The sequence below is a fragment of the Arthrobacter sp. KBS0702 genome, assembly GCF_005937985.2.
GTDB lineage: Bacteria > Actinomycetota > Actinomycetes > Actinomycetales > Micrococcaceae > Arthrobacter.
In genome coordinates this window covers 1-56,136 of the sequence record NZ_CP042172.1, presented here as the reverse complement: position 1 = coordinate 56,136, position 56,136 = coordinate 1, and the positions used below count along the sequence as shown (strand labels likewise).

Annotated in this window: 54 protein-coding genes and 3 tRNA genes (1 of these 57 only partly in view); 26 read left to right on the top strand and 31 right to left on the bottom strand. The window is 67.0% G+C overall.

All coding sequences use genetic code 11. The annotated features are described in order from the left end of the window. Positions 1-260, top strand: partial view of a GTP pyrophosphokinase family protein gene (locus tag FFF93_RS00280; protein WP_138767856.1) — the 3' end only. 847 nt of this gene lie to the left of the window's left edge; only the last 260 of its 1,107 coding nucleotides appear in the window; its start codon lies beyond the left edge, outside the window; it ends in the stop codon at positions 258-260. An 11-nt stretch (positions 261-271) separates the two neighbouring features. Here the strand turns inward: FFF93_RS00280 and FFF93_RS00275 are convergent, their stop codons facing one another. Then, positions 272-1,012: a peptidase E gene (locus FFF93_RS00275; protein WP_138767857.1), complete on the bottom strand. Its 741-nt coding sequence runs from the start codon at positions 1,010-1,012 to the stop codon at positions 272-274. 122 nt (positions 1,013-1,134) lie between these two features. Between FFF93_RS00275 and FFF93_RS00270 the strand changes: the two genes are divergently transcribed. Continuing rightward, a complete protein-coding gene (locus FFF93_RS00270) occupies positions 1,135-2,748 on the top strand; it encodes a phospholipase D-like domain-containing protein (protein ID WP_138767858.1) in 1,614 nt (537 codons plus the stop codon). A 152-nt stretch (positions 2,749-2,900) separates the two neighbouring features. Beyond that, positions 2,901-3,047 carry a lmo0937 family membrane protein gene (locus tag FFF93_RS00265; RefSeq protein WP_138767859.1) on the top strand — a complete coding sequence of 49 codons (147 nt, stop codon included), beginning with the start codon at positions 2,901-2,903 and terminating at the stop codon, positions 3,045-3,047. Between the two features lie 123 nt (positions 3,048-3,170). On the opposite strand, the gene FFF93_RS00260 is transcribed toward FFF93_RS00265, so the two are convergent. Beyond that, positions 3,171-3,464 carry a protein-tyrosine phosphatase family protein gene (locus tag FFF93_RS00260; RefSeq protein WP_261375218.1) on the bottom strand — a complete coding sequence of 98 codons (294 nt, stop codon included), beginning with the start codon at positions 3,462-3,464 and terminating at the stop codon, positions 3,171-3,173. A gap of 309 nt (positions 3,465-3,773) precedes the next feature. Here FFF93_RS00260 and FFF93_RS00255 point away from each other — a divergent pair, with 309 nt between their 5' ends. Next, the gene (locus tag FFF93_RS00255) at positions 3,774-4,067 is read left to right on the top strand and encodes a DUF4287 domain-containing protein (protein WP_138767861.1); all 294 of its coding nucleotides are present in this window, start codon (positions 3,774-3,776) and stop codon (positions 4,065-4,067) included. A gap of 17 nt (positions 4,068-4,084) precedes the next feature. On the opposite strand, the gene FFF93_RS00250 is transcribed toward FFF93_RS00255, so the two are convergent. After that, entirely contained in the window at positions 4,085-5,608 is a 1,524-nt protein-coding gene (locus FFF93_RS00250) for a SulP family inorganic anion transporter (RefSeq protein WP_138767862.1), read from the bottom strand. A gap of 178 nt (positions 5,609-5,786) precedes the next feature. On the opposite strand from FFF93_RS00250, the gene FFF93_RS00245 reads away from it, so the two are divergent. The 3 genes from FFF93_RS00245 to FFF93_RS00235 all read left to right on the top strand — a co-directional run bounded on the left by FFF93_RS00245 (position 5,787) and on the right by FFF93_RS00235 (position 8,037). Further along, entirely contained in the window at positions 5,787-6,152 is a 366-nt protein-coding gene (locus FFF93_RS00245) for a MerR family transcriptional regulator (protein WP_138767863.1), read from the top strand. Positions 6,153-6,285: 133 nt separating this feature from the next. Then, positions 6,286-7,284 (top strand): bile acid:sodium symporter family protein, encoded by a 999-nt coding sequence (locus tag FFF93_RS00240; RefSeq protein ID WP_138767864.1) that lies wholly within the window; start codon positions 6,286-6,288, stop codon positions 7,282-7,284. Between the two features lie 153 nt (positions 7,285-7,437). After that, a complete protein-coding gene (locus FFF93_RS00235; protein WP_138767865.1) occupies positions 7,438-8,037 on the top strand; it encodes a DUF6919 domain-containing protein in 600 nt (199 codons plus the stop codon). Positions 8,038-8,087: 50 nt separating this feature from the next. Here FFF93_RS00235 and FFF93_RS00230 read toward each other — a convergent pair whose 3' ends face one another. Further along, the gene (locus tag FFF93_RS00230; protein WP_186372194.1) at positions 8,088-8,384 is read right to left on the bottom strand and encodes an antibiotic biosynthesis monooxygenase; all 297 of its coding nucleotides are present in this window, start codon (positions 8,382-8,384) and stop codon (positions 8,088-8,090) included. Between the two features lie 234 nt (positions 8,385-8,618). Between FFF93_RS00230 and FFF93_RS00225 the strand changes: the two genes are divergently transcribed. Then, complete coding sequence (locus FFF93_RS00225; protein ID WP_138767867.1) at positions 8,619-8,840, top strand: hypothetical protein; 222 nt, start codon at positions 8,619-8,621, stop codon at positions 8,838-8,840. A gap of 98 nt (positions 8,841-8,938) precedes the next feature. Here FFF93_RS00225 and FFF93_RS00220 read toward each other — a convergent pair whose 3' ends face one another. From FFF93_RS00220 to FFF93_RS00205, 4 genes are read right to left on the bottom strand one after another with little or no spacing between them, the layout of a single operon-like run. Then, the gene (locus FFF93_RS00220; RefSeq protein WP_138767868.1) at positions 8,939-10,726 is read right to left on the bottom strand and encodes a biotin carboxylase N-terminal domain-containing protein; all 1,788 of its coding nucleotides are present in this window, start codon (positions 10,724-10,726) and stop codon (positions 8,939-8,941) included. Beyond that, a complete protein-coding gene (locus FFF93_RS00215) occupies positions 10,726-12,438 on the bottom strand; it encodes a 5-oxoprolinase/urea amidolyase family protein (protein ID WP_395858402.1) in 1,713 nt (570 codons plus the stop codon). The genes FFF93_RS00220 and FFF93_RS00215 overlap by 1 nt, the downstream gene beginning before the upstream one ends. Positions 12,439-12,469: 31 nt before the next feature. After that, positions 12,470-13,807, bottom strand: coding sequence for an MFS transporter (locus FFF93_RS00210; RefSeq protein WP_138767870.1), 1,338 nt, complete (start codon positions 13,805-13,807; stop codon positions 12,470-12,472). A 49-nt stretch (positions 13,808-13,856) separates the two neighbouring features. Beyond that, a complete protein-coding gene (locus FFF93_RS00205; protein ID WP_138770291.1) occupies positions 13,857-14,615 on the bottom strand; it encodes a LamB/YcsF family protein in 759 nt (252 codons plus the stop codon). Between the two features lie 123 nt (positions 14,616-14,738). On the opposite strand from FFF93_RS00205, the gene FFF93_RS00200 reads away from it, so the two are divergent. Together FFF93_RS00200 and FFF93_RS00195 are read left to right on the top strand one after the other, a co-directional pair. Continuing rightward, entirely contained in the window at positions 14,739-15,425 is a 687-nt protein-coding gene (locus FFF93_RS00200; RefSeq protein ID WP_138767871.1) for a GntR family transcriptional regulator, read from the top strand. Continuing rightward, on the top strand, positions 15,422-15,784 hold the full coding sequence (locus tag FFF93_RS00195; protein ID WP_261375217.1) for a hypothetical protein: 363 nt from the start codon (positions 15,422-15,424) through the stop codon (positions 15,782-15,784). The genes FFF93_RS00200 and FFF93_RS00195 overlap by 4 nt, the downstream gene beginning before the upstream one ends. 19 nt (positions 15,785-15,803) lie before the next feature. Here FFF93_RS00195 and FFF93_RS00190 read toward each other — a convergent pair whose 3' ends face one another. Next, positions 15,804-16,541 carry a LysR family substrate-binding domain-containing protein gene (locus tag FFF93_RS00190; RefSeq protein WP_138767872.1) on the bottom strand — a complete coding sequence of 246 codons (738 nt, stop codon included), beginning with the start codon at positions 16,539-16,541 and terminating at the stop codon, positions 15,804-15,806. A 111-nt stretch (positions 16,542-16,652) separates the two neighbouring features. On the opposite strand from FFF93_RS00190, the gene FFF93_RS00185 reads away from it, so the two are divergent. Further along, entirely contained in the window at positions 16,653-17,057 is a 405-nt protein-coding gene (locus FFF93_RS00185; protein WP_138767873.1) for a DUF5997 family protein, read from the top strand. An 87-nt stretch (positions 17,058-17,144) separates the two neighbouring features. Here FFF93_RS00185 and FFF93_RS00180 read toward each other — a convergent pair whose 3' ends face one another. After that, positions 17,145-17,528, bottom strand: a complete 384-nt coding sequence (locus FFF93_RS00180; protein WP_138767874.1) for a VOC family protein — start codon at positions 17,526-17,528, stop codon at positions 17,145-17,147. 123 nt (positions 17,529-17,651) lie between these two features. On the opposite strand from FFF93_RS00180, the gene FFF93_RS00175 reads away from it, so the two are divergent. Both FFF93_RS00175 and FFF93_RS00170 read left to right on the top strand, forming a co-directional pair. Beyond that, on the top strand, positions 17,652-18,269 hold the full coding sequence (locus FFF93_RS00175; protein ID WP_138767875.1) for a hypothetical protein: 618 nt from the start codon (positions 17,652-17,654) through the stop codon (positions 18,267-18,269). Further along, on the top strand, positions 18,266-18,904 hold the full coding sequence (locus tag FFF93_RS00170; protein WP_138767876.1) for an NADPH-dependent F420 reductase: 639 nt from the start codon (positions 18,266-18,268) through the stop codon (positions 18,902-18,904). Before FFF93_RS00175 ends, FFF93_RS00170 begins: the two co-directional genes overlap by 4 nt. 22 nt (positions 18,905-18,926) lie before the next feature. Here the strand turns inward: FFF93_RS00170 and FFF93_RS00165 are convergent, their stop codons facing one another. The 4 genes from FFF93_RS00165 to FFF93_RS00150 form a co-directional block, all read right to left on the bottom strand. Continuing rightward, positions 18,927-19,409, bottom strand: a complete 483-nt coding sequence (locus FFF93_RS00165) for a pyridoxamine 5'-phosphate oxidase family protein (RefSeq protein ID WP_138767877.1) — start codon at positions 19,407-19,409, stop codon at positions 18,927-18,929. 144 nt (positions 19,410-19,553) lie between these two features. Further along, positions 19,554-21,080 carry an APC family permease gene (locus FFF93_RS00160; RefSeq protein WP_138767878.1) on the bottom strand — a complete coding sequence of 509 codons (1,527 nt, stop codon included), beginning with the start codon at positions 21,078-21,080 and terminating at the stop codon, positions 19,554-19,556. Continuing rightward, positions 21,077-21,991, bottom strand: a complete 915-nt coding sequence (locus FFF93_RS00155) for a universal stress protein (protein WP_138767879.1) — start codon at positions 21,989-21,991, stop codon at positions 21,077-21,079. The genes FFF93_RS00160 and FFF93_RS00155 overlap by 4 nt, the downstream gene beginning before the upstream one ends. Before the next feature lie 62 nt (positions 21,992-22,053). Then, entirely contained in the window at positions 22,054-23,439 is a 1,386-nt protein-coding gene (locus tag FFF93_RS00150) for an NAD(P)/FAD-dependent oxidoreductase (protein ID WP_138767880.1), read from the bottom strand. Positions 23,440-23,595: 156 nt separating this feature from the next. On the opposite strand from FFF93_RS00150, the gene FFF93_RS00145 reads away from it, so the two are divergent. Next, a complete protein-coding gene (locus FFF93_RS00145; RefSeq protein ID WP_138767881.1) occupies positions 23,596-24,297 on the top strand; it encodes a TetR/AcrR family transcriptional regulator in 702 nt (233 codons plus the stop codon). Here FFF93_RS00145 and FFF93_RS00140 read toward each other — a convergent pair. After that, entirely contained in the window at positions 24,294-25,118 is an 825-nt protein-coding gene (locus FFF93_RS00140; protein ID WP_138767882.1) for a DUF1206 domain-containing protein, read from the bottom strand. The genes FFF93_RS00145 and FFF93_RS00140 overlap by 4 nt on opposite strands. 241 nt (positions 25,119-25,359) lie before the next feature. Here FFF93_RS00140 and FFF93_RS00135 point away from each other — a divergent pair, with 241 nt between their 5' ends. Next, complete coding sequence (locus FFF93_RS00135) at positions 25,360-25,959, top strand: hypothetical protein (protein WP_138767883.1); 600 nt, start codon at positions 25,360-25,362, stop codon at positions 25,957-25,959. 92 nt (positions 25,960-26,051) lie between these two features. Here the strand turns inward: FFF93_RS00135 and FFF93_RS00130 are convergent. Then, positions 26,052-26,134 (bottom strand) — tRNA-Leu (locus FFF93_RS00130). A 397-nt stretch (positions 26,135-26,531) separates the two neighbouring features. On the opposite strand from FFF93_RS00130, the gene FFF93_RS00125 reads away from it, so the two are divergent. From FFF93_RS00125 to pknB, 7 genes are read left to right on the top strand one after another with little or no spacing between them, the layout of a single operon-like run. Continuing rightward, complete coding sequence (locus tag FFF93_RS00125) at positions 26,532-27,275, top strand: DUF3662 and FHA domain-containing protein (RefSeq protein WP_138767884.1); 744 nt, start codon at positions 26,532-26,534, stop codon at positions 27,273-27,275. Continuing rightward, positions 27,272-27,754: an FHA domain-containing protein gene (locus FFF93_RS00120; RefSeq protein ID WP_138767885.1), complete on the top strand. Its 483-nt coding sequence runs from the start codon at positions 27,272-27,274 to the stop codon at positions 27,752-27,754. The genes FFF93_RS00125 and FFF93_RS00120 overlap by 4 nt, the downstream gene beginning before the upstream one ends. 2 nt (positions 27,755-27,756) lie before the next feature. Continuing rightward, on the top strand, positions 27,757-29,457 hold the full coding sequence (locus tag FFF93_RS00115; RefSeq protein ID WP_138767886.1) for a PP2C family serine/threonine-protein phosphatase: 1,701 nt from the start codon (positions 27,757-27,759) through the stop codon (positions 29,455-29,457). Continuing rightward, the gene (locus FFF93_RS00110) at positions 29,454-30,911 is read left to right on the top strand and encodes an FtsW/RodA/SpoVE family cell cycle protein (RefSeq protein ID WP_138767887.1); all 1,458 of its coding nucleotides are present in this window, start codon (positions 29,454-29,456) and stop codon (positions 30,909-30,911) included. The genes FFF93_RS00115 and FFF93_RS00110 overlap by 4 nt, the downstream gene beginning before the upstream one ends. After that, complete coding sequence (locus FFF93_RS00105) at positions 30,908-32,365, top strand: penicillin-binding protein 2 (RefSeq protein WP_138767888.1); 1,458 nt, start codon at positions 30,908-30,910, stop codon at positions 32,363-32,365. The genes FFF93_RS00110 and FFF93_RS00105 overlap by 4 nt, the downstream gene beginning before the upstream one ends. Beyond that, on the top strand, positions 32,362-34,164 hold the full coding sequence (locus tag FFF93_RS00100) for a protein kinase domain-containing protein (protein WP_138767889.1): 1,803 nt from the start codon (positions 32,362-32,364) through the stop codon (positions 34,162-34,164). The genes FFF93_RS00105 and FFF93_RS00100 overlap by 4 nt, the downstream gene beginning before the upstream one ends. 5 nt (positions 34,165-34,169) lie before the next feature. Then, the gene (pknB, locus tag FFF93_RS00095; RefSeq protein ID WP_138767890.1) at positions 34,170-36,143 is read left to right on the top strand and encodes a Stk1 family PASTA domain-containing Ser/Thr kinase; all 1,974 of its coding nucleotides are present in this window, start codon (positions 34,170-34,172) and stop codon (positions 36,141-36,143) included. Between the two features lie 51 nt (positions 36,144-36,194). Here the strand turns inward: pknB and FFF93_RS00090 are convergent, their stop codons facing one another. Further along, positions 36,195-36,836 carry an aminodeoxychorismate/anthranilate synthase component II gene (locus tag FFF93_RS00090; RefSeq protein WP_138767891.1) on the bottom strand — a complete coding sequence of 214 codons (642 nt, stop codon included), beginning with the start codon at positions 36,834-36,836 and terminating at the stop codon, positions 36,195-36,197. A 311-nt stretch (positions 36,837-37,147) separates the two neighbouring features. Between FFF93_RS00090 and FFF93_RS00085 the strand changes: the two genes are divergently transcribed. Then, positions 37,148-37,402 (top strand): cell division protein CrgA, encoded by a 255-nt coding sequence (locus tag FFF93_RS00085; RefSeq protein ID WP_138767892.1) that lies wholly within the window; start codon positions 37,148-37,150, stop codon positions 37,400-37,402. A gap of 124 nt (positions 37,403-37,526) precedes the next feature. Continuing rightward, entirely contained in the window at positions 37,527-38,132 is a 606-nt protein-coding gene (locus FFF93_RS00080) for a DNA-3-methyladenine glycosylase I (protein WP_138767893.1), read from the top strand. 1,009 nt (positions 38,133-39,141) lie between these two features. Here the strand turns inward: FFF93_RS00080 and FFF93_RS00075 are convergent. Then, the gene (locus FFF93_RS00075; RefSeq protein ID WP_138767894.1) at positions 39,142-40,035 is read right to left on the bottom strand and encodes a rhomboid family intramembrane serine protease; all 894 of its coding nucleotides are present in this window, start codon (positions 40,033-40,035) and stop codon (positions 39,142-39,144) included. A 9-nt stretch (positions 40,036-40,044) separates the two neighbouring features. Continuing rightward, complete coding sequence (locus FFF93_RS00070) at positions 40,045-40,590, bottom strand: peptidylprolyl isomerase (RefSeq protein ID WP_138767895.1); 546 nt, start codon at positions 40,588-40,590, stop codon at positions 40,045-40,047. Between the two features lie 155 nt (positions 40,591-40,745). On the opposite strand from FFF93_RS00070, the gene FFF93_RS00065 reads away from it, so the two are divergent. Both FFF93_RS00065 and FFF93_RS00060 read left to right on the top strand, forming a co-directional pair. Then, positions 40,746-41,684, top strand: a complete 939-nt coding sequence (locus tag FFF93_RS00065; RefSeq protein ID WP_138767896.1) for a hypothetical protein — start codon at positions 40,746-40,748, stop codon at positions 41,682-41,684. 207 nt (positions 41,685-41,891) lie between these two features. Further along, on the top strand, positions 41,892-42,767 hold the full coding sequence (locus FFF93_RS00060; RefSeq protein WP_138767897.1) for a glycosyltransferase family 2 protein: 876 nt from the start codon (positions 41,892-41,894) through the stop codon (positions 42,765-42,767). Positions 42,768-42,792: 25 nt separating this feature from the next. On the opposite strand, the gene FFF93_RS00055 is transcribed toward FFF93_RS00060, so the two are convergent. The 12 genes from FFF93_RS00055 to dnaA form a co-directional block, all read right to left on the bottom strand. Continuing rightward, positions 42,793-43,707 (bottom strand): DMT family transporter, encoded by a 915-nt coding sequence (locus FFF93_RS00055; protein ID WP_138767898.1) that lies wholly within the window; start codon positions 43,705-43,707, stop codon positions 42,793-42,795. Positions 43,708-43,829: 122 nt separating this feature from the next. Next, positions 43,830-43,905, bottom strand: a tRNA-Ala gene (locus FFF93_RS00050). 71 nt (positions 43,906-43,976) lie between these two features. After that, positions 43,977-44,093, bottom strand: a complete 117-nt coding sequence (locus FFF93_RS17010; RefSeq protein WP_222424636.1) for a DLW-39 family protein — start codon at positions 44,091-44,093, stop codon at positions 43,977-43,979. 59 nt (positions 44,094-44,152) lie between these two features. Then, positions 44,153-44,226 (bottom strand) — tRNA-Ile (locus tag FFF93_RS00045). Between the two features lie 98 nt (positions 44,227-44,324). After that, a complete protein-coding gene (locus FFF93_RS00040) occupies positions 44,325-44,924 on the bottom strand; it encodes a DUF3566 domain-containing protein (RefSeq protein ID WP_138767899.1) in 600 nt (199 codons plus the stop codon). Beyond that, positions 44,921-47,626 carry a DNA gyrase subunit A gene (gene gyrA, locus FFF93_RS00035; RefSeq protein ID WP_138767900.1) on the bottom strand — a complete coding sequence of 902 codons (2,706 nt, stop codon included), beginning with the start codon at positions 47,624-47,626 and terminating at the stop codon, positions 44,921-44,923. The genes FFF93_RS00040 and gyrA overlap by 4 nt, the downstream gene beginning before the upstream one ends. A gap of 58 nt (positions 47,627-47,684) precedes the next feature. Further along, on the bottom strand, positions 47,685-49,772 hold the full coding sequence (gyrB, locus tag FFF93_RS00030; RefSeq protein ID WP_138767901.1) for a DNA topoisomerase (ATP-hydrolyzing) subunit B: 2,088 nt from the start codon (positions 49,770-49,772) through the stop codon (positions 47,685-47,687). Between the two features lie 406 nt (positions 49,773-50,178). Next, a complete protein-coding gene (locus FFF93_RS00025; RefSeq protein WP_138767902.1) occupies positions 50,179-50,736 on the bottom strand; it encodes a DUF721 domain-containing protein in 558 nt (185 codons plus the stop codon). Between the two features lie 10 nt (positions 50,737-50,746). Next, complete coding sequence (gene recF, locus FFF93_RS00020) at positions 50,747-51,952, bottom strand: DNA replication/repair protein RecF (protein ID WP_138767903.1); 1,206 nt, start codon at positions 51,950-51,952, stop codon at positions 50,747-50,749. 22 nt (positions 51,953-51,974) lie between these two features. Next, entirely contained in the window at positions 51,975-52,859 is an 885-nt protein-coding gene (gnd, locus tag FFF93_RS00015; protein ID WP_138767904.1) for a phosphogluconate dehydrogenase (NAD(+)-dependent, decarboxylating), read from the bottom strand. 128 nt (positions 52,860-52,987) lie between these two features. Next, a complete protein-coding gene (dnaN, locus tag FFF93_RS00010; RefSeq protein ID WP_138767905.1) occupies positions 52,988-54,112 on the bottom strand; it encodes a DNA polymerase III subunit beta in 1,125 nt (374 codons plus the stop codon). A 602-nt stretch (positions 54,113-54,714) separates the two neighbouring features. Beyond that, the gene (gene dnaA, locus FFF93_RS00005) at positions 54,715-56,136 is read right to left on the bottom strand and encodes a chromosomal replication initiator protein DnaA (protein ID WP_138767906.1); all 1,422 of its coding nucleotides are present in this window, start codon (positions 56,134-56,136) and stop codon (positions 54,715-54,717) included.

Sequence of the window (56,136 nt, the reverse complement as noted above, 5' to 3'; positions counted from 1 at the left end):
TGGCCGCGCACGGCCTGAACCAGACCGTGCAGCTCGCGGGCCTGCTCAGCGCCAACCGGATCACCGAGGTCCGCAAGGCCCTGGACCACCGGTACTCCCCCGGCCCGGACCGGCTGCTGGACGACCTGCTGCTCTGGCAGTACGGAACCGCCCACATTGACCTCACCGCGGAACCGGCCGACGCCGTCCAGCACCCGCGGCGGGACAGCCTGCTGCGCCGGCTCAAGCAGATCGAGCGCTACCGGCTCACGCAGGGCTAGGGTTTTCGCCCCTAGAGCGCGGTCGGCTCGAGCCGTTCCTCGGCCACGTCGGCGGCGGAATCCGCGGACTGGACCCGCCTCACCCGGTATGCGGCCTTGCCGGGGACTTCCGTGAACGCCTCGACCAGTTCGGTCCCGCGGTAGAGCAGGCCCACGCCGTCGTCGCTGCAATGCGTCTCGCCCAGGGTCCCGTCTGCGACCAGTCGGTGGACGGTGGGCCGGCGCGCGGCTTCGGAGTCGTAGTGGACGCCGTTATCGAACGGGAGCAGCCCCAAGCCGTTGTTCACCGCGCGAAGTTCCGGACCGAACGAGTCCGTGGTGCCGCCCTTGAACCAGCAGATCGAACCGGCCGAAACACCCGCCAGCACCACTCCGGCTTCCCAGGCGCGGCGGAAGATACCCTCCAGCTCGTGCGCGCGCCAGACGGCGAGGAGGTTGACCACCGAGCCTCCGTTGACCCAGACGACGTCCTGGTGGAGCAGGTACTCCTCGATGTTTTCCACATTGGGCATGGTGAACAGGTTCAGGTGGGTGAGGTCGAACCCGGCCAGGCGCCCCGCCTCGCTGATTTCGTTGTTGAACCACCGCTGGTCACCGCTGGCCGTCCCCACGTGGGCGACCCTCGGGGCCCGCCCGGTGGCGCCGGACAAGTCCACGGCGTGATGGACCAGTTTGTTGAACTCCAAACGCGTCCGGGACCCCGGCTTGTAGCCGCCCGAGGTCGCAAGGATGGTCGGACTGTCGGCAGGCATAGGGCGTACTCCTCGAACGGGGACGGCGGGCTCAGACGCAAACTATGAGACTAGCCGCCCCATCGGCCTCGTGGGCTACGTTGGACGCTAGCGGCCCGGCTCAACGATGAAAGAAGGACCACGTGGACAGTGACGCAGGGAGCTGGTTCCTCAGCGGCGCCGAGCGGGGCAATCCGGGCACGGCCGTTCAATCGGGCGGCGCGGGGTCGCCGTCGTGGTCGGAGGGCAACCTCGTGCGGCCCCTGATTCACGGCGCGAGCTACTTCGCCCGCCTGCATGAGGAGCTGACGGCGCTGCAGGCGGGAGACCGGGTGTGGTTCACCGACTGGCGCGGCGACGCGGATGAGCGGCTGCTGGCGGACGGGCCGTCGATCGGCGACCTGCTCGCCGGCCTGGCCCGAGCGGGAGTGGAGGTCCGGGGCCTGGTCTGGCGATCCCACGGTGAGCGCATCTCTGCGCCGATCAGCGGGCGCTCCAACCAGCGCCTGGGGCGCGAGATCAACGACGCCGGCGGCGAAGTGCTGCTGGATCAGCGGGTGCGCCTGTTTGGTTCCCACCACCAGAAAATGGTCGTTATCCGGCACCGTGACGACCCGTCCCGGGATGTTGCGTTCGTTGGCGGCCTGGATCTTTCCCACAGCCGCAGGGACGACGCCGACCATGCGGGAGACCCGCAGGCGGTCGTTATGGACTCCCGGTACGGACAACGGCCACCGTGGCATGATGCCGCCCTCGAACTGCGGGGCCCGGTGGTGGCTGATGTGCTGGCAGTGTTCGCCGAACGGTGGAACGACCCCCATCCCCTGGACCGCCGCACGCCCTACCGGATGCTGCTGCAGCGCCTGGCCAGGATGCCGCGGCACCCCGAACCGCTGCCGGCCGCCGCTCCGCCGCCACCGCCGGCGGGCCCGCACGCCGTGCAGCTGCTGCGCACCTACGGCGTGAAGCGTCCGCCGTTCCCGTTTGCACCCGACGGGGAACGCAGCATCGCCCGCGCCTACACCAAGGCCTTTGCCCGCGCCCGCTCGCTGATCTACACCGAGGACCAGTACCTGTGGTCTACCGAGGTTGCTGCCGGGATCGCGGAGGCCCTCGAACGGAATCCCGGACTGAACGTGATCGCCGTCGTGCCCCGCTACCCCGACGCGGACGGCGCCATCGGCGGGCCGCCCAGGCGGATCGGGCAGCTGCGTGCCCTCGACAGGCTGCGCCGGGTGGCGCCGGGCAGGGTCGGCGTGTTCGACCTGGAAAACAGCGCAGGAACCCCGGTCTACGTGCACGCCAAGATCTGCATCATCGACGACACCTGGTTTACCTGCGGCTCGGACAACTTCAACCTCCGCTCCTGGACCACCGACAGCGAGCTCACCTGTGCCGTGCTGGACACCAGCGCCGGAAACCAGCAGGCCGCCGGCGCCCAGACCGGGCCGGACCCGTCCCGGTCACTGGCCCACACGCTCCGGCTCCAGCTCTGGGCCGAACACTTGGGCATGGAGGAATGCGACGTCCGGCTCGAGGACCCGGCCGGGGGGCTGGCACTGTGGAACACCGCAGCCAGCGCACTCGAGCGCTGGCACGAGGCCGGCCGCGGCTCGCCCCGACCTGCCGGACAGGCGCGCCACCACACGGTCGAACCCGTGTCCCCGCTCCAACGGCTCTGGGCTGATCCCCTCAACCGCCTCATCGTGGACCCTGACGGCCGGCCCCGCAGGCTGCGCGGGACTCCCCGGTTCTAGGCAGGCGTCTCCGGGGCATTACGGCCCGCTCCGGGAGCCTGTTGGCACAAAATAAAAAGTACCCTTAGTATTTTGGGGAAGCGGTCCATTGGACCGGGACTTGAATCTGGTTTGTCAAAATCTTCATCAGAAGAAAAACAAAGGGAGTCACTATGTTGCTTTGGATCGCTATTATTCTCGCCGTTCTTTGGCTTCTTGGCCTGCTCGGCAGCATCGGCGGCGGGTTCATCCACCTGCTGCTGGTCATCGCCGTCGTCGTCCTGATCTTCCACTTCATCCGCGGACGGTCCCGCGTTTAGTCCGGACCGCGTAGGGCTGTGGCGGGGGTGCTGAGAATTCAGCCCCCCGCCATTGTTTTGTCCCGTGAGCCCGGCGCCCGGGTGGCAGCGGCAGACCTGCGGCCCGCAGGCGATGGCCTGCAATCAGGAATCCGGCCTCCGGAACCGCGCCACGTAACGCCGCTGCCATGGTGTTTCCACTGCGCTGCGTCGGTAATTCTGCCGCACGAACGCGACGGCTTCGGCAGCCGGAACGCCGTCGAGGATGGCAATGCAGGCGAGGGCGGTGCCGGTCCGGCCCCGGCCGCCCCAGCAGGCCACTTCAACCCGCTCCGTTTCGGCCCGCCGCCACGCCTCCTGGAACGCGTCAAGGGCGTCGACGTCGTCGGCGGGCACGTGCAGGTCCCGCCAGCGGACCCACCGGGAGTCCCACGCCACCGGCCGGGGGCTTCTGCCCAGCAAGTACAGCCCGAACTCCGGACGCGGCCCGGTCGGAAACGGCGCCAGGAGGGGCCGGCCGCGGATGAGCCGCCCGGAAGGAAGACTGAGCACACCGGGCTGTCCCGGCTCCCACGTCGGCGCCATAATCCCGAGCGTAGCCGTTCCTGCGGACCCAATGAAGGACCCCTGCGGACCCCAGCGATGGACTCGGGCTTACAAAGTAGGGCCACACGGGTCTGGCGGTAACGGAATCGGGTCCCTAGAGTGGCCGGGAACTCCAAGAACCGTTGAAAGGAAGCCCTACGGATGTCATTCCAGGCGTACCTCGACACCATCGAGGACAAGACCGGCCTTACTCCCCGCCAACTCCTCGAGCTCGCCCGGGAGAAAGGCTTCGCCGAGGGGTCGGGGAAGGCCGGCGAGATTCTCGACTGGCTGAAGGCCGACTACGGGCTGGGCCGCGGCCACGGCATGGCGCTCGTCCACGTCATCCGGCAGGGGCCGGGCATCAGCAGCAAACACGTCGGTACCACCGGCGCGCACAGCGATGAATCGGACACCCTCTGGCTGGACGGCAAGGCGTCGAAGCCCGTCTCCTAGCCCGCAGCCGGGCCCGCCTAGTGCCCGGCCCCGAGCCTGCCCCCGAGGCGGTCACGCATCAGGACACTGGCGTCGTTGAGGCCGACCACCTTCACGTCCTTGCCGTGATGCCGGTACTTTCCGGTGATAGCGTCCAGCGCGGCGATGGTCGAGGCGTCCCAGAGGTGGGAGGCGTGCAGGTCGATGACGACATGCTTGGGATCCAGCGCGTAGTCAAACTGGGTGTAGAGGTCGTTGGAGGAGGCAAAGAACAGTTCGCCGTTCACGACATAGGTGGCCGTTTCGTGGCCGCCGATGTTCTGGACGGAGCGTTCCACGGTGACGAAGTGCGCGACCCTGCGGGCGAACATCACCATCGCGACCAGCACACCGACGCCGACGCCGATAGCCAGGTTGTGCGTGGCGACGGTGACGATCACGGTCGCCGCCATAACGGCGGTTTCACTCTTGGGCATGATCTTCAGGGTCCGCGGGCGGATGCTGTGCCAGTCGAACGTGGCCACGGAGACGAAGATCATCACTGCCACGAGGGCGGCCATGGGGATCAACGAGACGATGCCGCCCAGGGCGACCACCAGGATCAGCAGGAACACCCCGGCCAGGAAAGTTGAGATCCGGGTCCGGGCTCCGGAGGCCTTCACATTGATCATGGTCTGGCCGATCATCGCGCAGCCACCCATGCCGCCGAAGAAGCCGGTGACGATGTTCGCCACGCCCTGGCCCCAGGCTTCGCGGGTCTTGGGCGAACGGGTGTCCGTGATGTCATCGACCAGTTTGGCCGTCATGAGCGATTCGAGCAGCCCCACAAAGGCCATGGCGAGGCTGAAGGGGAAGATGATCTGCAGCGTTTCAAGGGTGAACGGCACGTTGGGAAGGAAGAGCGTGGGCAGCGAACCTGGCAGTGCGCCCTTGTCCCCCACGGTGGGGACGGCGACGGCGGCCAGCACCGTGATCAGCGTCAGCGCCACGATCGCGATGAGCGGTGCGGGGACGGCCCTGGTGACTTTGGGCAGCCCGAACACGATCAGCAAGCCCAGGGCGGTGAGCGGGTACACCAGCCACGGGACGCCGATCAGTTCCGGCAGCTGCGAGAGGAAGATCAGGATGGCCAGGGCGTTGACGAACCCCACCATCACCGAGCGGGGGATGAAGCGCATCAGCTTGGCAACGCCGGACAGACCCAGGATGATCTGGAACAGACCCGCCAGGATGACCGCGGCAACGAGGTAGTCCAGTCCGTGGGATTTCACCAGCGGGGCGATCACCAGGGCGACGGCGCCGGTTGCCGCCGAAATCATTGCGGGCCGGCCGCCGACGAGGGAGATGGTGACGGCCATGGTGAAGGAGGCGAAGAGCCCGATCCTGGGATCGACGCCGGCGATGATCGAAAAGGCGATCGCCTCCGGAATCAGGGCCAGGGCCACAACCAGGCCGCCCAGGACCTCAGTTTTCAGCCGCCGCGGGGACAAGAGCGCGCCCCGCACGGACTGCAGCTGTTCCGGGGTGAAGACCGTGGGGTGTTCGGCGTTGGTGACGGCCATTGCTGGCTCCGTTCATGGTCAAGAAGACGCGTGGCAGCGGCTTCGTGGTGCTAATGAATGAGGGGCGCAGCGCCGCGCCGGAAAGAGGGGGAATCAGTCTTGAAGGTCTCACCCCACTCGTTAAACCCTACCCTAACGTGATGGTAGAGTTTGAAATCCGAACCGGAGGGAGGCCCTGATGACCGCTAAGACCAGCACCATGCACATCGGCGAACTGGCAGAACGCACCGGCCTCTCGTTACGGACCATCCGCCATTACGACGACGTCGGGCTGCTGCCCGCGACGGCCCGAACCGAGGGCGGGTTCCGCGTCTATTCCGAAACAGACGCGGCGCGCCTGATGTTGATCAAACAAATGAAACCGCTGGGGTTCTCCCTCGAGGAGATGGCCGAAATCCTCGGCTTGCTCAACGCCGGGGGCGCCGGCGCCCCCGGCCGGCTGGCCGAATTCCTGGAACGGGCCGAGCACCAGCGCGCCAAGATGGCCCGCAACCTGAGCCAGGCGGACGAGTTCATCGCGATGTTGGGCCAGCGAACCGCCTGAGGGGGGAGCCTGGAGCCGCCGCGGGCTGCCGGCTCCACCGCCGCCAACGTCGCCCCGCTATAAATCTGACATACTCGTCCGCCCCTTGGTCATAAAGTGGCCGCATCGCAGACACTGGTGGCACCATGCTTGGATGCTTGAGGCAACCAAATCCCCAGAGTCCCGCACTGACGCGGACGCCCCGGTCAATCCCGCACTCGCCGCCGAGGCGAAGATCGCCCGGATTGCGGTCACCGTATTTCCGCTCCTCGTGGTCGCCGCCGGCGTCGCCGGCTTCCTCCTGCCGGGCGCGTTCAAACCGCTGGCGCCGAGCGTGCCCTACCTGCTCGGCATCATCATGTTCTGCATGGGCCTGACCCTGACCCCGCCGGATTTCGCCTCCGTGGCGAAGCGCCCGTGGGCTGTCGTGCTGGGCATCGTCGCGCACTACATCATCATGCCGGGAGCCGGCTGGCTGATCGCCCAGGCGCTGCAGCTTGAGCCGGAACTCGCCGTCGGGCTGATCCTGGTCGGCTGCGCGCCGTCCGGCACGGCGTCGAACGTCATGGCGTTCCTTGCCAAGGGAGATGTTGCCCTGTCCGTGGCCGTCGCCTCCGTGTCGACCCTGATCGCCCCTCTTGTCACTCCCCTGCTCGTGCTGTTCCTGGCCGGGTCCTACCTGCAGATCGACGCCGCAGGCATGGTGCTGGACATCGTCAAAACCGTGCTGCTGCCGGTGATCGCAGGCCTGCTGGCCCGCCTGTTCCTGAAGAAGCTCGTCGCCCGGGTGCTCCCGGCGCTGCCCTGGGCCTCGGCCGTCGTCATCTCGCTGATCGTGGCGATTGTGGTGGCCGGCAGCGCCAACAAGATCGTCGCCGCCGGCGGCATCGTCTTCCTCGCCGTGGTCCTGCACAACGGCTTTGGCCTGGGCCTGGGTTACCTCGCCGGAAAGCTCGGGCGCCTGGACGACAAGGCCCGCCGTGCCTTGGCCTTCGAGGTGGGCATGCAGAACTCCGGCCTCGCCGCGACGCTGGCCACGGCGCACTTCAGCCCGCTGGCCGCGCTGCCCTCGGCCGTGTTCTCGCTCTGGCACAACATCTCCGGCGCCATCGTTGCCGCCTGGCTGGCCCGCCGGCCGCTGCGCGACGCCTGATCTCCGCGGGGACCTTGCCGGTCCCGACGCTTCTCCCATCGTTTGAACTCTGTTGCCCTGCGTGACGGACACAGGGCACTTGCCTTGCGGGGGCCGGGCCCGGTCGGGAGGATGAAGGGACCGCTAGGCACAGCAGGGAGGTGGAACTCGCCCATGGACGACCAGTACACAACGGAACGGGACGGCTTCGGCAGGCTGCTGGCAGACCGGCAGGTCTGGCGGCAGGCGACGACGATCCCCGCGGCCGGCGAACTCACCGCACGCTGGCTGGAGGGCCGGAGCCAGTACCAGCCCGGAACGTTCACGCCGGGCATTGACGCGGAGACCGAGCCGATCGCCAGCCAGTTGGCGGAACTGAACCGGAACGGGCTCTTCACCAAGGAATCGCAGCCCGGGCTCAGCGAGGGCGGCAACGCGCAGCGGGCGTATGTGACGGGGTTCTGCACGCCGGAGTCGGCCGGCAGCCTGCTGGACCTCTCGTCGCGGACCGAATTCGTGACGGTTGCGCACGCTCCGGGGGAAATGAGCCGGGCCTCGATTCCCGTCACCCTGCAGGACGCCGAGATCGTCACCGTGCTGGGCACGAGCGAGAGTCCGATTGAAGCGGACCAGCTTCAGGACTGGTCAGCCGAGGCCAACGAGTCGCTGGCGCTGGTCCTGGCCGAGTCCTGGTACGTCGAGGTTTTCGACCCAGTGTGGGGGCGCGAGGGCCTGCTGCTGGCGGCGGTACTGGATGCTCTGACCGCGGGGTGAACCGCGGTCCGCGGCACGCCTACCCAGGTTCCGCCCGCGACGGGGCGGGTCTAGCCGATGCTGGCTGCCTCGTCGAGGGTGCGTGACTCAAAGTGCTCCAGCAACTCGCGCATGGCCTCCACCCCTTGGGTAAACGTCGCTGAGGCCCGCCATTGCTCGATTTGTTCCAGCGATTCCCACGGGCCGGTGCTGATAAACCGGTTCTTGACGTCATGGTCGTGCATCAGCACAGCCCGGGTGTGGGGGTAATCCTCCTGCGTTTTCCTGGCCAGATCCCGCCAGGCCTGGACAAAATCGTTCTCGCGTCCCGGGTGAACCAGCCAGATTCCAAGCGTGTAGACAGACATGGCTGCCGCCTCCATCCTCTGTACGGGGTTGATATGGCCGATTATGTTCCCGGAGACGAGCACCCGGTAGGGCCGGATTGCCCGGCCAATTCCCGGGCCCGATGACGCCTGCCAAGACCAAGCCTGCGCTAGCTTGTGACCATGGACCGCCGGTTTCTCCGGCGGTCCGGCCCGGGGCCGCAGTGGTCCGGAGCCAGAATCTGCACCTTGTTCCGTATCGAGCAAAGGATGATCATGGCTATTTCAATCGAACTTGGCAAGAACCTCGACAAGGCCTACGAGGACAAGAGCCTGGACGAAGTGCTGGCCGCGCCCCCGTCGGCACTGGCGGGACTTACGGAGAAGCACAACGAACTGCTCACCAGCATGGGCTTCAACACGATCCGCGATCTGGGCGGCAACAAGTTCTTCGCCACCGCTGGCGTCCTCGTCGCGCTCTCCGGCCACGTCGACTAGCCAAAATCCTGTCCCACCAAACTGACAAGGGTCCGTCCGGTTTCAACCGGACGGACCCTTTGCTCAACCCGGCGCCGTCGGGAACGCCTGCGGCAGCGCTACCCGATCAGCGCCAGCACCGCTCCGGCGGTGACCACGCCGCCGGCTTCGGTGCGGACGTCGGTGACCGTGCCGTCCCGGTGCGCGGCGACCTGGGTTTCCATCTTCATCGCTTCGAGCACAACGACGGGATCCCCGGCCGCGACCCCGGCACCCGGCTCGACGAGCCATTTCACCACCGTCCCGGCCATGTGGGCGCGCAGTTCCGCCGGATCCGCAGGGCCGGCGCCGCCGCCGTCGGGAGCGGTTCCCGCCGTGCCGTCCATCGAAAGCCCGGCCGGGAGCCCGCCGGGCAGCGCCCGGTCTGACCGTGCCCAGCCGTCCAGCAGGTCCGCCGGCAGCCCGACGGCGAGGCGCTTGCCGTCGACCTCGACGGTGATGGTGCGGCGTTCGCCGTCGGGCGCCGTGGTGCTGTAGCCGGGTTCGGCGGCGATCGAGAACCGGTCGGCGAATTCGGTCTCGATCCAGCGGGTGTGAATGCCCAGGGCTGTCGCTGAGGTGAAGTCCGGGGATTCCAGCACGGCCCGGTGGAACGGCAGCACCGTTGCCACCCCGGTGATGCTGAGTTCGGCGAGGGCGCGGCGGGCGCGGCGCAGGGCCTGTTGCCGGTCCGCGCCGGTGACGATCAGCTTGGCCAGCAGCGAGTCGAACTGCGGCGGGACGAACGAGCCGGAACGGACGCCCGAGTCGAGCCGGATCCCGGGGCCGGTGGGGCCGGAGAACTCGGCAATCGTGCCCGGTGAGGGCAGGAAGCCGCGGCCCACGTCCTCGGCGTTCAGACGGAATTCGAAGGAGTGCCCGCGGGGCGCCGGGTCCCCGGTGATACGGAGCTGCTCCCCCGCGGCGATGCGGAACTGCTCCTGGACCAGGTCGATTCCGGTGGTTTCCTCGGTGATGGGGTGCTCCACCTGCAGGCGCGTGTTGACCTCCAGGAAGGCGACTGTGCCGTCGGCCGCCACGAGGAACTCCACCGTGCCGGCGCCGGAGTAGCCGGCCTCCCGGCAGACGGCCTTGGACGCCTGATAGATTTGGCGCCGCTGTCCGTCGGTGAGGAACGGTGCGGGGGCTTCTTCGACGAGTTTCTGGTGCCGGCGCTGAAGCGAGCAATCGCGGGTCCCGACGACAACGACGTTCCCGTGGGTGTCGGCCAGGACCTGGGCCTCGACGTGGCGGGGCCGGTCTAGGTAGCGCTCCACGAAGCACTCGCCGCGGCCGAAGGCGGCGACCGCCTCGCGGACGGCGGAGTCGAAGGCCTCCTCGATTTCTTCAAGCGCGCGGACCACCTTCATGCCGCGGCCGCCGCCGCCGAAGGCCGCCTTGATGGCGATCGGCAGTCCGTGCTGCTCGGCGAAGGCCCGGGCTTCGGCCGCGGAACCGACGGGCCCGTCGCTGCCGGCCACCAGGGGTGCCCCGGCCCGGACGGCCGTTTCGCGGGCGGTGATCTTGTTGCCGAGCAGGCGGATGGCCTCAGGCGCGGGCCCGATCCAGGTCAGTCCGGCGTCGAGCACGGCCTGGGCGAAGTCGGCGTTCTCGGACAGGAAACCGTAGCCGGGGTGCACGGCGTCCGCCCCGGATGCCGCCGCCGCATCCAGCAGCTTGGGAATGTTCAGGTAGGTATCAGCGGGCGAATTGCCGCCCAGGGCAAAGGCCTCGTCCGCGGCGGAGACGTGCACCGCGTCGGCGTCGATGTCGGCGTAGACGGCGACGGACGCCAGCTGGGCGTCGTCGCAGGCCCGGGCGATCCGGACGGCGATTTCGCCGCGGTTGGCGATCAGGACCTTGCGCATCAGTTACTCACTTCGTGTTCGGCGGCGGTGTTTTCGGGGGTGGTTGGTTCGGGGGTGGTTGGTTCGGGGGTGGGTTGCTGGGTGCTGCCGGGCTCCGCCCAGCGGAAGCGGATGGTCCCGCCGATAGGGACCTGCGCGGCGCGGTCCAGTTGGGAGTCGACGACGACGGCGATCACCGGGTAACCGCCGGTGATCGGGTGGTCGGCGAGGAACAGCACGGGCAGACCCTCGGGCGGGACCTGCAGTGCGCCGGCAACGGTGCCTTCGCTGGCCAGCTCCCCGTCCCGGGTGCGCTGCAGCGGGGTTCCGTCCAGCCGCATGCCCACCCGGTTGGACTGCGGTTTCACCACCCAGTCCTGGCGGGTAAGGGACTCCAGCGCTTCGGCGTCGAACCAGTCAGCGCGGGGGCCGGGGACGACGTCGAGCACCGTCACTCCGGTACCGGGGAACTCGGGCTGCAGTTCCGGATTGCCGACGACGCCGGATTCGGAGTCGCCGCCGGAGGCCACGAGCTGCCCGGCGGCCAGCGGCGCGGGGCCGATCCCGGACATCGTGTCGGTGGACCGGCTGCCGAGGACGGGGTCGGCGGCCACGCCACCGCGGACCGCGAGGTAGCTGCGGAAGCCGCTCGTGGGCGCGCCGATGCTGAGGGTTTCGCCGTCGAGCAGGGCGAACGGAGTGGCCATCGGAACAGTGCGGCGGGCCGGCTCCGCCTCGGGGCCGGCCGGGGGGGTGATGGCAAGGTCGGCCGGGGCCCCGGCAATGGCCAGGACCTGGTCCCCAACGGCCTGGACGGTGAGTCCGCCGGCGACGGTTGCGATCGCCACTGTCTCAATTCCGGCTGCGCCGGGCGCGTTCCCGACGAGCCGGTTGGCGCGGCGCAGCGAGGCACGGTCCAGTGCACCGGCCGCGGAGATGCCCAGGCTGGAGTGGCCGTTGCGGCCGAGGTCCTGGATCAGGCTTTGCAGGCCGGGCGAGACGATCCGGAGCCCGGAGGCCACCTTCGTCGCGGCGCCTTCAGGGCGCGGCTCCGCTGCCAGCTGCACGGTCTCGCGGACCGCGCGGAACTGGATCCGGGAACCGGGTGCGGCCAAGGCGGGCTGCTCACGGTCGAGATCCCACATCCGGGCGGAGGTGCGGCCGATCAGCTGCCAGCCGCCGGGTGAGCGGCGCGGGTAGACGGCCGAGTAGTTTCCGGCCAGCGCCACGGACCCCGCGGGCACGGCCGTCCGCGGGGAACTGCGGCGGGGAACGTTGAGGGCCTCGTTGTCGCCGACGAGGTAGCCGAAGCCCGGGGCGAAGCCGGCGAAGGCCACGGTCCACGGCTGGCCGGTGTGCGCGGCGATCACCCCGTCGATGCCCAGGCCGGTCAGCTCCGCCACTTCGGCGAGATCCTCGCCGTCGTACACGGTGTCGATGACCACGAGGCCGCCGTCGCGCTGTACCGGGGCGGTGAGATCAAGCCGCAGCAGCTGCGCGGCGATCCGGCGCGCGGAGACGGCCGAGTCGGCCGTCACCATCACGGTCTCGGCGGCGGCGAGCACGTCCAGCTGGCCGGGCAGCGGGTGCTCCAGCAGCTGGGCCTGCAGCGCCAGCACGCCCGGCGTGCCGCCGAGCTCGGCGAGCACGGCCCGGGTCCCCACCGGCCGCACCGCGTTCACCTTGTGGCCGGTCGCCTGCCGCGCTGCCACCGTATCCATTGCTGCCTCCATGATTGCCGCCGTCTCCAATGTCCCGCGCCGCCTAGGCGCGGGCTTCCTGCAGCAGCCGCTCTTCCTCGCTGGTCTGCGGGTTCCGGCCGATCGCCAGGCCCACGACGGTCACCACGGCGGACACCGCGAGGTACCCGGCGATCAGGACCCAGTTGCCGGTGGCGGCGTAGAGCGCCGTGAAGACCAGCGGGGCGACGGCGCCGCCGATCACACCGGCCAGGGTGTAGGCCAGCGAGCTGCCGGCGTAGCGCAGCCGGGCGGGGAACTGCTCGGTGATGTAGGCAGCCTGCGGCCCGTACATGAAGGCGTGGAAGGCGAGGCCGATCACGACGCCGATGGTCAGCATCAGCACGGACTTGCCCTGGATCATCAGGAAGAACAGCGGAATGTAGACGGCCGTGCCGACGGCGGCGATGCCGTAGACGAGGCGGCGGTTGAAGCGGTCTGTGAGCGCGCCGGCGGCCGGGATCAGGGCGAGCTGGAAGGCGGAGCCGATCAGGATGGCGCCGAGGACATTGCCGGTGGTCATCCCGAGCTGCTTCGTGGCGTACAGGGCCACGAAGACGGTGAAGAGGGAGTAGAGCACGTCGGGGCAGATGCGCGACAGGGCGGCTGCCAGCAGGGCGCGGGGTTCCTTGGTGAAGACCTCCTTGATGGGGGCCTTGGGCGCCTCTCCGTGGGCCTGGATGGCCTTGAAGACGGGGGTTTCCTCGAGCCTGAGCCGGATCAGGAGGCCGAAGACCACCAGCAGGGCGGAGGCCAGGAAGGCCACGCGCCAGCCCCAGGACAGAAACGCCTCGTTGCTGAGGGTTGCAGCGAGCAGGGCCAGGACGCCGTTGGCCATCAGGTTGCCGGCCGGCGGGCCGATCTGGGCGGCCGAGGACCAGAAGCCGCGTTTGCGGGCGTCGCCGAATTCGCTGGAGAGCAAAACCGCGCCGCCCCATTCGCCGCCGACACCGATGCCCTGCGCCAGGCGCAGCAGCACCAGGATGGCCGGTGCGGCGACGCCGATCGCCGAGTAGTCGGGCAGAACTCCGATGAGGACGGTGGCGACGCCGATCAGCATCAGGGTGACCACCAGGACGTGTTTGCGGCCGATCTTGTCGCCAAGGCGCCCGAAGATCACCCCGCCGATGGGGCGGGCCAGGTAGCCGACGGCGAAGGTGGAGAAGGACAGCAGCAGGCCCACCAGCTCGTCACCGACCGGGAAGAAGATCTTGGGGAAGATCAGCGCCGAAGCCACGGAGTAGATCGCGAAGTCGTAGTACTCCAGCGAGGTGCCGGTGAGGCTCGCGATGTAGGCCTTGAGGGCGCCGGGCGGCAGCTTCTTTTTGCTGCCGGCCGGAGAGGCCTGGTTCGGTGTGGACATGATGTTCCTCCAGTTGCGGGTGGTGCCTGGGCTGGTTGGTTGAGTTTGCCTAGATGAAGGGGGCGGTGCCGATGCCGGCGGCGTTGAGCGCTTCGCGGACCGCGGCGGCCATGGCGACGGCTCCAGGGGAGTCGCCGTGGACGCAGATGCTCTCGGCCCGGATCTTCAGGATGGAGCCGTCGATGGTGCGGACCGCGGAGTCGGCGGCCATCCGGAGCACGTGCTCGGTTACTTCGGCGTGGTCGTGCAGCACGGCTCCCGGGAGCGTGCGGGACACAAGGGTGCCGTCCGGGTTGTAGGCGCGGTCCGCGAAGGCTTCGGTGACCGCACGCAGCCCGGCCGCCTCGGCCAGGCGGAGCACTTCCGAGCCCGGAAGGCCCAGGATGGCGAGGTTCGGATCGACGGATTTCACGGCGTCGACGACGGCCCGCGCCTGCGCGGTGTGCGCGACGATCGCGTTGTACAGGCCGCCGTGCGGCTTGACGTAGCTGACCCTGCCGCCTTCCGCGGCTGCCAGGGCCTGCAGGGCACCAATCTGGTAGACGACGTCGTCGGCCAGTTCGCCCGGATCGATGTCCAGGAAGCGGCGGCCGAAGCCGGCCAGGTCGCGGTAGCCGACGTGGGCGCCGATCATGACGCCGGCGGCGACGGCCTCGCGGCAGGTCTTTCGGATGACGGAGGGATCGCCGGCGTGGAAACCGCAGGCCACGTTGGCGCTTGATACGGAGCGGAACATCGCGGTGTCGTCGCCGAGGCTCCACCGTCCGTAAGACTCGCCGACGTCGCTGTTCAAGTCGATGGTGGTCAGCCCGCTGCTTGCCATGTGTGATCCTCGTCTCATTGCTTGGCCCCCTACTAGGATGCACCATTCTGTTGGATTGTTCAACAATCCGACGATTCTCACTTGGAACAATCGTGTAGATTCGGCACTATGACGACTTCCGACGCCGGCCCCCGAGCCCTGGCGGCCGCGGCGCGCCTGCGCATCGCCGTCCCGTCGGTGGCGGACCGGGTTGCGGCAGAACTCCGCCAGCAGCTGGCCGATGGCGTGCTGCTGCCCGGCACCCGGCTGACCGAGTCGACGATTGCCGAGGACCTCGGCGTCTCCCGCAATACCGTCCGCGAGGCCTTTGCCGAACTCGCCGCGGAACGGCTGGTGGTCCGGCATCCGAACCGCGGGGTCTTTGTGGCCAGCCTGGCCCCCGGCGACATCCACGATGTGTACACGGTGCGGCGCGCCGTCGAGGTCGCGGCCCTTCGCGGCGGGGGGAGCCCGGAGCGGGTGGCGGCGGTCCGCGCCGCGGTCGAGGAAGGGAAGGCCGCGGCGGCGGCCGACGACGAAGAGGCCCTGGGCACCGCGAACCAGCACTTTCACCGCGCGATCGTGGCCCTGGCCGGGAGCCGCCGGCTGGACACCATCATGTCCCAGGTCCTCGCCGAGATGCGCCTGTTCTTCCACAAGGCCACCGTGGACGCGCATTTTTACCGCAGCTACCTCGACGACAACGAACAGATTTGCGCCGCTCTGGAAGCGGGCGACCCGGACCGCGCCGCGGAGCTCCTGCTGGCTTACCTCGACCGCTCGGAGGAGAAGCAGAGCGCCGTCCACGGGGCGTGAGCCGGGCCGTCCGGGGACGGTCCCACCAGCCCTTGCTCGCCGCCGCGTCCCTTGCCGTCCTCGCGATTGCCCTTTCGGGTTGTGGCCAGGTGCAGCAGGCCACCGACAAGGCCGTCAGCGACGGCGCCTCCCGGGTCGCCACGGCGGCCGGCAGCGAGATCAAGAAGCAAGCCTGTTCCCTCGTGGCGGACGGCCTGGTCAGCGCGTCGGACAAGCAGGCGTTGGGCGGCCTCGTCTCCGGCGCCCAGGCGGCCGGCATGCCCGCGGAGATCACGACGCCGCTCAAGAAGATCGCGGATTCGGGCGACCAGGTGCCGGCCGATTCGATCAAGGCCCTCCAGGACGCCTGCGCCAAGTAGCTGGCAGCCGGGCGGCCCCCTAGCGCTTGCCCTTTTTCCGTGATCCCTTGCCGCGGCCCTTGTCCGGGTTCGGCGCGTAGCGCTGCGCCACCTTTGGCTTCTTGACGGCGGGGCCGCGCCGGTCCGGCTTCGGTTCGCGCTTGGGCTTCTCCTGCTGCGCGGACGGCTGCCGTGAACTCGCCGCGGTGCGGCCGCGGACGATTCCGATGAACTCCTCGATCACCTCGTCGGTGGAATCGCTCGGCCAGGCCAGGGCGATTTCGGTGGTCGGCGCCCCGGTAAGTTTGCGGGCCACGGTGTCCTTGACGTTGAAGTGGCGCGCCACGGACATCGGCAGGACCACCAGGCCGGCGCCGCTGGCGACCACCTGCAGGGCCTGCTCGGGTCCGCCCAGGCCGGCAACATCAAGGAACGTCTCGGCGGCCAGGTCCGCCAGCGCGACCTCCTCGAACACCGAGATTTCGTGGCCCTTCGGCGCCACCACCACGGGCTGCTCCTCATAAAGCGGGATGACGCTGAGGCCCTCGCGCTCCACCGGCAACCGGACGAAGCTCAGGTCCGCAGTGCCGTCGCGCAGCACCGTCAGCTGGGCGCCGTCGTCGGACATAAAGGCGCGCAGCGGAACGTCGGGCATCCGCTCTTCCCAGCGGCGGATCCACTTGCCGGGTGTAACCCCGGCCACGTACGCGAAGCTCAGCTCCCGCGTCTCGGGTACCGAATCGTCGTGGGGCTGGGCGGTTTCTTCTTCTGCGGACACATGTTCACAGTACCGTCCGCACCGCAGGAGGGCCCCGGTCCGGAAGTTGGATGGGGCTCTTTTGGTTCTGTTCTGGTGCCCTGCGGGCTGGCCGCCGGATACCCTTGAAGCATGACCTCTGCAAACTCCCAGTCCATGAAGCCGGCCACCGTTGCCAAGAAGCTTGGCATCTACCTGCCCGCAACACCCCAGGAGTTCCAGGATTCGGTTATCACCCGCGCTGATTTCGCCGAGCTCCAGGCCAACCCGCCGGAGTGGCTCGCCGAGCTGCGGCGCACCGGCCCGCACCCGCGCCCGGTCGTCGCGCAGAAGCTCAACGTCTCCATCAGCGGCCTGGCCCGCGGCGGCGTCGAGGAAGCGCTGACGACGGCGGAAATCACTGCCCTGCTGCAGGCTCCCCCGGCGTGGCTGGTCGCCGAACGCGCCACCCACGCTGCAGTCCGCGCCGAAGCCCAGCGCGTCAAGGACGAAGCTGCGAAGAAGGACGCCAAGAAGGCCCGCGCCAAGGCCGAGTAGCCGCCGCCGTTTCGACGGTTCCGTGCCCACTCGACGCTGCCAACCGCCCTGCCGGCAGGGAACCGTCGAAACGGCGGGGTGCCGCGCCTAGTCCTGGTGCAGCTGGACGTAGTTCCCGCAGCCGTCGTCGAGCACGACGGTGGTGCCGCCGGGGCCCTCCGAGGGTTCGCCCTGGAAGATCACGCCCTTCGCCGCCAGCCTCTCGTACTCGGCCCGCACGTCCGGGACGCCGAGCACGATCGCCGGCAGGCCGGCGTCGTGGCAGGCGTTCATGTATGCGGCGCCGATCGGGTTGTCGCTCGGCTCCAGCAGCAGCCCCACCGAGCCGCCGCCGGCCCCGTCCGGATCCTTGATGATGTAGAGGTTGTGTTCCGGCAGCGCCATCAGTGTTTCGAAGCCCAAAATACCGGTGTAGAACTCATGGGCGGACGCCGGGTCCTTGACGTGGATGGAGCACATTTTTAGTCGCATGCGCCCTAGGCTACGCCGGGACGGACCGGGCGGGAACCGGCCATTGACGGCCCGGCCGCGATGGATTCCAATGGAATCAGCGGAACGGCGCCCGCCCGGGACGGGTTCCGCAGGAGGTGCGCGATGCCGTCACTGTTGGGATCCGGTCCGCTGTGGGCCCTGCAGATCCTGCCCCTCGCCCTTCTTGTGATGGCCGCCGCGGCCGGGTCGGTCTACCTCGTGCGAAAGCACCAGGCGTCCGACGGCGGCCTGCCGGATGCCGTGTTCTGGGACGGATTCGCAGGACTCGCCATTATCGCCCCCGCGGTCCTGCTGCCGTCGCTGGCGTCCCCTCCGGCCGGGCTGCTGCTCACCGCCCTTGCCGTTGCAGCGGCCGCCCTCAGCTACCGGTGGACACCGAAACTGTTCCGCTGGCGGGAGGTCCGGCGGACCGCCCGGGACGCGTCGGCCGCCGACGCAGCCGCGGCCGAGCGGCACCGCGCGGCCCTCGCACGGTGGCGGCGCTACGAGTTGGACCCCGCCTTCTGCATCGACTTCCCGGCGATGAGTGATCCGCGCCGGCCGGAGACCTCCGCCATGCTCAAGGCAATGAAGGCGGCCGAGCGGCTGCGCCATGGATCCGGCCCGGAGAACGGGACACCCGGCGGCTACAGCACCGCCGTCGACCGACTGGAACACGCGCTGGCGGAGGCAGAGCGTGCCGCCGGCGCGCTGCAGTTTTCCAACGAAGGGGCACGATGACTGACATCACGATTATCGGCAGCGGCAACATGGCACGGGCGATCGGCCTCCGGGCGGTGGCCGCGGGACGGTCCGTCCAGGTCCTGGACCGGAGTCCCGACAACGCCGCCAAACTCGTGGCGGAACTGGGCTCCAACACGGCATCCGGGGGCCTCGGCGATGTGCCCGAGGGCGACATTGTGGTCCTGGCCCTCTACTTCGAACCGGCCAAGGAGGTCGCCACCCACTACGGCGACACGCTGAGTGGCAAGACGGTGATCGAGATCAGCAACCCGGTGAATATGGAGACCGGGGACTCGCTGGAGGTCGAGCCCGGGACTTCCGCCGCGGAAGAGGTGGCCAAGCTCCTCCCCGGCGCCCGGGTGGTGAAGGCGTTCAACACGACCTTCGCGGGCACCCTGGCGGCAGGCTCCGCGAAAGGCATGCCACTGGACGTCTTTATCGCCTCCGACTCCGAGGCGGCCCGGAACGAGGTGGCCGCCTTCGTCGCCGCGGCAGGACTCCGGCCCCTCCAGGTCGGGGCGCTGCGCCACGCCCGCGAACTGGAGGGGATGCAGCTGCTGGTGATCGGCCTGCAGCTGAACCCGGCCTACGAGTCCTTCAACTGGGGGACGGCGCTGAAGATCATCGACTGAGCAGGCCGCCGGTCCGGCCGGCCTAGAGTTCGACCGTGCCGCTTTCCCCGACGCTCATCCGGCTGTTGGTGACCTTCGACTTCACCCACTGCAGGACGGTCGCGGCCGTGCCGCCCGGGCTGGACCAGTACTCGGCCGAGTCCGAATCGACGCGCAGCAGGACCACCCCTGGGGTTTCCGGGCCGTCCGGGAACCACGCCTCGACTGCCTGGTTCCACCGGTCACGGATTTCCTGCCGGTCCGTGACGACCGCTGCCGTGCCGGCCACGGAAACCCATTCAGTACGCTTCCCGAAGGACACGTTGACGGTGGGGTTGGCCGTGATGTGGGCGACCTGCGAGGTGTCGGCCGAGGTGAAGAACCACATGTCGCCGTCGTCCTCGACGTTCTGGACGGCCAGCGGCCGGCTGACCAGGGCGCCCTTTTCGTTGATGGTGGTGAACATCCCGATCCGCGAATCGTTAATGATCTCTGTCACCTTGCTGATGTCCTGTGCGTCCGACATGCGCTCACCTCGTTCTTGATCCAACGGGGAAGATCCCCCTCCCGGCAGCTTATTGATAAGCGTGCTTACTTTTCAAGGCGCACGCCAGGCGGCTGTCAGGAGGAGGACCTTCGATGATCCGGATGCCCGCAGTAATGAACCAGCTCAGTTGCCCCGGGACAGCACCTGGCCCTTGAAGAATTCGGGGCGCAGCCTGGCCATGACCAGCATCAGCACCACCCCCAGCAGGATCACGCCCATCCCGAGGATAAAGACCAGGCCGAGACCGCCGATGGAGGAACCGGAACCGTACCCCGGGTCCATCGAGTCGTAGGCGGTCTTGACGAACATCACCAGCAGGATGACGCCACCCAGCAGCGGGGCCAGGAACTTGAAGAAGAAAGAGTGCGCACCGCTGAACGCCTGGGCGCGGAAGAACCAGACGCAGGCCAGGGCGGTGATGCCGTAGTAGAAGCAGATCATCATGCCCAGCGCGGTGATGGTGTCCCACAGGGCGTTCTCGGACAGGGTGCGGGTGATGACGTAGAACGCTGCGGCGGCCACGGCCGAGGCAACGGTGGCGTAGCTCGGCGACTTGTAGCTCGGGCTGATCTTGCCGAACTTGTGCGGGAGCGCCTTGTAGTGGCCCATGGACAGGAGGGTGCGCGCCGGGGACACGAACGTGGACTGCAGCGACGCGGCCGAGCTGCTCAGGATGGCCAGCGACATCAGGATCGCGAACGGGCCCATCACGGGACCGGCGAGGACGGCGAAGATGCTGCCCTGGTTCTCCGGGTTTCCCGCGCCGAGGCCTTCTTCACCGATGCCGGCGAAGGCCAGGGTGGACAGCGCGACAGTCATGTAGATGACCACGATGACCAGGACGGTGACGGTGGCGGCGCGGCCCGGGGTCTTCTCCGGGTTCCGTGTCTCCTCGTTCATGGTCAGTGTTACGTCCCAGCCCCAGTAGATAAAGATGGAGAGCGAAACGCCTGCCGCGAAGGCGGAGAAGGACTCGACGGCGAAGGGGTTGAACCAGTCCGGCGCGATCGCGGTGGCGTCAAAGGCCGTTCCGTTCGCCACGTGGCTGAAGGCGGCGACGGCGAACCAGCCCAGGACGAGCAGCTGGAAAGCGACCAGCACGTACTGGACGGTCTTGGTGGTTTCCATGCCGCGGTACGAGATCCAGCACGCGAGGGCGATGAAGACCAGGGTCGTGGCAATGTTGAGCGGCAGGTTCGTGGTCAGGTCCGCCAGGTCAGGGTTGCCGAAGAGCTGCGCCAGCATGAGATAGAAAAAATCGACGGCGACGGCCGCCAGGTTGGACAGCACGATAATGGTCGCGGCGATCAGCCCCCAGCCGCCCATCCAGCCGATCCACGGGCCAAACGCCCGCGACGCCCAGGTGAACGAGGTGCCGGCGTCGGGCATTGCATTGTTCAGCTCCCGGTAGCCGAAGGCCACCAGCAGCATGGGGAGGAAGCCCACGAGGAAGATGGCCGGCAGGTGGACACCGACCTCGGAGACCGTCGGGCCCAGGGCGGCGGTCAGGGTGTAGGCCGGCGCGATGCAGGAGACACCGATGACGACGGCGCCGATCAGCCCCACCGATCCGGCTTTCAGTCCTTTTTCGCTCAGGCCGTGGCGCTGCTCGGTGTGTGCGGCCTTGGAGGTCGCGTGTTCGGTGGTCATGCTCGTGCCTCTCGGGAGGTGTCATTCGACGTTGAATGGGACAAATTCTTGAGTTCGTAATCGCTGGGGACCACGATCATCGGCACCGGCAGGGCGCGCAGGATGCGGTTCGCGGTGCTGCCCAGGAAGATGGAGCGGTTCCGGGCGAGACGGCTCGAACCGATGAGCAGGACCTCTCCGGGCTCCCACTCCAGCCGGTCCACCGCCTCCTCGACGCTGCGGCCCTGGGCCACCACGACGCCGGTCTGGCCGGCCAGCGAGCCGCCGGACGCGGTGGCCGGAAGGGCTGCCGCAAGGTGTTTGCTCGCGTAGTCGCGGGCGGCATCGGCGGCGTCCGCCGAGTCCCCGTCGTCCAGGGTCAGCAGCGAGACGACGCGCAGCGGCACTTCCCGGTTCACTGCCATGGAGACGGCAAAGTCCAGCAACTCTTCCGCGCCCGGGCGGTCTCCGAGTCCGCAGCTAACGCGGGTCAGGGCCTCGCGGCGGTGGTAGCCGTGCGGGGCCAGCGCCACCGGGACGGTGGCGGCGTGCAGCAGGGCGCTGGCCACGGAACCGACGGTGAAGCGCTTGAACAGCCCGTTGCTCGTCGCGCCGATGACGAGCATGTCCGCCTGGAACTCGTCACAGGCCTCGATCAGGGTCTGTGCATCCGATTCACCGCTGCGGATGTGGATTTGCGCCGGGACGTCCGCGGGCACCAGGGCCAGCGCTTCGTCGAGCCATTCGCTCGCCTGCTGATGCAGGTAGCTGTCATAGCCTGCGGCGGGCGCGTGCGCCGCGTTGAACACTCCGGCGTCCGGGATGGCCACCACCAGGTCCAGGCTCGCGCCACGGCCGCGGGCCAGGGAGACGGCCAGATTGACGGCATCGCGGCCTCTGGCATTGGCTGAATACCCCACTACGTAACGCATCTGGCCGACCTCTCTGTTTCTTTGGGATAAGGGTTTGCGGATAGGGACGTGCGCGCCGGGCTTTAGCGGCCGGCCGGGGTGCGGTCGGCGGCGACGACGATCCGGGCCGCCGTCGCACGCCCCATCCGAACGGCGCCGTCGACGTGCTGGTAGCCCTCGGCGGCGAGGTCGGAGGATGCCCAGTAGATCGGTCCCACCGGGGCGTGCTGGTCCTTGCCGTAGCGATGCAGTCCGCCCAGGTCATAACTGGCCGCGTAGGCTCCGCGGGTCCATTCCTCCGACCCCCAGTCGGACTCGTAATAGACCTCCGGTTCCAGCGCCTTCGGACCCAGGAAGCCGGCGATTGATTCGAGGATGGCGCGGCGGCGGTCTTCGGCGCTGAGCTCGAACATGGCGTCCGCTTTTTCGTCCGAGACGAAGCCCACCAGGGTGCCGCGGGGATCCTCGAAGTTGGTGTTGTCGTACACCTCCTGGACCAGCGCATCGGCCCCGAAGCAGGTGCCGGACAGTCCTTCTTCGCGCCAGAACGGGGTGCTGTAGACGGCGTGCACCTTGATCACCAGGCCCAGCGACTGGTGCTGGTGCATCTGGTGCTGGCGGCGCGGCAGCGGCGGGTTATAGGAGACCCGGGAATAGAGGTTCGGCGGGACCGCCATGATCACGAAGCGGGCGTTCACCGTTGCGCGGTCCGAAACCACAGTCGCCCGGTGGCCGGCGGCACTCTCCGCCCAGTTGATCGTGCGCACCGGGCTGGAGAGGACGACGTCGTCGCCCAGTTCCGCCGCCTGCAGCAGCGAAACCTGCTGCATGCCCCCGACGACGCGCTTGTCCAGGATGAAGTCTTCATCGGTGAGGTTGGTGAAGGAGCCGGCCGACGCCGCCATCAGCACCGCCTGCAGGGCGGAGAAGGCGTGCGCGGGCTTGGTCAGCATGCCCCCGGCGATGAACAGGCCGATGTTATTGCAGGCTTCCTCATCCGCGGAGTTCGCGCGCAGCCAGTGGTGGAAGGAGATGGTGTCCAGCTCACGGGCCTTGGGGTGCGCCCACGGCTCGGCGGCGCCGATTTCCGCGGCGAGCGAGTCCAGCAAGGCGGTCAGCTTGTCCATCTCGGCCTTTGTGGTGTCACTGACCGGAAAGGTCTCCCCGGTGTAGAGCGTGCGCTTGCCGCCGGCGCCGATGTACACGGACTGTCCGTCGCGATAGCGGTCGTAGGTTTTCAGGCCGAGCTCATCGAGGAGGCCAAGCAGCGCGGTCTGGTCCGGTGAAACCCACTGGCCGCCGATTTCGAGCATGGCGCCGTCAACGGTGTCCGTCCAGGTCCGGCCGCCCACGCGGTCGCGCGCCTCCAGCACGGCGACGCTCAGTCCCGCCTTCCGCAGCTCCCGGGCAGCGGTCAGGCCGGCGGGGCCGGCTCCGACGATGACGACGTCGCGGTCAAATTCCAGCATGATGTCCTCTCTGTGGCCGCGGCGTGATGCGAACCACTAAATGAATGCCATTCATTTAGGATGACTATAGCGCTACCGTTGGAAAGAGGGAAGACCCCGACGCAAAGTCGCGTGCGGTGGAATAATCCAGAGGACAGCCCAGTAGAAAGGCCCGGAATGCCGGCAGCCACCAGCGCCACAGCGGAGCCGCACCGCCCCGATGCCAAGCAGCGCCGCCGCGTGGGCCGGCCCCCCTCGGCCGTCCTCGACCTGGACGGCATCACGGCCGCCGCGCTGCAGCTGGTCCGCAAGAGCGGCTATGACGGATTCACCATGGCCGCCCTGGCCCGTTCGCTGAATGTGGCGCCGTCGGCCCTGTACAACCACGTGGCCTCCAAGCGGGAGGTGTTAGTCCTTATCCAGGACCACCTGACGTCGTTCGTGGACGTGTCCGCGTTCGAGACCGAACCCTGGGACCAGGCGGTGCGGGACTGGGCTTGGAGTTACCGAGATGTCTTCTCCCGGCACACGCCGCTGATCCCCGTGATTGCGGTGCTCCCGGTCGCGGATGCGCCCAAGACCCTTGCCATGTACGAGGCCGTCAGTGCGGGGTTTCGCCGGGCAGGTTTCCCGCAGGAGCGCATCGTTCCCGCGATTGTGGCCCTGGAGTCCTTTATCTTCGGTTCCGCCTACGATGTGACGGCCCCCGCGGACATCTTTGATTCCGGCAGCCTGGCGGCCTCGACGCCGAACTTCTCCGCCGCCGTCGGCAGCCTCGGCGATCAGGGCTATGCGAACCAGGCGGATGTGGCTTTCAGCCTCGGGCTTGAGGCACTGGTTGCCGGGTTCGGGGCGCTGCGCACGGAAGGTGCAGCCTAGAACTTTCCGTAGCGCGCGCGGGCCATCGAGTACACGCCGTAAGCGACCAGCCCTGCCGCGACGGCGGCGAGCAGGAACACGCCGTACGGCTGGGAGCCAAGGGTTTTCAGGCCGCCGTCCAGGCCCGTTGACTTCGACGGATCCGCGGTGGCCGCGGCAACGACGATGAGGATACCCGCCAGGGCGAGCACCACGCCTTTGGCGACATAGCCGATGGTGCCGATCCACTCGACCGCCGTGCGGGCCTTGCCCGGATCCTGCAAATCCTTCATGAACTTCCGCGTGAGCCCACGGTAGGCATAGAACACGCCCGCGCCGATGATCGCCAGTCCAATGGCGGTCAGCAGCACCACACCGGCCGGGGCCGCCATAAGTTTGGCAGTGAAGTCACTGGCCGACTGGCTGGAGCTTTTGCTGCCGCCCGAGGCGAAGACAGCGAAGGTGAAGGCCAGGAAACCGAACACCACGGCCTTCCCGGCGGCCGACGCCGCCTTCTGCAGCTTCTTCTTGGAGTCGGATTCGGAACGGGCCTCGAACACGGCCTCGCCGACCATCCAGAGGGCCAGGGCGGCACACGCCGCGAAACCCGCCCAAAGCAGGAAAGGGCCGCCGGGCTTGGAGGCCAGCGAGCCGATTGCGCCCGACTGGTCGGCCTGGCCGCCCTGCCCCTTGTCTATTTGCAGGGCAATGGCGCCGACCAGGATGTGGACCAGCCCGATGAAGACATATCCGGCGCGTGCCAGCATCTGAAAGGCGGGGCTTCGGCTCGCCGACGCCGCTTCTGATACTGCCCGATTAGCCTTCTGCGAGGCGTTGCCCATGGCCAGCCCTTCCCGGTATGAACTTGATTGCGGTTGCCCGTTCAGCGACGACCAAGCCGCCGGCGTCGCGGAATGCTTCAGTGTAGTTCCGTCCGCGGCGTCCCGACAGACCCGTGCGGGCTTGGCACAGACGGTCCTCCCCCGAAGACGCCCACTTGCTGGCTCGCAGGCGCAAGCCGGGCTAGGGTGGCGGCAATAATCAACTCTTGGAGGGGGACCCATGAGGTTTTGGCGCTCGGCGATGACCAGAACAGCGGTGGCGGCGGCACTGCTCGGGGTCGCTTTGGCCGGCTGCCAGCCGAGCCCAGGTCCCCCCAACGCAGTGCCGTCCAACGCGGGGCCGTCCAACGCAGTGCCTTCCAATGTCACGCCGTCCATTGCAGCGGCGGCCACGGTGGCCACCCCATCGCCGGCTGAGTTCGCGGCCATCATCCAGGCGGCAGTCGAGGACCGGAACGGCACTGCCCTCGATACCCCTCCGGCCCCGCGGTTACCCGAGGCGAAGACGACGGCGGACTACCGGGCCAAACGGGACCGGGACCTGCCGGTGGTCACGCAGTCGAAGGCCCGCTTCAAATCCTTCGGATTCTGGCACACCTCCTTTTCGACGACGGTGACCGTGGAGCCGATGGAGGTTAACGGCGCCGAAGCGTCCGTCCATTTCAAGGAATTGACGGAGCAGCATCTGGCTTCGGCGGCCAACGGCCCGAGCAACGTCCCCGAGGAATACTCGTTGCCGCAGATCGCAACATTCAGGGCGTCCGCCGGGGGCTGGCAACTCGACAGCATCGCCCCGGTCGGGAACAACTTTGGCTTGCCGATGTCCGTCGTTACGGACTGACGCCGCCCTGGTCCGCGCAGGCCGGAATACTGTCCGCCTGGGTGGAGACAAAAAAGAACCCCGGTCCGAAGACCGGGGTTCTTTCATCTGCGTGCGCGAGGGGGGATTTGAACCCCCACGCCCTTTCGGACACTGGCACCTGAAGCCAGCGCGTCTGCCGTTCCGCCACTCGCGCGCAACTTCTTTCACCCGGCTGGAGCCCGTATTCCGGACCATCAACCTCGTAAAAGCAGCGAGATCAAGCATAACGGACAACCGCGGGAAAACACCAATCGGGCCGGCCGGGACGCCAAAGTCCCCGGAAATCCGCACCCGAACCGCGGACCGGAGCGGCTGGCAGGCGGGGCCGCCCCGGCTCCGTCCTTGACCCGGCAGCCCGGACATCCGCGCACGTCAGGGCCCGTCCGGGACAAATTTACGGCCCAGGGCGGCGGGGCTCATTAAGGTCATTCCCAGCCTTGCCCAGTAGTATCTGATGTAGGAGTGCCCGATTACGGCGGACTCCCGCGAATGTTGGAAACCGAGTTCCGGAACAAACGCTGCACCGCAGCCGTCAGGAAAGGAGAAGGACCATGGGCTTGCTGGACAAAGTCGAGCGCGGCATCGAAAAGGCCGTCCGCGGAGTCTTCTCCACCGGTTCTCGCGCCCAGGTTGAGCCGGTCGAGATCGCCAGCCACCTCCGCCGCGAAGTGGACAACAAGGCACTCACCATCGCCGCGGGCCGCACCCTTGCCCCCAACGTCTTCGATGTCCTCCTCAGCGGCGACGATTTCCAGCGCGCCCAGGAATGGGGCACGCCGCTGGCCGAAGAGTTGTGCGACGTCGTCATCAACCATGTCCGCAGCCAGGGCTACACCTTGCAGGGTCCGGTGCGGATCAGTTTCCGCCGCGACGAGGAACGCCGTGCCGGCGATTTCGAGATCAAATCCCGGACCGAAAAGGCCGGCAACGCACCCGCGCAGCCCGGGGCCCAGAATTCCATGCCGGCAGCCCCGACCCGCCAGCCCGGCCACCTCCAGCCTGTGCTGGACATTGATGGCCAGCGCTATTCGCTGAATGCAACCTCGGTGGTCCTGGGCCGCTCCTCCGAAGCGGACATCCTGATCGACGATACGGGTGTGTCCCGCCGTCACCTGGAAATCCGCACGGGCCAGGGCAGTGCACAGGCAATAGACCTGGGATCGACGAACGGCAGCTACGTCAACGGCCACAAAGTTGTGGGCAGCTCGGAGCTTACCGACGGCGCCACGATCACGATGGGACGGACCAAAATTATCTTCCGCCTTCTGCCTGCCAACCCAGGCGGCCGCCCGTGAGTGAACTGACCATCACCGCCCTGCGCTTTGGTTTCCTGATTCTCCTCTGGGTCCTCATCTTCAGCATCGTGTCGGCCATGCGCCGCGACCTCATGATCGGCCGCAAAGCCGCCGCGGGAGCCCCCACGGCACGCCAGGTGCGCCGCAACCCGGCGCTTGCCGAGCCCGTCCCGGCGCCGGTGAAGCAGCAGGCCCGCCAACTCGTTGTCACGGAGGGGCCGCTCAAAGGCACCACCCTTCCGCTGGCCGCAAGCCCCATCCTGCTCGGCCGCGCCCAGGAAGCCACCCTGGTCCTGGAGGATGACTACGCCTCCGGCCGGCATGCCCGCCTGTTCCCGCAGGGCAGCCGCTGGTTCATCGAGGACCTCGGTTCCACCAACGGCACGTATCTGGCAGATCAACAGCTGACCCGGGCACTTCCGGTAGAGCTGGGTGTCCCCGTGAGAATCGGCAAGACGGTCATTGAATTGAGGCCGTAGCCATGGCTGCCCCCGAGACTCCCGCAGACAAGGCAGCAACTGCCCCGAAGCGGCCGCTCATCATGCGCTATGCCGCACGTTCCGACGTCGGCCGCGTGCGGTCGAAGAACGACGACTCGGCCTATGTGGGCCGCCACCTCGCCGTCGTGGCTGACGGCATGGGCGGGCACGCCGGCGGTGACGTGGCCTCAGCCGCCACCGTGCTGGACATGATCCACCTCGACCGCGACGATTACGACGGCGCCGCCGGGGAAGCCGACACCGTCCTGGCCGACGAAATCCAGACAGCCAATTCGCTGCTCTCCGAGCTGGTCCACATGAACCCGAAGCTGGCCGGAATGGGGACCACCGTCACGGCCCTGCTGCTGGCCGGGGGCAAGCTCCACTTCGCGCATATCGGCGATTCGCGCGCCTACCGGTTGCGCAACGGCACCTTCGAACAAGTCAGCGTGGACCACACCTTCGTCCAGCGGCTCATCGACGAGGGCCGGCTGCGGCCCGAAGAGGCGGAAACCCATCCGCACAAGAATGTCCTGATGCGTGTCCTCGGCGACGTCGACGCCAGCCCCGAGCTTGACCTCGACGTCCTCGACGTCGAACCGGGCGAACGCTGGCTGCTTTGCTCCGACGGGTTGAACTACGTCGCCGGCCACGTGGTGGAACGCACCGTCCGCGAGACCAAGAGCCTGCGGGAGTGCGCCGAGAAGCTCGTTGACCTCACGCTCGAGGCCGGCTCACCCGACAACGTGACGGTCGTGATGGTCGACATCGCGGAACAAACGCCCGACGACGTCAACACCGCCTCCGTCGAGGTCGTCCCCGCCCCTGCACCCGTCACGGGCACGGCTCGGACACCGCAGGCCCCCGCAGCCGCTGCCATACCGCCGGCGGGCAGCACCGGCAGCACCTTTGCGGGCAAGGCCACCGAAGGCGTCCTGGGTGGAAAACCTGCCGACTCGGCCGCGAAGAGCCCGGAGACCGGCGACGACCGGGCGAAGGAACCCGAGCCCTCCACGGACCCGAACCTCGGCGAGCACCTCTCCGCCGAGGTCCTGCGCGAGGAACTCTCAACCCGTCCCCATGAGCTCGTGGGCGCCGCGGCCAGCGCTGCCGAATCGGGCTCGATTCCTTCCATCGCCGGCCGGACGGTGGCCCGCCGCGCCGCCACCGTGCTGACGCACAAGGCGGACCAGGACAAGGATGAGACCGAAGAGTACAAGCCGCCGGTCAAACGCCGGCGCTGGCTGACCATGTCCATCGCCGCGGCCATCGTCGCGGTGCTGGGGATCGGTCTCTGGCTTGGCTACGCGTGGACGCAAACGAGGTACTACATCGGTGAGCATGATCAGCGAGTCGCCATTTTCAACGGGGTCTCCCAGCGCCTCGGCCCCATTCCGCTTTCCACCCTCGAGACGGTGACTGATATCCGGATGTCCGACCTGCCAGAGTTCTCCCAGCAGCGGGTGCGCCAAACGGTTCCCGCGCGGGACCTGTACGACGCGCAGCGGATCGTCAAGAACCTGGAGCGCACCGGCACGACGGCGCCGGCCGACGAGTGCCTGACGCCCTCACCCACAGCCAGCGCCAGCGGCAAGGCGCCCACGCCCACCGCTGCGCCGTCTCCCGGATCGGCAGCCGCCCCTGCCCCCTCCGCTTCCGCCAAGCCGTCGCCGGCCCCAACGAACTGTGAGGGGGGCAAATGACGCCTATCGACCCCACCCCCAGGCCGCGCCGCAACGCCGAGCTGGTCCTGCTGATCCTCGCCCTCGCGGTGGGGATCGGCGCGAACGCCCTCGTCGGCGTCGACCGGCAAAAGGCGTTCGACACGGACTTCTGGTTCCAGTCCGGGCTGCTCACCGCCGCGGCGCTGGCATTCCATGTGGTCCTCCGCCTTCGTGCTAAATATGCCGATCCGGTAATACTTCCGCTGGTGGTGGGCCTTAACGGCCTCGGTCTGGCCATGATCCACCGCCTGGACCGGGTTGGCGAGGACACCGGCAATAACCAGTTGCGGTGGACCCTCGTCGCCATGGCCGTCGCCATCGCAGTGATCTTCTTCCTCAAGGACCACCGGCTCCTGCGCCGCTTCACCTATATTTCGCTGGCGGCCAGCGCCGTGCTGCTGATCCTTCCGCTGGTCCCGGGAATCTCCGCTGGCGAAGTCCTCGGCGCCAGCGTCTGGATCAAGCTGGGGTCCATGACCTTCCAGCCCGGTGAACTCGCCAAGGTCACGCTCGCCATCTTCTTTGCCGGTTACCTGTCCTCCAACCGCGACCTGATCCTGCTCGCCGGCCGCAAAGTCGGCCCCCTGCAGTTCCCCCGGTTCAAGGACATGGGCCCGATGATTACGGCCTGGCTGGTGAGCATCGGCGTCCTCATCTTCCAGCGGGACCTCGGTACGTCCATCCTGTTCTTCGGCCTGTTCCTGGTGATGATCTACGTTGCCACCAGCCGGATCAGCTGGGTGATCATCGGCGTCGTGCTGATGGTGGCCGGCGGTTTCGTGGCCGCCAAAGTCTTCTCGCACGTCGCACTGCGCATCGACGGCTGGGTCAACGCCTTCACCCCCGAGGTCTACGACCGGGAATTCGGCGGCAGCCGCCAAATTGTCGAAGGACTCTTCGGCATGGCCAACGGCGGCCTGGTGGGCACCGGCCTGGGCCAGGGGCGCCCCAATCTCGTCCCCTTCGCCAACAGCGACATGATCGTGGCCTCCTTCGGCGAGGAACTCGGACTGATCGGCATCTTCGCGATTGTGCTGATGTACCTGTTGCTGTTCACCCGTGGCTTCCGGGCCGCTCTGGGCACCCGGGACGCCTTCGGCAAGCTGCTCGCCACCGGGCTGTCCTTCGCGATTGCGCTGCAGTGTTTCGTGGTGATCGGCGGCGTAACGCGCCTGATCCCGTTGACCGGTCTGACCACGCCATTCCTGGCCGCCGGCGGATCCTCCCTGCTGGCGAACTGGATCATTGTGGGTCTGTTGCTGATGATCTCGCACACCGCCCGCGGACCGGTGGATACCACTCCGCTGCCGCCGGGCCAGGACCCGGACGCCAGGAAAGAGGCTCCGCCCATGCCCCCGCGGCCGGCCACGGCTCCGGCCAAGAGTGCCCGTACCAGTCCAGATGCTCCCACCGAGGCGGTGAAACACCTGTGAACCAGGCCATTCGCAACTCCTGGATCGCCGCGATCGCAATGTTCGCGCTGATCTTTGGCGCGCTCAGCTACGTCCAGGTGGTCGGCGCGGATGAGCTTAAAGCCAACGCGTGGAACAGGCGCACCCTGCTGCAGAACTACTGCAACGACCGCGGGGCGATCATCGTCGGCGGCACGCCCGTGGCGCAGTCCGTTCCCGGCAGCGAAAGCTGCGCGTTCCAGCGCAGCTACACCCAGCCGGAGCTGTACGCCGGGATCACCGGCTACTTTTCCAAGAACTACGGCCTGACCGGCATGGAACTGGCCATGAACGAACAGCTCGCCGGCAGCTCCGACCAACTCTTCCTGGACCGTGTCGGCCAGTTGTTCCTGGGCAACCAGCCCAAGGGCGCCTCGGTGGAGCTCACCCTGGATCCAAAAATCCAAAAGCTCGCCTACGACCTGATCCCGGAGGGCCAGCGCGGATCCATTGTGGTGAGCAACCCGAAGACCGGCGCCATCCTGGCCATGGTCTCCAAGCCCTCGTACGATCCCAACCTGGTTGCCACCCAGGATGCCGACGCCGAGGCGGCCAACATCACCGCCCTGAACAAGATCCCGGGCATCAACCTGAACCAGTCCGTCAGCGGCCCCACCGGCGCACTGCTGGCCCCCGGGTCCGTCTTCAAGATCATTGACACGGCGGCGGCCCTCAGCTCGGGCAAGTACAACAAGGACAGCGTGCTGCCCAACCCGGCCGAGATGCCGTTCCCTGGCATCCAATACAAACTTCCGAACTACGCCGGCGGCAACTGCTACACCCGCGACACGGCCACGTTCGCCTTCGCCCTGCAGCAATCTTGCAACACGCCGTTCGCCCGGATCGCCCTCGATTTGGGCCAGAAGGCGATCGGCGACCAAGCGGCCAAGTTCGGTTTCGGCCAGGACTTTGGCGACCAGCTGAAGCTGGAGTCTGCGAAGAGCACCTTCCCGAGCGAGCCGCTGGACGAGGCAAGCCTGGCGCAGTCGGCCATCGGCCAGCGCGATGTGCGGGCCACGCCGCTGCAGATCAACATGATGACATCCGCGATTGCCAACGGCGGCGTCCAGATGAAGCCGAACCTGGTCAAGACACTGCGGTCCCCCGACCTGCGGATCCTCAACGAGCCCAAGCCTGAGACGCTCCGGACCTCCACCACACCGGAAATCTCCCGCCAGATCACCGAGTGGATGACCAGCGTGGTCAGCGAGGGCATCGCCCGCGGTGCCGCGGTGCCGGGCATCCAGGTTGCCGGCAAGACCGGCACGGCCGAGCTCGGCAACGGCCTGAACAATTCATGGTTTACCGGGTTCGCCCCGGCAAATGACCCGCAGGTGGCTGTCACGATCGTCATGCAAGGCGTGGACATCACCACCGGCGCAAAGCTAACCAGTCCGAACGCGAAGAAGATTTTTGAGGCGGTGTTGAATAAGTGAGGCCTTCATCGGGAATCACCCTCGGCGGCAGATTCCAGCTGACCACGCGCATTGCGATCGGCGGGATGGGTGAAGTCTGGAAGGCCAAGGACCTGATCCTTGGCCGGATCGTCGCCATCAAGGTCCTCAAGGAGGAGTACACCGGCGACCCCGGTTTCCTCCAGCGCTTTCGGGCCGAAGCACGGCACACCGCCCTGCTGAACCATGTGGGCATCGCCAACGTCTTCGATTACGGCGAGGAAGAGGGATCCGCCTACCTCGTGATGGAGCTCGTCCCGGGCCAGCCGCTGAGCAGCATCATCGAGCATGAACAGGTGCTCTCACCGGACCGCACCCTGTCGATGATCTCCCAGACGGCACGGGCCCTGTCTGTTGCGCACGCCCAGGGCCTGGTGCACCGGGACATCAAACCGGGCAACCTGCTCATCACCCCGGACGGCCGGGTCAAGGTCACCGACTTCGGCATCGCCCGCCTGGCGGACCAGGTTCCGCTCACCCAGACCGGCCAGGTCATGGGCACCGCCCAGTACCTCGCCCCGGAGCAGGCCACCGGGCAAACGGCTACCGGCGCCTCCGACATCTACTCCCTGGGCGTCATCGGCTACGAGTGCCTCACCGGGCACCGCCCGTTCTCCGGCGAATCCCAGATCGCGATCGCACTGGCCCAGGTCAACGATGCCCCGCCGCCGCTGCCGGACACGCTGCCCAGGCCAGTCCGCGCCCTGCTGATGTCTATGCTGGCCAAGGACCCCAAGAACCGCCCGGCGGACGCGATCAAACTGGCCGAGGCGGCCGATGCCATCCGCAACGGAGACATTGCGGCTGCACACGCCGCCGTGCCGGGCATGCTGCTCTTCGAAGCGGCCACCGGCCCCATCACCGCGCCGGTGAACGTTCCCACCGCCGCCACGGGCGTCATCGGCGCCAGCTCGGCCGAGGACAAGTCGACGTCGGCGCTGCCGGTGGTCGGTGCTGCCGGCGCAGGCGCTGCTGCCGGGCTCGCCGCGGGAGCCGCCGCTGCCAGTGGTTACGGCGCCCGCAACGCCCTGTCCCGCGCCGATGCGCTGGCTGCCGAGCGCAACTGGGACCAGGAGGAAGAGGACTACGACGGCTACGAGCCGGAGGAAGAGCCCCGCCGTCGGGGACGCAGCCCGTGGACCTGGCCGCTGATCGCCCTGATCCTGCTGGTTCTGTTTGCCCTGATGGGAATCGTGCTGTCACAGGCCGGGGTTCTTTTCCCGTCGTCCCCGGCTGCCACCAGCTCGAGTGCGAAAGCCAGCACCCCCGCACCGACCTCCAAGAGCCCCAGTCCCACCAGCAGCTCGGCCACGCCCACACAGTCGACGCCGGCAGCGATCAATCTGTACCCGGACGCCTACAGGGGCCGGCCGTACAACGATGTCCGCAGTGAACTCATCGGGATGGGCCTGCAGGTCAAGGGCAACCAAGTGGCGGATCCGTCAACGCCCGGTACCGTCACGGACATCAATCCCTCCGGGCCGGTGCAGCGCGGCGAAGTTATCACGGTGACCTACTCCAAGGGTCCGGACATGGTCGCGGTCCCGCAGTTCAAGCAGGGCGCCAGCGAAACGTCGGTGCAGCAGGCGATTGAAGCCGCCGGTCTCCGGTGGCAGAAGGGCGATCCGCTACCCGGCACCAAGAACCAGCAGGAGGGCACCTTCGTCAGTTCTGAGCCCGTTTCGGGATCGCAAGTCCCGGCCGGGTCGGTCGTGACCTATCACCTGGCCGCCGCCCCGGCAGCACAGTCGCCGTCGCCGAGCGTCAGCGCAAGCAAGTAGGCATCGTGTCCACTTCACCCCGCACTCCATCGCACCGGGAGGACAGCAGCCCGGTGACAAGCCAACGCGTCCTCAGCGGGCGCTATGAGCTGGGTGAGCTGATCGGTCGCGGCGGTATGGCCGACGTCTTCCGCGGGATCGACACCAGGCTGGGTCGGACCGTTGCCATCAAGCTGCTCCGCCCGGATCTTGCCCGGGACCCACAGTTCCAGGCCCGGTTCAAGCGCGAAGCCCAGGCCGTCGCCGCGCTGAACCACCCGTCGATCGTGGCAGTCTTCGACACCGGGGACCATGCCGTCCCCGGCGGCCACGACGACACCGTGCGTGTGCCGTACATCGTAATGGAGTACGTTGCCGGCAAGACCATCCGGGACCTGATCCGGGCCAAGGAAGTCACCATCGACCAAGCCATCGACTTCAGCCTCGGTGTGCTCTCGGCCCTCGATTACAGCCACAAGGCCGGCATCGTCCACCGGGACATCAAACCGGCCAACGTGATGTTCTGCCCGGACTCCAACAGCGTCAAAGTGATGGACTTTGGGATTGCCCGCGCCATGGCGGATTCCTCTGCGACCATGACCCAGACGCAGGCGGTAGTGGGCACGGCCCAATATCTGTCCCCCGAGCAGGCCCGGGGCGAAACGGTCGACGCACGGAGCGACCTGTATTCGGCGGGCTGCCTGCTCTACGAAATGCTGACCGGTCGGCCGCCGTTCATCGGCGACAGCCCCGTGTCGGTGGCCTACCAGCACGTGCGCGAAATCCCGGAACCCGCCAGCAGCCTCAATCCAGACGTTTCCGAAGCCCTGGACAGTGTGCTGGCCAAGGCACTGCAAAAAAACCGGGCCGACCGTTTCCAGGACGCCGCGGCCTTCCGGCGCGCCCTCCGGGCGGCCCGCAGCGGTGTCGCCGTGGCGGCGCTGCCGCGCAGCGAAAGCCCCACCGATCCGAACAACACGGTCGCACCCAGGGACCAGGTGCCGCCCACGGCCGCTTTCTCACTGACCGGCGCCGCATTCCTCGATGACACCGCCGCCGGCATACCGCCCGCGCACCTCCCGGACAGCGACGAGCCGCTCGCCGCAACAGCCGGCAGCCACTCGCTGCCGGACACCGGGAGCCTGCCGCTGAGCCTCCCGGCCGAGCGCGAACCCAGCGGCCAGCAGAAGTCCCGCCGGCGGACGTGGATGGCCACACTCGTGATCTTCACGCTGCTGGTCCTGGCGGGCGGCGGCCTGTGGCTCTACAACATGGTCAACCAGCAGCCGCCGCCGGTGGCAAAGGTGGACGTCCCCACGGTGGCCTCCCTGACCGAATCCGAGGCTTTGCAGAAGCTCTACAACGCCGGCCTTAAGCCCCAGCTGAGCCGGGTCCAGCATGAGACGGTTCCCAAGGGAACCGCCGTCGGGACGGTGCCCTCCGCCGGGAGTTCACTGGAACGAAATTCCGAGATCACGCTCAAGATCTCCGAGGGCCCCAGCGTCATCACGATCCCGGCGGACCTGCCCGGCCGGACCGAGGCGGACGCCAGGGACGTGCTGCGCAGGACCGGTCTGACGGGGGCGCCGAAAACCACGCTGAACAACAGCCCCAACGTGGCGGCCGGCGTCGTCATCACCACCAACCCCGCACCCGGCCAGAACGTGGCTGTGGGGAGCACGGTGGAAATCATCGTCTCCACCGGCAAGGTGGCGGTGCCTCAACTAGTCGGGCTGACGCAGGCGGAGGCTGAGACGGCACTGAAGAACGTCGGCTTGGTTCCCAGCATCAGGGAAGTGGAAAACACCCAGGTTGCGGCGGGCAAGGTGACCGGGCAGAGCGATCTTGCGGATGCGCCGGTCGAACAAGGCAAGACGATCACCATCACCGTGGCCAAAGCTCCGCCGCCCCCGCCGGTGCCATCCCCCACGCCGTCGTCGACCAAGACCAATTCCAAGGACAGCGTCGGCAACCTGCTCGGCAGCTTTGCCACTCCCTAGGGCGCGCCCCGGCGCCGTCCGGGAGGCTGACGCCTCAGGGCCAGACGCGGGTCAGTGCTGGATGAGCGGGCTCAAGGCGGAGGCCCGAGCGGCGGCGCCTGCCATGCCGAGCGACTCAAGCCAGTTGCCAAGCATCAGGTAGCCGCCCTCGGTCAGCACCGATTCAGGGTGGAACTGAACCCCGCACAGCGGTGCCGTGCGGTGCTGCAAGCCCATTACGACGCCGCTTCCCGTCTCCGCGGTGATCTCCAGAACCTCGGGGATGCTTTCCCGGACGGCGGCGAGCGAGTGGTAGCGCGTCGCGGTGAAGGGCGAGGGGAGGCCGGCGAAGACACTGCTCCCGTGGTGCTCCACGAGCGACGTCTTGCCGTGCATCAATTCGGGCGCGTGGGTGACCCGGCCGCCGTAAGCCTCCGCCAGCGCCTGGTGCCCCAGGCAGACACCCAGCATCGGCTTGTTATGGCTGCCGCACCACTTAATCAGTTCGATGCACACCCCGGCCTCAGCCGGCGCGCCGGGCCCGGGGGAAATCAGCACGCCGTCGCGTGCTTCGGCCATCTCAATCGCCTCGGCCAGCGTCACGTCGTCGTTGCGGACCACCGTGGTCTCCGCGCCAAGCTCCTGGAGATAGCCGACCAGGGTGTAGACAAAGCTGTCGTAGTTGTCTACGACCAGGATCTTCGTTGTGCTCATGGGTGCCTTGCTGTGCCAATCGTCGAGTCAGTGGACGGGCTGGATTGCGCCGTCCAAGGGAACAGGAACTAAACCATCAATACCAGTACCCGAGCCGGCAATACCAGCGCCGGCGCAACCGCCGGCCGCACTGCTTCCGGCAGCACCGGCGCGGTTCCCTGCGCGACGCGGGCGTGGCCTGAACTACAGCTAGAATTGGCTGCGATCAGGATTCCAAACCCGACCAAGAGCGTGATGCCCGCCGGATATTCCTCCTTGCAGGATATCAAGCGGCGTCATCCGCTCTTCGTCCAGCCCGTCAAGGAGGACCCGTGCCAGAGTCGAAGCCGCGAAAGAGGACTGCCCGCGTGGCGCAGCAGACTTCCGCGACGCAGGCCTACAAGCCGAATCCCGTCTGGTTCAAGCCGGTGATGTTCGGCCTGATGATCATCGGACTGCTGTGGATCATCACCTACTACATCAGCGAAGGCGCCTTCCCGGTCAAGGACTGGGCCTCGTGGAACATCGTCGCCGGCTTCGGCATCGCCATCGTGGGCTTCCTCATGACCACGCGCTGGCGTTCCTGATTCAGTTCTCCCCGTTCGCAGCAGGCCGGCACACCCGAGTGCCGGCCTGCTGCGTTAAGCGCAACCCTCCCCGGTTGAACCGGCGATAATGCTGGTAGGCAACTCTCCAGCGAAGGATTTCCACATGACCCCGGACGTTACTGGCTGCATCATTGGCGAGGACGGACTGGCCCGGCCCGCCTGGGCAGCCGCCGACCCCCTGCTGCGCGACTACTACGACAGCGAATGGGGCCTCCCGGTGCGGGACGAACAGGGGCTGTACGAACGCATCAGCCTCGAGGCGTTCCAGGCGGGGCTGTCCTGGGCAACGATCCTGCGCAAGCGGCCCGCCTTCCGCGCCGCCTTCGCGGACTTCCAACCGGAGACCGTGGCAGCCTTCACCGACGACGACGTGGAGCGGCTCATGCAGGACGCGGGCATTGTGCGTAACAGGCTCAAGATCCGCGCAGCCATCACCAATGCCCGGGCCACCCTCGACCTCAGGCACGACGGCGGGCTTGTGGACTTTGTCTGGGCCTACCGGCCCGACGCCACCCCGGAACCCACTGCCCTGGACCAGATCCCCACCAGCTCACCCGAGTCCACCGCCCTGTCCAAGGCGCTGCGGAAGCGCGGCTTCGTGTTTGTGGGACCCACCACGATGTACGCCCTGATGGAGGCCATCGGGATGGTCGACACCCACCTGCTGGACAGCCACCGCCGGGGCACGTCGGGCGTCTGGGCCGGGTAAGGCCGCCGGCACAGCGGGCCGCCAGCTGCACAGCTGTGCACAAGTTAACTGAAGTTATCCACAACTTGTTGATGACCGGCGCGGCCGTCCCCAGTGGCACAGTACCCTCCGGCGGCGCCGTTCCGCACCCAGATCCGGGACCGCGACGCCGACATCCTCCCGAATGACAGCCCTGTAAGTTATTAACAATGTGGATTGTCTGTGGATAACCCCGCGCGCCGCCCACGGTTGCATGGTGTAGGCGGTTTTCGGGGGTGCTGCGTCCCGCGGCCGCGAGGCACGCGCCGTTGATCGGAGGCGGCAGCGGCCGCCGGGTTATCCACTTAACAACAGCCTTATACCCACAAGTTATCCACAGCTGGGGATAACTGGGTGCTGGCCGTTCCCCGGTGGCTGCGGCAAAGCCCGGAATGGCGCGTTTTCCACGACGAAACTCAGAGGATCAAGTTATTAACAATGTGAACAACCCTGTGAATAACGACCTATAAATCAGATAAATAGACCCCCGTGCCGCAATCGCCGTCGCTTAGCCCCGTATGGCGCGCAGGGCCGGGAGTGCCTGGACGAGTGTTTCCGGGCCCGACGGCTGCCGGCGGGAGCAGGGACAGGTCGCGGAGGGGAAGGCCGCCCGGGATGAGGGCGATGGCGGGTCCGCACGCAGAGTCCGCGGGTCACGCGTCGTCGAGCGAAGGTTGTCCACTTAACCACAGGCGGTCCCCAGAAAGTTATACACAGGTGTGGAGAGTGGCGGGTGAGCTGCGCGGGATTTGCCAGCTGTGGCGGTCAGATCCGGCATCATGGGCTGAACTACAGGCATGTAAGTTACCAACAATGTGGATAACCCCTGTGGACAAGTTCGACGGGAGACGGCGCGCCTGGCACAGGGTGCAGGGGTTCCGGAAAAGCGCGGCGGTTTCGGACCAGCGCATCCCGGACCCCGGCCGCGTCCGTCCGGAACCGCTGCGGAAATCGGGAACGGTGGCGGGAAGCCGACAGCCCGGTGCGCAGGCTAGGCAGGGAGCGCGGTGGCGGCGACGCGCAGGGCAGTGGCCGCAATGAGCAGGCACACCACCAGGACCAGACCGGCGGCCTGCAGGAGTCCCCGGCGCGGCCCACGCGGCGCGTAGGCGATCACGGCGGCGCACAACGCGCCGGTGATCAGGCCGCCGAGGTGGGCCTGCCAGGCGATCTGCGGGACCACAAAGCCGATGACACCGTTGATGGCGATCAGGACCCAGAGCTGCCTGGTGTCACCGCCGCGGTGGCGCTGGACCACGAGCATTGCGCCGAAGAGCCCGAAGATGGCGCCGGAGGCGCCGACGACGCCGGTGAGGGGCTGGCCCGGAATGTACGCCGGCGTCAGCAGGAGATAGCCGACGGAGCCGCCCACGGCGGACAGCAGGTACAGGGCCAGGAAGCGGATGCGCCCGAGGAGGGGTTCCAGCACCTGGCCAAACATCCACAGCATGTACATGTTCAGCACGATGTGGAGGATAAAGCCTTGGGAATGAAGGAAGGCCGACGTGAGCATACGCCAGGGCTCGAAGGCTCCATACTCCGGGGTGGCGTACACGGTGGCGAAGGCGAAGTTCTGGTAGATCCCGTCATTGGGAACTATCCACTGCAGCACGTACAGCACGGCACAGGCCGCGATGATCCCGATGGTAACGAGCGGCCTGCCGACGGCGGCAGCCCCGCCGTAAACCGAGCGGGGCGTCGGTGTCGTACGTTTGGTTTCGTTGACACAGTCAACGCATTGGAATCCGACGGCGGCCGCCCGCTGGCAGTCGGGGCACGCAGGGCGCCCGCACCGCTGGCACCGCACATAGGCGGGGCGGTCCGGGTGCCGGGGGCACACCGGGATCTCCGCGGACGGCTCTGCCGCCGGAATTCCGTAGCTCATGGCCTGTGGCTAGAGCTGTTCGATGTCAATGCTGTTGATAACGACATCCTCCACCGGGCGGTCGCCCATGCCGGTGCGGACACCCTCAATGGCGTCCACGACCTTCTTGGATTCCTCGTCCGCCACCTCACCGAAGATGCTGTGCTTGCCCTGCAGCCAGCCGGTCGGGACGGTGGTGATGAAGAACTGCGATCCGTTGGTGCCGCGGCCCATCTGGATGCCGGCGTTGGCCATGGCGAGCTTGTAGGGCTCGTTGAAGGTCAGTTCCGGGTGGATTTCGTCGTCGAACTTGTAGCCCGGTCCGCCGATGCCGCGGCCCAACGGGTCTCCGGCCTGGATCATGAAGTCCTTGATGATGCGGTGGAAGATGGTGCCGTCGTAGAGCGGCGTACCGGTTTTGTCCTCGCCGGATTCCGGGTGGGTCCAGGCTTTCTCCCCGGTCGCCAGGCCGACGAAGTTGTCGACGGTCTTCGGCGCGTGGTTGCCGAAGAGGTTGACGACGATGTCGCCGAGGCTCGTGTGGATAGTGGCTTTTGCGGTTGCGTTGGCAGTCATAGGCCCTATTCTTCCACGGCAGGTGGAGACGTACAGGGCCGTGCAGCCAGTTCCGCGCTGGGTGAAATCGCGCCGAAATCCGGCCTAAGAATAGCCGGTGGGGTCACGGCCACGTAGGCTAACTGCAGAACCGTCACATTAATCGGGAGGTAGTTGTGAAGAAAACGGATCGTATTGCCCGTGAGCTGGAGCACTCAGTCAGCAACGCGGTAGAGAACGCCAAGGACTGGGCAGCACCGCGGGTTGAGGCTGCAGTCGACTGGGCTGTTCCCCGTCTGCAGCAGGGCCTGGACACCGCTTCTCCCAAGATCCAGGAGGGCCTGAAGTCGGCGGCCCACAACCTGGCCGACGGCGTTGCCACCGTGACCCCCCGGATCCAGGACGGCCTGGCCCAGCTGGCGCCCAAGATCCACGACGCCGTCGACAGCGCCACCCCCCGGCTGCATGAAGCCCTGGACAAGGCCACCCCGGTGATCGCCAACGCCCGCGACCGCGTCGTCGTGGAGTACCTGCCCCGGCTCTCCGACCAGATCGGCCACGCCTCCGACGCCGTGCACCGCACCCTCGAGGGCGCACCCGCCCACGTGGACGCCGTGGCACAGCGACTGGTCGACTCCGGTGTTGTCCACAACATCCAGGAGCAGGCACAGACCGCCGGGCAGCAGATCAAGGCCGCGGCAGCCGAAGCCAGCCGTGCCGTCAGCGGTGAACTCGCGAAGCCGCAGAAGCCCAAGCACCGCGGCTTCCTCATCTTCGGCGTCATCGCCGCGGCGGTCGCCGCCGGCGTCGCTGCTTGGAAGGCCTCCAAGCCGATCGAGGACCCGTGGAAGACCCCGGCTCCCGTCACGCCCGCGACTCCGGCGCCGGTCCCTGCCACCACGGTGAACGACGTGAAGGAAGCTGCCAAGGACACCGCCGACGACGCTGCTGCCGCAACCGTTGCCGCCGCCGATAAGGCTGCCGAGGCCTCGGCCGACGCCGCCGACGACGTGGCTGCCAAGTCCGGGGACTCCTCCGCGAAGGCCGCCACTGACGCCAAGACCGCGGTACGGAACATCGCTTCGAGCCTGAACGGCGAAAACAAGGCGAAGTAGACCGTCCGCCGGGCGGCTCACGAACGGGCCGCCGTTCGGCGCCAGCAACCAGGGAGGGATTCCGCCACCGGCGGGGTCCCTCCCTGTGGTTTGCCCGCTCCCGCGCCTGCCCGTTCCCTCGCCAGCCAGTTCCCGCGCCTGTCCCTACCCGCGTCGCGGAGCCCGTCGACGGCTGTCGGAAACGCCGCAGGTGCTAAATTTGGGGGGATGTCACCCGAAAAATCCTCTGCGGATACCCTGCGCGATGCTGAGCCGCCTCCGGCGGTCTCCATCGTCATCCCCGCGTACAACGAGGAAAGCGTCATTCGGCAGTGCCTGATTGCCGCCGTTTACCAGTCGGTCCCGGCGCACGAGATCATCGTGGTGGACAACATGTCCAAAGACCGCACCGCGGACATCGTGCGGCAGATGCAGTTGGAATATCCGGAGAGCCCAATCATCCTGCTCAGCCAGGACAAGGACCAAGGCCTGATTCCGACGCGGAACTTCGGACTGGACCACGCCACCGGTGATGTCCTGGGCAGGATTGACGCAGATTCCGTCCTCGAGCCGGACTGGGTGGAGCAGGTCCAGCAGGCCTTCGCAGACCCGGCCGTGCATGCTGCAACCGGTCCCGTGGTCTACTACGACATGCCGATGCGCCGTTTCGGGCTAAAGGCCGACGACAAAATGCGCCAGCTCATGCTCAAGCTGGCCAAGCACCAGTATCACTTTCTCTTCGGCTCCAACATGGCCCTGCGCCGCTCCGCCTGGGAGACGATTCGCCTGGAGACCTGCCGGGATGAGAAGGACGAGATGCACGAGGACATCGACCTCTCCCTGCACCTCGCCGACCACGAACTTCGAATCCAGTACTGGCCCCAGATGGTGTCCGGCATGTCCGCCCGCCGCCTCGAGGACTCGCCCCGCGACTACCGCTACTACGTCACGCGGTTCGACCGTACGTACAAGGCGCACAACGTCAAGAAGATGGCGCTGAAAGCACCGATGGTCGTCTTCTTCTCGGTCTACTTCCCGGCCAAGCTGCTGCGCGCCATCCACACCGTCAACACCACCCAGCCGGCCCGGCGCGGCGGCCAGTAGCCCCTGCCGGCCCCGCCCGCCGTCGTCAGTCCGTTCCCAGCTCCGCGAGGCGGGCGGCGCTGCGCCGCACCGCACGGGAGCGTCGCTGGCCCATCACGACGACGGCGAGTCCCACAAGGATCATCCCCAGTCCGGCGTAGGTGCCTGCCGGGAGGGTCTCACCCAGGAACGCCGCCGCCAGCAGGGCCGCCCCCGGGATCTCCAGCAGGATAATCATCGAGACCAGCAACGGGCTCATGGTGGCCAGCAGGTGGTTGAACGCGGTGTGGCCCACCAGCTGGGCGCAGACCGTGATCGCCAGGATGCCGAGCCAGCCGGTCGCTTCGAAGCCGGCCAGCGGCTGCCCTGCGGCGATAGCCATGGCAGCGACGACGGCGGCGCACATTCCGTAGCAGAGCGTGGTGTAGACGCCGGTGCCCATGGTCTGCCGGGCCTTGCCCCCGGCCAGCGTATAGATGCCTGCCAGCACGCCGCCGGCGACCGCGAGCAGGTCACCGGCCAGGGCCTCGGGCGAGCTGCCCATGTCGAAGCCGGTAATGGCCACCACGCCGCCGAAGGCGAGGCCGAGGCCGGCCAGGACCTGCCAGCGGTGACGGACGCCGCGGAAGAGCTGGAACACGGCGATCCAGCCCGATTGCAGGCAGACCAGGGCGGTGGCGGCGGCCACCGAGGTCAGTTGCAGCGAGGTGATGAAGCAGGCGAAGTGCAAGGCCAGCGCGACCGCTGCGGCGAGTGACCAGCGGAACTCGCTGCCCGTGACCCGGCCGAACTGGCGGGGCTGCCGCACCAGCACGGGCCCGGCCATGACCGCAGCCCCGATCGCGTTGCGCCAGAACGCGATCGCGAGGGCGCTGACGGAGGTGGCGCCGAGGGTGGCGGCGATCAAGGGGCCGGACGAGGCGACGCCCAGCACACCCAGGGCAGCGAGGAAGAAGTTCACGCCTCAACAGTAGTGGCCCGGCGGGGGCGCCACCGTCCCGGGCCATCCCGTTACGCCTGGGACCGTCCGGTACAACGCAAAAGGCCCCGGCCAGCGTTTCCGCTGACCGGGACCCTTTCCTATGGTGGAGGCACGGGGACTCGAACCCCGAACCCCCTGCTTGCAAAGCAGGTGCGCTACCAATTGCGCCATGCCCCCATAAGAAGCAACCCGTCAATCATACCCCCGTGCCGGAGAGCTGCTTCCAGCTTCCCTGCCGGGGATCCGGGCTAATCAACCGTATCGGTCGATTCGCTCCAGACTGCCTTCCGGGCTTCGGATTCCTGCACTTTCCTGTAGAGCAGGACGCCTGCGATCGTAGCTGCAACTACCAGCAACTTCTTCACATGCACCCCGTTCCGGTCCAGTTTGACGTGGACCTTTACAGGAACCAGTACAGGTTCCGTGGGCGTACCAGGACTTGAACCTGGGACCTCTTCGTTATCAGCGAAGCGCTCTAACCGCCTGAGCTATACGCCCCGATGCCTCATCGGGCCGAGATATGACTTTACAGCACATCCCGGCCCGATCTCAAATCGAGGCATTTCCCCGGGTGTTCTCCGGGAAAAGTACGGGTTTTAGTCGTCCGTCAGGGTGACGCCGATGCCGCCCACGAGGGTGGCCGCGATGTTGTACAGCACTGCCGACAGCATCGACAGGGCGGTCAGCAGAACCACGTTGATCACGGCGATGATCACTGCGAAAGAGGCAACCTGTCCGAGGGAGGCGACCTTCTTCAGTTCGAAACCGCCGCTTTCGGATCCGGCCAGGGTTCCGAGCAGGCCGTCGACCTGGTCAAAGATGCCGGTCAGGTCCAGGACGGTCCAGAGCACGATCGCGGCGACGACGGTCACGATGCCGAGCGCCACGGAGAGCAGGAAGGCCATCTTGAGCACTGACCAGGGGTCCACTTTGCTGATCAGCAGGCGTGCGCGGCGGACCTTGGCCTTCGGAGCCGGCTTGACGAGGCCCGGCTGGCCGGGACGCTGTCCCGCGGCTTCAGGACGCTGTCCCGGGACCGCCGGGCGCTGGCCGGGAGCGGCGGGACGCTGGCCGGAGCCGACGACGGCCGGGCGCTGCTGGGGTCGCGACGGCGCGCTTACCCGCGGGGCGGCAGCCGGCGGACGCATGCCGCCGGGGCCGCTGCTCGACTTGGGATATGAGTCGGAATTACTCACGCGTTACCTCCGGTGTTGTCTTCGTCCAGCTCGGCATGGCCTGATGACTCATCTGACTCCGGGGCCGGTACTGATTCTGTCTCTGCGGACCCCTCGTGTGATCCGGTTTCTCCAGCCAACGTTACGTCATCCTGCTCCGTGGCCGGACGTTCAGCGCCGCTTTCGGGGTCAGTTTCCTCGGTCTCGAGGCCGCGTTCGCTGTTCCGGGCCACCGCGATGATGCGGTCGTTCTTATCCGGCTTGGCAAAGATCACGCCCATGGTGTCGCGTCCCTTGGCCGGAACGCCGGCGACCGAGGAGCGGACCACCTTGCCGCCTTCCATGACGACCAGGACCTCGTCTTCCTCTTGGACGATCAGGGCACCGACAAGGTGGCCGCGTTCTTCCTGGTATTTGCCGACCTTGATGCCGAGACCGCCACGGCCCTGGAGGCGGTATTCCTCCACCGCGGTGCGCTTGGCGAAGCCGCCTTCGGTGACAATGAAGACGAACGAGCCGTCCTGTACGACGTCGGCCGCCAGCAGTTCGTCATCCTCGCGGAACTTCATGCCGGTCACGCCGGAGGTTGCCCGGCCCATCGGGCGCAGGGCTTCATCCGTGGCGGTGAAGCGGATTGACTGGCCCTTGCGGGAGACCAGCATTAGGTCGTCGGTTTCGGACACCAGCTGCGCGGAGACGAGTTCATCGCCGTCGCGCAGGTTGATCGCGATCACGCCGGCGGAGCGGTTGGTGTCGTAGTCCTCCAGGCGCGTCTTCTTGACCAGGCCGCGCTTGGTGGCGAGCACCAGGTACGGGGCGTGCTGGTAGTCGAGCAGGTCCAGTACCTGGGCGATGTGCTCGTCCGGCTGGAAGGCCAGCAGGTTCGCGACGTGCTGGCCCTTGGCGTCACGGGCCGCCTCGACCAGTTCGTACGCCTTGGCGCGGTAGACCCGGCCCAGGTTGGTGAAGAACAGCAGCCAGTGGTGCGTCGTGGTCACGAAGAAGTGCTCGACGACGTCGTCGCCGCGCAGCTGCGCGCCCTTGATGCCCTTGCCGCCGCGCTGCTGGGAGCGGTAGTTGTCGCTGCGGGTGCGCTTGACGTAGCCGCCGCGGGTGATCGTGACGACCATTTCCTCTTCGGGGATCAGGTCCTCGATCGACATGTCGCCGTCGTAGCCCATCAGCACCTTGGTGCGGCGGTCGTCGCCGTGCTTGGCGACAATCTCGCCGAGTTCGGTGCTGATGATCTCGCGCTGGCGCTCCTCGGAGGCCAGGATCGCGTTGTACTCGGTGATCATCGCTTCGAGTTCGGCATGCTTGTCCTGGATCTTCTGGCGTTCCAGGGCGGCCAGGCGGCGCAGCTGCATGTCCAGGATGGCCACAGCCTGGACCTCATCGATGTCCAGCAGCTCCATCAGGCCGTCCCGGGCGGCCTGGGTGGTAGTCGAGGCCCGGATCAGGGCAATAACTTCGTCGAGGGCATCAAGGGCCTTCAGCAGGGCGCGCAGGATGTGCGCTTCCTCCTCGGCCTTGCGCAGGCGGTAACGGGTCCGCCGGGCGATGACGTCCATCTGGTGCGTAACCCAGTGCCGGATGAACGCATCGAGGCTGAGCGTGCGCGGCACGCCGTCCACGATGGCCAGCATGTTGGCGGCGAAGTTGTCCTGCAGCTGGGTGTGCTTGTAGAGGTTGTTCAGCACCACCTTGGCCACTGCGTCGCGCTTGAGCACAATCACCAGGCGCTGGCCGGTGCGGCCCGAGGTCTCGTCGCGGAGGTCGGCGATGCCGGAGATCTTGCCGTCCTTGACGAGTTCGGCGATTTTGATGGCCAGGTTGTCCGGGTTGGCCTGGTACGGCAACTCGGTGACCACGAGGCAGGTGCGGCCCTGGAGTTCCTCCACGTTGACCACCGCGCGCATGGTGATCGAACCGCGGCCCGTGCGGTACGCGTCCTCGATGCCCTTGTGGCCCAGGATGGTGGCGCCGGTCGGGAAGTCGGGCCCCTTGATGCGCTGGATGAGCTCTTCGAGCAGCTCTTCGCGGCTCGCGGTCGGGTTGGCCAGGTACCACTGCACGCCGTCGGCGACCTCGCGGAGGTTGTGCGGCGGAATGTTGGTGGCCATACCGACGGCGATGCCGGAGGAGCCGTTCACCAGCAGGTTCGGGAACCGCGCCGGCAGGATGGTCGGTTCCTGGTTCTTGCCGTCGTAGTTGTCCTGGAAATCGACGGTTTCCTCGTCGATGTCGCGGACCATTTCCATCGCCAGCGGGGCCATCTTGGTTTCGGTGTACCGCGGCGCGGCGGCGCCGTCGTTGCCGGGCGAGCCGAAGTTGCCCTGTCCCAGCGCCAGCGGGTAGCGCATGGTCCAGTCCTGGATCAGGCGGACCAAGGCGTCGTAGATCGCGGTATCTCCGTGCGGGTGGTACTGGCCCATGACTTCGCCGACCACGCGGGCGCACTTATTGAAGGAGCGCTCCGGGCGGTAGCCACCGTCGAACATCGCGTACAGCACACGGCGGTGCACGGGCTTGAGGCCGTCGCGGACGTCCGGAAGCGCGCGGCCCACGATCACGGCCATGGCGTAGTCGAGGTACGAGCGCTGCATTTCGGTCTGCAGGTCGACCTGCTCGACGCGGTCCGTCAGCACATCGGTATCAAGAACGTTGCCTTCGAGCACGGGCTCCGCACCGGCGGCGGGGACTTCGGGTGTTTCGTCACTCATCGTCTATATTTTCCGTTTCAGGTATATATCGGTTCTGGAATATGCAGGGCCGTGGCCGCTAGATATCGAGGAACCGAACGTCCTTGGCGTTCTGCTGAATGAAGTTTCGGCGGGATTCGACGTCTTCGCCCATCAGGACGGAGAAGGTCTGGTCCGCTGCCAGGGCATCGTCCATAGTGACCTGCAGGAGGGTGCGGTGCTCCGGGTCCATGGTGGTGTCCCAGAGTTCCGTGTAGTCCATCTCGCCGAGGCCCTTGTAACGCTGGATGCCGTTGTCCTTGGGAATACGGCGGCCGGCGGCCTGGCCGGAGACCAGCTTCGCATCGCGTTCCCGGTCGCTGTAGACGTAGTCGTGCGGGGCGTTGGACCACTTGATCCGGTACAGCGGCGGCTGGGCGAGGTAGACGAAGCCGTTCTCGATCAGCGGGCGCATGTAGCGGAACAGCAGGGTCATCAGCAGCGTGGTGATGTGCTGGCCGTCGACGTCGGCGTCGGCCATCAGGACGATCTTGTGGTACCGCAGCTTGGCGAGATCGAAGTCCTCGCCGATGCCGGTGCCGAAGGCGGTGATCATGGACTGGACCTCTGCGTTGCCGAGCGCCTTGTCCAGCCGGGCGCGCTCGACGTTGAGGATCTTGCCGCGCAGCGGCAGGATGGCCTGGGTTTCGGGGTTGCGTCCGCGCTTGGCCGAACCGCCGGCGGAGTCACCCTCCACGAGGTACACCTCGCACTTGGCAGGATCCTTGGAGGAGCAATCGGACAGCTTGCCGGGCATGCCGAAGGACTCCAGCGGGCTCTTCCGGCGCGCGTTGTCGCGGGCCTTGCGCGCAGCCATCCGGGCCTGGGCCGCGGAGATGGCCTTGCGGATGACGTCGCGGGCCGGGCCGGGATTGCGTTCCAGCCAGTCGCCGAGGCCGTCGGTGACCACGCGCTGGACAAAACCCTTGACCTCGGAGTTGCCGAGCTTGGTCTTGGTCTGGCCCTCGAACTGCGGCTCGGAGAGCTTGACCGAAATAACCGCGGTCAGGCCTTCCCGGATGTCGTCGCCCGTGAGGTTGTCGTCTTTTTCCTTGATGATGCTCTTCTCCCGCGCATAGCGGTTGATGAGCGAGGTCATCGCGGCGCGGAAACCCTCTTCGTGGGTGCCGCCCTCGTGGGTGTTGATGGTGTTGGCGTAGGTGTGGACGCTCTCGGAGTATGCGTTGGTCCACTGCATCGCCATTTCCAGGGCGATGTGCCGTTCCGTGTCCTCGGTTTCGAAAGCAATAACGTCTTCGTGGACGACGTCGACCTTCTTCCCCGAGTTGAGGTGCTTCACGTAGTCCAGCAGGCCGTCGTCGTACTGGTAGACCACGGTGTGGAACTCGGCGGGGACTTCGCCTTCGGTCTCAACGGCGTCGAGGTCAAGATCCGCGTCCTCGGACGGTTCAGCGGCGGCGCGGCGCTCGTCCGTCAGTGTGATGCGCAGGCCCTTGTTGAGGAAGGCCATCTGCTGGAAGCGGGCGCGCAGGGTTTCGAAATCGAATTCCACGCTCTCGAAGATGGTGGGGTCCGGGTAGAACGTCTGGGTGGTGCCGGTCTCGGTGGTTTCCTCGCCCTTGACCAGGCCGCCCTGCGGTTTGCCGCCGTCGGCGAAGGACATCCGCCAGACGTGGCCCTGCCGGCGGACCTCGGTGTCGACGCGGCTGGAAAGCGCGTTGACCACGGAAATACCAACGCCGTGCAGTCCGCCGGAGACGGCGTACCCGCCGCCGCCGAACTTGCCGCCGGCGTGCAGGATAGTCATGACGACTTCAACCGTCGGCTTGTGCTCGGTGGGGTGCATGTCCACCGGGATGCCGCGGCCGTTGTCGACCACCTTGACGCCGCCGTCGGCCGTCAGGACGATCTCGATGTGCGTGCAGTAGCCGGCCAGCGCTTCGTCAACCGAGTTGTCCACGACTTCATAGACGAGGTGGTGCAGGCCGCGGGGTCCGGTGGAGCCGATATACATGCCCGGGCGTTTCCGGACAGCTTCCAGGCCCTCAAGCACCGTGATGTCGCTGGCACCGTATTCGCGCGGCGTCGCCGCCTCCGCGGGTGTGTCCGCCGGAGCGCCTCCCGCCGCTGGTTCCGTTGCCGGGATATCTGCATTGTCGTTAGCCACAGGCGCTTTCGACTCCTCTATGTTTGTTGAAGGCCGGCCGTCGCCGTCTCCCAAGAGGAACGGCCACCGCCAACAGGCACGTCACTGACGGCACCGGCGGCATCGCTTGCGAGTTCCTGTCTCCGCACACAAAAAGTGCGTCGGAAACGGACTCAGTCGACGTTTCACCGGCGCCCAGTTATCTATCACGATTCTACCGTGTTATAGGGCGGAAACCCGCATTCTAGAGGCCCAAACGGCGGGCAAAGTGCCGCTGGGAGGCCGTTGACTCCACCTGCAAGGCTCCAGGGGTGCTCCGGCTGGGTTCCTATACACCTCCGGGGCGTTAGAGCGCCCTACACGGCGTTTGCGCATTTTTCAATAGTTTTGGAAGAAGTGCTTCATACCGGGCAGCAGCAGCCGGCGTCTACCCGTATGTGTCGCGCGGGCCGCGGCCGTTGACCGTCCGCGCCCCCTTGCGCCAACTCGGTGCCGCGGGACCCGCCACCTGGATGCTGGTCACGACGCCCTCGCCGAGTTCATTGCGGAACTTCTCCAGCAGGCTCAGGCTCAGCAGGCGCAGCTGGGTGGCCCACGCAGTCGAATCGCAGCGCACATGCAGCGTCGTATCGGTGAAACTCTCCGGTGTGCAGTGCGCGGAAATCTCGGGGCCCACCAGGGCCGGCCACTGGGCCATCACGGATCCGACCGCCACCGGCGAGCTCCAGCCGCGTTCGGCCACCAGCCGTCCCACCACCTTGCCGAGCCCCAGCGGGTCGCGGCCGGTGCCGTGGAACTGGGCGAATCCGCGGGTTCCGGCGCTGCGGGCCGGTTTCTGAGTGCTTCCGGGGCGGGGCGGCGCCTTCCGGCGGATTTCACCCCGTGCGGCCGCCGCGTCCCGCATCCGGTTCAAGGCGGCTTGGGCGGCGTCGATGTCATCCGGGTCGCGGCCCGGCTGCAGGCCGCCGTCGGTATCCTTATTCATCGTCTGTCACTCATGGTTTGTCCGGCTCATCGAGTCCTCCCGGAATGACCTTCACCCGCCGTCCGGCGAGTTCGGCCGGGATGTCGTCCTCGACGGCGGCGGTCACCAGGACCTGCTCCGCGCCGGAGACTATTGACGCCAGTTTACGCCGCCGTTGGACGTCCAGCTCGGCAAAGACATCGTCCAGGATCAGGATGGGCGCCGACCCGCCGGTGCGCGCATCGTCCAGCATGACGTAGTAGGCGGCCAGCCGCAGGGCCAGGCACATGGACCAGGTTTCCCCATGCGAGGCGTACCCCTTGGCCGGGGCCTGGCCCAAGACCAGTTCCAGTTCATCCCGGTGCGGCCCCACCAGGGAAATGCCGCGTTCCAGTTCCTTGCGTCGGGAAGCCGCGAAGGCCCGGACATAACGTTCGGTGAGCTCGTCGACGCTCAGCGGGCGAAGGTCTTCCATCCCATCGGCCGGGACGGCGCCAGAGGATGCGGCAGTAACCTCGCCGTCGTCGTCAAACGCCCCCTGCAGGGTGGAACGATAGATTGCGCCGGCGGCTTTGGACCCGTCGGTGAGCTGGGCGTAGGCGCTATTGAGGTGGGGCTGCAGCCGTTCGACCAGCTCCAACCGCGCGTGCAGGAGTTCGGCCCCGGCCCTGGCCATGTGTTGGTCCCAGACATCAAGGGTGGCTTCATGGCCGGCGGTGAATTTGCCCGTCCGGCCCGATTTCAGCAGGGCATTGCGTTGTTTCAGCACCCGGTCGTAGTCGCTGCGGGTGGCAGCGTGCCGCGGGACCAGGCTGACAAGCAGTTCATCCAGGAAGCGGCGCCGGTTCGACGGGTCACCCTTGACCAGGGCGAGGTCCTCCGGGGCAAAGAGCACCGTCTGACAGATGCCCAGGATGTCCCTGGCACGGACCGGGTTGCTTCGGTTGATCCGCGCACGGTTCGCCCGGCCGGCGTTGATTTCCAGTTCCAGCACGGTGGACTGGTCACCGCGGACCAGTTTGGCCCGGATCATGGCCCGTTCGGTACCGAAGCGCAACAGCGGGGCATCGGTACTGACCCGGTGCGAGCTCAGCGTGGCGAGGTAGCCGATCGCTTCCATCAGATTGGTCTTGCCGATTCCGTTGGAACCGACGAGCACGGTGACCCCCGGTTCCAGGCTGAGGTCCACCTGGGCGTAACTGCGGAAATCTGTCAGCGAAAGTTGTTCTAGGTACACGCCGGTTTCAGGACTCCAGGAATTACTTGGCCGGCCGGGTGGCGTGGCCACCGAACTGGTGGCGCAGCGCGGACACCATCTTCATCGCCGGCGAGCTGTCTTCGCGGGAGGAGAAGCGCGCAAAAAGGGCCGCGGTGATGGCCGGTGCCGGCACGGCATTGGCGATCGCTTCCTCGACGGTCCAGCGGCCTTCGCCGGAATCTTCGACGTAGTCGTCGATGGATTCCAGCCCGGGATCCTCATCCAGGGCCTTGACCATCAGGTCCAACAGCCAAGAGCGCACGACCGTGCCCTTCTGCCAGGCCCGGAAGGTTCCCGGCAGATCGGAGACGATGTCCTTTGCGGCGAGGAGTTCATAGCCTTCCGCGTAAGCCTGCATCAGGCCGTATTCGATGCCGTTGTGCACCATCTTGGCGTAGTGTCCGGCACCCACACCGCCCACATGGACGAAGCTGTCCGCACGCTCACCTTCCGGCCGGAGCGCATCAAAGACCGGGAGTGCCCGTTCGATGTCGGCCGCGTCGCCGCCGGCCATCAGTCCGTAGCCGTTCTGGAGACCCCAGACGCCACCGGAAACGCCGCAGTCGGCGAAGTGGATACCCAGTTCAGCCAGCGCGGCGGCGTGCTTTTGATCTTCGGTGAACCGCGAGTTCCCGCCGTCAATCACGAGGTCGCCGGCGTCGAGCTTGCTGCCGAGTTCGGTGATCACGGCGTCGGTGATGTCGCCGGCGGGGACCATAACCCAGATCACCCGGGGCACCGGAACCGCGGCGATCAGCTCGTCGATGCTGGCGACGTCGGTAACGTCCGGGTTGCGGTCGAAGCCGGTGACTTCGACCCCGCCCTTGCGCAGGCGTTCGCGCATGTTGAAACCCATTTTTCCAAGGCCGATCAGTCCGATGTGCACGGTGTGAACTCTTTTCTGCGCTGGGGTTTCGGGTGTCGTTTTGGGGCCCAGGACGACAACGGCCTGGGCCCACGCCGCCAGGGTTCCCTGGCCAAGCTTGCGAGGCGAGGCGAGGGTGGCGGTGGGGACTAGTTGGGCAGGCGGACCGGCATGACCAGGTAACGGTAGTCGCCCTGGTCTTCGCCGTCGGCGTCCTGTTGGGCGGTGATCATCGCCGGCTTCGGAGCCGTGGTGAAGGAGAACCGGACGAACTTGGTCTCGATCACGCTGAGGCCCTCGATGAGGTAGTGCGGGTTGAAGGCAACCGTGATGTCCTCACCGGTGAGCTGGGCTTCAAGCTCTTCCGAGGCCTGGGCGTCCTCGCCGGTGCCGGCATCGAGGTGCAGTTGACCCTGGGTGAACGCGAGCCGGACCGGGGTGTTCCGTTCGGCCACCAGCGAGACACGGCGAACGGCTTCGACCAGTTCCTGGGTCTGCACGGTGGCGTGGATCGGGGTGGAGTCCGGGAACAGCGAGCGGATCTTCGGGTAGTCGCCGTCGACCAGGAGGGACGTCGTGGTGCGGCCGCCGCTCTCGAAGCCGATCAGCCGGCTGTCGTCGTCGGCGAGGGCGAGGTTGATGTCGCCACTGCCGCCGAGGGTCTTGGCTACTTCGTTCAGGGTCTTTGCTTTGACCAGGGCGCTCGTGGAGATTCCGGGGGTGGCGGGTTTCCACGGGACTTCGCGCATGGCCAGCCGGTAGCGGTCGGTGGCCAGCAGCGTGATGAGGTCGTCTTCGATTTCCATCCGGACGCCGGTCAGGATGGGCAGGGTGTCGTCCTTGCTGGCCGCGATGATTACCTGCGAAACGGCCTGGGCGAACGAATCACCCGGCACCGTGCCGCTGATGGGCGGAAGTGCGGGCAGCGGCGGGTATTCCGCCTCCGGCATGGTGGCCAGGTGGAAGCTGCTTCGGCGGCAGCTCAGCGTGACTTTGTTGCCGTCGGTCTCGATGTCCACGGGTGCGGACGGGAGGCTGCGGCAGATGTCGGCCAGCAGACGGCCGGAAACCAGGATGGTGCCTTCGGTGCTGATGTCGGCAGGAATTTCCAGGCGGGCCGAGGTCTCGTAGTCAAAGCTCGAGAGGCTCACGGTGCCGGCTTCGGCCTTGAGGAGCAGACCGGAAAGCACTGGAACGGGCGGCCGCGGAGACAACGACCGGGCGGCCCAGGTCACGGCTTCGGCCAGGACGTCCCGCTCGACTCTGAACTTCACGGAAGGGTGCCGCCTTTCATTGCTGCTGACATCGCTAGGAATCATCACTAAAAATCGGCACTAAAAGTCCTAGTGCCATGGCGGTTCCGGACGTCGTGCCGGAGCCGCCAAAAAGCTAAGTGCATGCACCCCGGAGGCCCGTCACCCGGCCCCGGTTCCGGGAAGCGAATGACAAGAGCGTGTCCGGGACGGACGCACTGCAGACAGCTTAGCCCCAAGAACCGAGTTCTCCCATCCCCGGGTTACACCACTGTGGTTCTCGGCCGTGGTTCAGCACGGCCTTGGGCCGGCCGGTGGAGGGTCGAGAAGAAACTGTTGTTTGAGGGAATTTCATTTTCTTGGGATTAGTAGTGTTAATAACTGCTGTGGAAACTGTGGATAACTCGATCTCGCGGTGCAGTTCCGCGGTTAAGGCCTGTTCACGGACTGTGGGTGGAGCAGGTTTTAAACAGGGTGTGGATGGGGACAACATTTTGGGCCGTTTCGCCGATCCACAGGCGCCTTAAGGGTTTTAAGCCCATTAACCGCGGTTGTCCCCTTAACTATCCACAGGGTTGTCCACAGCACACTGTTAATAAGGTATGAGTGCGCGGCGCGGGAGCTTAGGAATTGCGCTGCTGCTGCTTGATGCGGTTAGTCAGTTCGGTGACCTGGTTGTAGATCACGCGGCGCTCCGCCATGAGCTCGCGGATCTTCCGGTCGGCGTGGATCACCGTGGTGTGGTCCCGGCCGCCAAGTTCCTGGCCGATTTTGGGCAGGGACATGTCCGTGAGCTCCCGGCACAGGTACATGGCGATCTGCCTCGCGGTGACCAGCGTCCGGGTCCGGGACTTGCTGCAGAGTTCCTCCATGCTGAGCTTGAAGTAGTCGGCAGTCTGGGTGAGGATCTGCGCCGAGGTGATCTCCTGGGCGCCGTCGTCGGTGATCAGGTCCTTGAGCACCATCTCGGCCAGGGCCACATCCACCGGCTGCCGGTTCAGGCTCGCGAAGGCCGTGACACGGATCAGCGCACCCTCGAGCTCGCGGATGTTGCTGGAGATCTTCGACGCGATGTACTCCAGGGCGTCGTCGGGGGCGGAGAGGCCTTCGCTCAGGGCTTTCTTGCGAAGGATCGCGATGCGGGTTTCCAGTTCCGGCGGCTGGATGTCCGTCAGCAGGCCCCACTCGAAGCGCGACTTCATGCGGTCCTCGAAGCCGGCAAGCAGCTTGGGCGGCTGGTCGGAGGTGATGACGACCTGCTTGTTGTTGTTGTGCAGGGCGTTGAAGGTGTGGAAGAACTCCTCGAGCGTCCGGTCCTTGCCCGCGAGGAACTGGATGTCATCGATCAGCAGGACATCGACATTGCGGTAGGTGGTTTTGAAGCTTGTGCCTTCATCGTCGCGGATCGAGTTGATGAAGTCGTTGGTGAATTCCTCGGAGTTCACGTAGCGGACCCGAATGCCGCTGTAGAGCCGGCGGGCGTAGTGACCGATCGCGTGCAGCAGGTGGGTCTTGCCCAGGCCGGAGTCGCCGTAGATGAACAGCGGGTTGTAGGCCTTGGCGGGGGCCTCGGCGACAGCGACGGCGGCCGCGTGCGCAAAGCGGTTGGAGGAACCGATCACGAACGTGTCAAAAACGTACTTCGGGTTGAGGCGGCCGAATTCGTGGGAAGTGCTCGGCAGCATCGGCTGGGGCTTCAGCTCCACCAAGGGGTCGGCCACCAGGGACAGCTCGTCGGTGGGTTCCGGTTCCACGTGCAGCGGCACCAGCTCGGTGTCGACGTCGATCGCGCAGCGGATCTCGTCGGAAAAGACATCGCGCAGTGCGTCGTCGAGGGCTTCCTTGACCTGGGTCTGCAGGACCTCACGGGTGAGCTCATTGGGAACGGCCACCAGCAGGGTGGATCCGATCAGGCCCTGCGCCTGGGCGAGGATCACGAAGCCGCGCTGCCGGGGGGTGACCCGGTGGTCGTTCTCCAGGAGGCTGACCACCCGCCGCCAGGAACTTCCGACGGTGTTCGCGTGGTTGGCTTCGTCTACCGTCAT

What these genes read in the sequence shown, in the direction of transcription:
- FFF93_RS00135 (WP_138767883.1), top strand. Translation starts at nt 25,360, where the DNA reads ATGACCAGAACAGCGGTGGCGGCGGCACTGCTCGGGGTCGCTTTGGCC.
- FFF93_RS00210 (WP_138767870.1), bottom strand. Translation starts at nt 13,807, where the DNA reads ATGTCCACACCGAACCAGGCCTCTCCGGCCGGCAGCAAAAAGAAGCTG.
- FFF93_RS00230 (WP_186372194.1), bottom strand. Translation starts at nt 8,384, where the DNA reads ATGTCTGTCTACACGCTTGGAATCTGGCTGGTTCACCCGGGACGCGAG.
- FFF93_RS00220 (WP_138767868.1), bottom strand. Translation starts at nt 10,726, where the DNA reads ATGCGCAAGGTCCTGATCGCCAACCGCGGCGAAATCGCCGTCCGGATC.
- FFF93_RS00200 (WP_138767871.1), top strand. Translation starts at nt 14,739, where the DNA reads ATGACGACTTCCGACGCCGGCCCCCGAGCCCTGGCGGCCGCGGCGCGC.
- FFF93_RS00175 (WP_138767875.1), top strand. Translation starts at nt 17,652, where the DNA reads ATGCCGTCACTGTTGGGATCCGGTCCGCTGTGGGCCCTGCAGATCCTG.
- FFF93_RS00075 (WP_138767894.1), bottom strand. Translation starts at nt 40,035, where the DNA reads ATGAGCTACGGAATTCCGGCGGCAGAGCCGTCCGCGGAGATCCCGGTG.
- FFF93_RS00250 (WP_138767862.1), bottom strand. Translation starts at nt 5,608, where the DNA reads ATGGCCGTCACCAACGCCGAACACCCCACGGTCTTCACCCCGGAACAG.
- FFF93_RS00225 (WP_138767867.1), top strand. Translation starts at nt 8,619, where the DNA reads ATGGCTATTTCAATCGAACTTGGCAAGAACCTCGACAAGGCCTACGAG.
- FFF93_RS00245 (WP_138767863.1), top strand. Translation starts at nt 5,787, where the DNA reads ATGACCGCTAAGACCAGCACCATGCACATCGGCGAACTGGCAGAACGC.
- FFF93_RS00090 (WP_138767891.1), bottom strand. Translation starts at nt 36,836, where the DNA reads ATGAGCACAACGAAGATCCTGGTCGTAGACAACTACGACAGCTTTGTC.
- FFF93_RS00180 (WP_138767874.1), bottom strand. Translation starts at nt 17,528, where the DNA reads ATGCGACTAAAAATGTGCTCCATCCACGTCAAGGACCCGGCGTCCGCC.
- FFF93_RS00070 (WP_138767895.1), bottom strand. Translation starts at nt 40,590, where the DNA reads ATGACTGCCAACGCAACCGCAAAAGCCACTATCCACACGAGCCTCGGC.
- FFF93_RS00060 (WP_138767897.1), top strand. Translation starts at nt 41,892, where the DNA reads ATGTCACCCGAAAAATCCTCTGCGGATACCCTGCGCGATGCTGAGCCG.
- FFF93_RS00155 (WP_138767879.1), bottom strand. Translation starts at nt 21,991, where the DNA reads ATGCGTTACGTAGTGGGGTATTCAGCCAATGCCAGAGGCCGCGATGCC.
- FFF93_RS00255 (WP_138767861.1), top strand. Translation starts at nt 3,774, where the DNA reads ATGTCATTCCAGGCGTACCTCGACACCATCGAGGACAAGACCGGCCTT.
- FFF93_RS00215 (WP_395858402.1), bottom strand. Translation starts at nt 12,438, where the DNA reads ATGGAGGCAGCAATGGATACGGTGGCAGCGCGGCAGGCGACCGGCCAC.
- FFF93_RS00185 (WP_138767873.1), top strand. Translation starts at nt 16,653, where the DNA reads ATGACCTCTGCAAACTCCCAGTCCATGAAGCCGGCCACCGTTGCCAAG.
- FFF93_RS00275 (WP_138767857.1), bottom strand. Translation starts at nt 1,012, where the DNA reads ATGCCTGCCGACAGTCCGACCATCCTTGCGACCTCGGGCGGCTACAAG.
- FFF93_RS00170 (WP_138767876.1), top strand. Translation starts at nt 18,266, where the DNA reads ATGACTGACATCACGATTATCGGCAGCGGCAACATGGCACGGGCGATC.
- FFF93_RS00110 (WP_138767887.1), top strand. Translation starts at nt 29,454, where the DNA reads ATGACGCCTATCGACCCCACCCCCAGGCCGCGCCGCAACGCCGAGCTG.
- FFF93_RS00115 (WP_138767886.1), top strand. Translation starts at nt 27,757, where the DNA reads ATGGCTGCCCCCGAGACTCCCGCAGACAAGGCAGCAACTGCCCCGAAG.
- FFF93_RS00150 (WP_138767880.1), bottom strand. Translation starts at nt 23,439, where the DNA reads ATGCTGGAATTTGACCGCGACGTCGTCATCGTCGGAGCCGGCCCCGCC.
- FFF93_RS00080 (WP_138767893.1), top strand. Translation starts at nt 37,527, where the DNA reads ATGACCCCGGACGTTACTGGCTGCATCATTGGCGAGGACGGACTGGCC.
- FFF93_RS00160 (WP_138767878.1), bottom strand. Translation starts at nt 21,080, where the DNA reads ATGACCACCGAACACGCGACCTCCAAGGCCGCACACACCGAGCAGCGC.
- FFF93_RS00240 (WP_138767864.1), top strand. Translation starts at nt 6,286, where the DNA reads ATGCTTGAGGCAACCAAATCCCCAGAGTCCCGCACTGACGCGGACGCC.
- FFF93_RS00125 (WP_138767884.1), top strand. Translation starts at nt 26,532, where the DNA reads ATGGGCTTGCTGGACAAAGTCGAGCGCGGCATCGAAAAGGCCGTCCGC.
- gyrA (WP_138767900.1), bottom strand. Translation starts at nt 47,626, where the DNA reads ATGAGTGACGAAACACCCGAAGTCCCCGCCGCCGGTGCGGAGCCCGTG.
- FFF93_RS00145 (WP_138767881.1), top strand. Translation starts at nt 23,596, where the DNA reads ATGCCGGCAGCCACCAGCGCCACAGCGGAGCCGCACCGCCCCGATGCC.
- FFF93_RS00140 (WP_138767882.1), bottom strand. Translation starts at nt 25,118, where the DNA reads ATGGGCAACGCCTCGCAGAAGGCTAATCGGGCAGTATCAGAAGCGGCG.
- FFF93_RS00235 (WP_138767865.1), top strand. Translation starts at nt 7,438, where the DNA reads ATGGACGACCAGTACACAACGGAACGGGACGGCTTCGGCAGGCTGCTG.
- FFF93_RS00265 (WP_138767859.1), top strand. Translation starts at nt 2,901, where the DNA reads ATGTTGCTTTGGATCGCTATTATTCTCGCCGTTCTTTGGCTTCTTGGC.
- dnaA (WP_138767906.1), bottom strand. Translation starts at nt 56,136, where the DNA reads ATGACGGTAGACGAAGCCAACCACGCGAACACCGTCGGAAGTTCCTGG.
- FFF93_RS00165 (WP_138767877.1), bottom strand. Translation starts at nt 19,409, where the DNA reads ATGTCGGACGCACAGGACATCAGCAAGGTGACAGAGATCATTAACGAT.
- FFF93_RS00025 (WP_138767902.1), bottom strand. Translation starts at nt 50,736, where the DNA reads ATGAATAAGGATACCGACGGCGGCCTGCAGCCGGGCCGCGACCCGGAT.